The organism is Simiduia sp., from assembly GCF_058345725.1.
In genome coordinates, this window is the sequence record NZ_JBTUOC010000037.1 from 1 (window position 1) to 56,753 (window position 56,753).

Genomic DNA, 56,753 nt, shown 5'->3' on the forward strand with positions numbered 1-56,753 from the left:
TCGTCGGCCCAGCGCTGCATGGCGGCCAGTACGGATTCATTGATGCGCAGGGGGTAGGCTTTTTTAGCCACAACAGCTCCTAGTAAAGAGAGCCGGCGTTAAGCACCGGTTGAGCATTGTTTTCGCCACACAGTACCACCAGCAGATTGCTGACCATGGCCGCCTTGCGTTCATCGTCCAATTCGACCTCGTCTTCGCTGGCTAGCTGCTCTATGGCGTCTTTCACCATGCCGACGGCGCCCTGCACAATAATTTTACGCGCGGCCAATACGGCACTGGCCTGTTGGCGCTGCAGCATGGCCTGGGCTATTTCTGGGGCATAGGCCAGGTGAGAGAGGCGAGCTTCGAGCACTTCCACGCCGGCTTTGCCCAATCGATCTTGGACCTCGGTGCGCAACTTCTCGGCAATGGCGCTGGAGTGGCCGCGCAGGGTCAGGCGGTGGTCGTCGGCGTCGTGCTCGTAGGGGTAGCTGGTGGCGAGATTGCGCAGGGCCGCTTCGCTTTGAATCGACACGTAATTTTCGTAGTCGTCCACTTCGAAAACCGCGTCGTAGGTATCGATGACGCGCCACACCACCACCGCGGCTATCTCGATGGGGTTGCCGTTGGCGTCGTTGACTTTTAGGCGCCCACTTTCAAAATTGCGCACCCGCAGACTTACCGGCCGTTTGGCGTAGAGGGGGTTGTTCCAACGCAAGCCCGGTGTGCGGTCTGTGCCCTTGTAATTGCCAAACAGTTGCAGCACCTTACCCTGGTTGGGGTGCACCATGTAAAGCCCAAACCAGCAGATGAACACCACCACCGAGCCCAACACCGCAAGACCTTTCACCGGTATGGGGCCGGTGACAATTAAAAAAACGCCCAATACTTGCAGTGCCAGCAGCACCAATATCATGGTGTAGCCGGAGCGGCTTTTGCCGTCGTATTCCGTGTGCATGACGCAATCTCCTTTTGAGTGATATCAAATTGATATCAGAATTGCGCAATGCAGGCGTTTTGTCAAGCTGCCGAAATTAGCTGCCGCCGTTGGCGCCTTGCAGTCTCTGATGGGCGTCTGCCAGCAGTTGGTCGGCGGCTTTTTCGCTGATCATAAACACCGCCGCTACCGGAAAAAAGCCGGGAATCTGTGGAAAAGCGCTGGCATCCACCACCCGCAGCCGGTCCACGCCGCGCACGCGAAATTGACTGTCGAGCACGGCCAGCGGGTCCTGGTCGCCGCCAATTTTGGCGCTGCAGCTGGCGTGGTGTCCCCAAGCTTCGTCCAAAACATACTGTCGCAATTGGGCATCGGTCGTGAGCTCTGGCCCAGGTGTGATCTCTCTTTCGATCAAGGGCGCAATCTCCGGGTGCGACAAATAGCTACGCGCAAGTTTGATGCCCTCTACCACGGCGTCCAGGTCGTGTTCGGGTTGGCCGGCGCCTTCGTCGAAGTGGTTAAAGCGAATGTGTGGCGTGTGGTGTGGGTTGCCCGAGCGCAGTGAAATTTCGCCGCCGTTGTTGGTGCTGTGGCCCTTGAGTACCAGCCAGGTCCAGCGCTTAGCCGACCACTGTTGGGAGTAGCCAGGATAGATGCCGGTGTAGCCAATGGGTAGGCCCACCAGCACCAAATCCGGTGCGCCTGGTTGCGCGTGTCGCGACTGTTCAATGCGCGTGGCGACTATGCCGTTCATGCCGTAGGGGCCTTTAAAGGGCTCGGGTAACAGATCCCAAACAGCGGAAAAGTAGCTGTCTAGGCAGGGGTCTTCTGCGGCGCCAGGACGGCAGGGCTTTAGCAGTGCCAGGTCTTCTTTGAGTTCCACACTCACGGCCACCTCGTAACGGTCCTGCAGATTTTTACCGACGCCTGGCAGGTGGACCTTGGGCTTAATGCCGAGTTGCTTGAGGGCGTGCCGGTCGCCTATGCCCGAGAGCATCAACAGCTGCGGCGTATTAAAGGTGCCGCCAGACAGGACCACTTCGTGCCGCGCCATAAGTTTGAGTTTTTCGCCGTGCCGGTGGGGTTGGTAGTCCTTGTCGGCCGCGTACAGATTGCGGCCGACTTCCACGCGCACCCCAATGGCTTTGGCGGGGCGATTTTTACGGGCTTTTCTGACTAGCAGGCGCGTGGCCAAAGTGCCGGTGTAGAGGTGTAGGCGCTCGGGGTATTGCGCGGCGATGGCCATTAAGCGCTCGGCAATGGTGACGCGCACCTGTTGCTCGTTGTGCTGGGGGGTGGCAAAGGCTCCCGTATCGCCGCGCGCTACAAGTGGATGATTTACATCGCTCAGGGTATTGCCCTCGTAGTAGGAGCTGGGGGTGCGCGCGCCTTTGGTGGCCAGTTGATGCAGAACCGGATCGGTGGAGAAAACGCCGTCCTCTTGCCAGTTGGCTGGTAGATAGCCCTCGGTACCGCGGCCGTAGTCCATGGGGGTGCAGTAACCGCAGGCCTCTACTCGTTGGAAGTATGCGCGCATGTTTTCCGCCGCCCAGCTGTCGTCGCCGGTGGTTGTGGCAATGCGATCAAAATCCACGTCGTGAGGGTACATCCACACCATTGCATTGTGGGCCGCCGAGCCACCCAAGGCGGCGCCGCGGGGATACAAAATGCCTTTATTGTCGACGTATTTTGAATTGCGCTTTTGACGGGCCTTGCGCTTGTAGTGCTCAACGTAAAAGTCCCAGCTAATCTCGTTGCTTTCCGAAGCCGCTGTGAACAGCAGGGGAATTTGGTAGTGAAAGGGCGTCAAGGGGTTACTGACCTGCTCGCTGTCCAGGGGGTTGATGCCGGCTTCAACCAGGGCCACGCGAAATCCCGCCAGCGCCAAATTGGCGGCCACTGGGCCACCCCCTGGGCCGGCCCCAATCACGACAAAGTCGTACTCGCGTTTATCGGGGCGATTGGCGCTGGCATTAATTGGCAGGCTGCTGGCGGCCACCGCCGCGCCCAAGCTCTTTAACAGTGTTCTGCGTTGGATGGATTGACTCGACATGTGTATTCATCCCTGTGGTTACTGAGGCGAAAATAGACTGCGATGATTCAATCTGTACGGCGGTTTTAGAAGGCTTTTAGCGCGATTACTGTTGTGAAGATGTTTCAACGGCAGAGACTTGCGGCTGGTGTACATTAACCGCGGCTTTAAAACCGCTGCCAATTCCTTTAACCGATTAATGGAGTGAATCATGCAAGTCTTCCGCAGCTGTCGCGTTAATTTACTTGTACTAATGTGCCTTTTAACGTCTCTGGCTGGGCTGGCGCAGGCGTCATCTAGTGGTGCCAAAGATCCGCTCGCGCAGCCTATCGATACGCTGACTAAGGGCCCGCTGGTACTGTCAGATGCCATTGGCAAAAAGCCGGTTTATTTAAAGTTCTGGGCCAGTTGGTGCTTGCCGTGCCGGGACGAAATGCCGCACCTGCAAGACGCATACGCTAATTACGGCGATGCAATTGAGGTGGTGTCTGTGAATATTTTTGTGAATGAAAGCACAGCCCAGATCGCTGCCATTAAAGACAAGTACGGCTTAACGGTGCCCATTGCGCTGGATAAGACTGGCGCCTTAGCACAGTACTACAACTTTATGGGTACGCCGTTTCACGTGGTGCTGGATGCATCGGGTCGGCCGGTTTACCAAAGCCATCAGGCCGACGAAAAACTCGATAACACGCTGCGTACCCTGGCCAAAAATCCAGCTCAGTCACTGGCTGCGCTAGCGGGGTCAACGGCACATTCAATTTCGAAGAATAATAGTAACCGATACAGTGGGCTGCTCTACCTCAGTGCCACTTGGTGCGACTGGTATCTCAAAGAGACTCACCCGGAAATGGCAAAAAACTGTGTGCAATCACAGACAGTGGTACAGGCCTTGATCAAACAATTTCCAACGCTTGTATTTAATGCAAAGGTATCGCGACTGTGGACAGAACCAAAAGATGTAGCCGAGTACCGGGAAAAGTTCGCCATTGATTACCCCGTTGCTATAGATACCGAAAATGCCACCTTTCTGCAGTACCGCGTCAACCAATTTCCTACGCTGTTGCTAGTGGACAATGGCAAGGTGATATTTCGCCAAACAGATTTTTCCGATCCAGCCAGTGTGATCGCCGACTCCAGTAAGCAGATCGCGCAGTGGCAGCAAGCCAAGGCGGACAAGGTAGCCAGCTTGAAGGCGCCGTCACTATGAACAGCAGCGCCGGTGTTTTGGTGCCGGAGTTCAGCGAACAAGTGGATGCACTGATGACCAGAAGCCTGCAAGCGCAAGCGCTACTGGACAACACAACCGATGCACAACTGGATCAGCTGATAAGCAGTATTTGTATTGCTGTGGGCGAGCGCCTCGACTATTACTGCGAGCGTGAAGTGAACGACACTGGTATTGGCGAACTATCGGCAAAACGACACAAGTTGACATTGGTGCTGGAGGGCGTGCGCGCGCAATTGTTGGGCATAAATACCACAGGAGCCCTAACAGGCAATAGCCAAGACTGCGTCGAATACGTCAGTCCGCTCGGCTGTATTCTCGCAATCGTACCGTTGACCAACCCGGTGCCGAATAGCTTATTTCAAATACTGAATGGTTTAAGAACGCGAAATAGCTTGCTGCTGAGCTTTCCGCGTAAAGCCAAGACCTTGGGTTTGCAATTGGTTGATCAGGTGCGGTCCCAGTTGGCGGCGGCAGGTCTGCCGGTAGATGCAGTGCAAGCGCTACCCGCGCACGCCGACCGCCAGTGGGTACAACTGGCTATGGCCCACCCACAGGTGGCGGTAATTATGGCGGCGGGAGGTGCCGATCTTGTGCGGCAAGCGCAGCGCAGTGGTAATCCATGTTACGGCGTAGGCCCTGGCAATGCCCCGGTACTTATTGCCAAAAGCGCGAAATTAGCCCAGGCGGCAGAGTCCATCGTCAACAGTAAAAGTTACGATAACGGCATAGTATGCGGTTCCGAAAATAACCTGGTGGTGGATGCGACTATTGCATCGGATTTTTTAGTGGCGCTGTCGAAGGCGGGCACAATGGTTCTGAGTGAGTCGCAAAGGCAGCAGGCGATTGCGCGCTGGTTTGAGCCCAATAGCCACCGGCTGAAACCCTCGTGTATTGGTCGCAGCGCCATTGAATTATTGGCCCTTGCCGATATTCATTGTGCGCCCGAAACCCGATTGATTGCCATTCCTGCGCATCGATCAGAACTGGTGCAATTGGCGAATGAAAAGCTGGCGCCGTTGGTGTCGCTATTTGTCGTTGAAGCAGACGGCATCGATTTGTGTCGCGATATTTTACAACTCAATGGGGCGGGCCACACGGCGGTGATCTATAGCGATCGGTCGGAGGAAATTGCTGCCTTTGCAAAGCGAGTACCGGCCGGTAGGTTGTTGGTTAACTGCGGTGCGGTCTTTGGCATGATGGGTGCCACCACGGCAATAGATCTGTCCTTTCTGGTGGGTTCGGGTAGCTATGGAAACAATATCTCAACCGATAATCTTCAGTGGCGGCACTATGTTAATACCAAGCGATTGTTGCGCGAAGTGAATCCCCGCGCCGGACAATGGCGCGCCTGACAAATCTTTTGAAAATACAAGGAGTGAATCATGCAGCACCTGGAAGCACTGAACAAACTGAACGCCATGGCCTTTACCTTTTACACGGCAGGCGCATTTTCCGCCGCGTGTAATCTCAAGATATTTGATGTGCTGGTACAGCCGAAAAGTGCCGAGGAGCTCGCGCGCGCAATTGGCATTCACCCAGAGGGTGCGCGCCGCCTACTGTCTGCTATGGAAAATCTCGAGTTGATATCCTTGAGTGAGCAAGGCTACCAGAATACATCGCTGGCGGGTTACTTGGTGACAGATGCCGAGTACCCCATGGCTTTTCACCAGCACGACTGCTATTTCTATCGCATGTGGGAGTATTTGCCCGACGCGCTGCGGGAATACAGTCCTCGACATGAGCAGGCGTGGGGTCAAAGTGCGCAGGAGCTTTACAAGGCAATCTACGGCAACGACACGCAAATGCGCCACTTCTTCCGTCTGCTGGATTCGTACAATGGCCCAATCGGTGAATTGGCCGCAGAGAAGTTGGCGCTGGAGCGCTTCCATAGAGTGCTCGACCTGGCCGGAGGTACCGGTACCTTTGCCGCAGAGCTGGTGCAGCGGCACAGCCACTTAACGGGCGTGTGCCTGGATCTGGCGCCGGTTAAACACCTGTCAGAAGAAATGATTGCCCGCCGTAGGCTGCACGACCGGTTCGAATTTGTAGTGGGCGACATGTTTGCCGGCGATTACCCTGTCGATGTCGACGTCATTCTGTTGAGTTACATTTTGCATAATTGGGATGACGAGGGCTGTTTGACGATTCTACGGCACTGCTACAACACGCTACCCACCGGTGGCATGCTAGTAGTGAGCGAAAAGGTACTGAACAATGACCACACGGGAGATTGGTGGGGTGTGATGATGAACCTGCAAATGCTCATTGCCTTTCAGCCCGGCGCCAAGGAGCGCACGCAGGCAGAGTATAACGCGCTGCTAGCCAGTGCAGGCTTTTCCGATATGCAGCTACTTAAACTGGATGCACCGCGCGACCTATTGGTGGCTTACAAGAGTTGATCTAACGGCCGGCGCCAGGGGCGCTACGCCGTCGGTCCACTTGGGCACTAATGGTGTCAGGTCGGAGGCCCAGGTTTTGTAACAGCTTTCGCCGCGCTCTGCCAAAAAGTGAATTAGCATATCGACAAATAATCGGATTTTTTCCGGTAGATGCTGTTGTTTTTGGTAGAGCGCGTAGACCGCAAAATTGCCAATCTGCTGCGGCGCGTAAAGCACTCGCAGTCGACCGGCCTCCAGTGCCTGGCGCACCAAAAAATGGGGCGCTTGTATTAACCCGTGGCCTGCGCAACATAGCTCGACCATCGATTCGCCATCGGATACCACCAGCTTGGCGTCGGCCGACAATTTCAATTGACTGTTGTCGGGCAAGGTAATGGCCATGGCTCGACCGGTCTCACTGAATTTAAACTGCACCCAGGGCATCTCTGCAAGCGCCTGTTTCGTTGTGGGAAGGCCCCGCTGTTGAAACAGCGCCGGCGATCCACAGATGAGGAAATCCATGGGGCTGAGTTGTCGGGCAATTAAATTGCTGTCATTAAGCTGTCCGGTGCGAATTGTGAGATCAAAGCCATGCTCCACCATATTGATATATTCGTCTGAGTAAACCGCTTGTATAGCGATGTCGGGATGCGCTCGTTGAAACTGGCTAAGCATCTCCGTGATATAGAGACGACCGTAAGCGGTTGGCAGATTAATTTTTAGTAGACCATTTGGGCGGCTATTGCGTGCTTGCAGGGCCTGTTCACAATCCTCCAGCTCCTTCAGTAGTGCCTTGCTAACGCGATAGTAGTCCTCACCCGCCTGGGTTAACCGAATATGACGCGTGTTTCTATCTAGTAGCGTGACGCCTAAGTTAGATTCCAGGCGCGCAATGGCTTTGCTAACGGTGGAGGGTGTCTGGCCGAGTGTAGAAGCAGCCTGACTGAAGCCTCCTTGCTCGGCAACTTTGGTGAAAATGCTCAGTAACTTTAATTTATCCATTGGTGAAAATTCTTCACTTCAAATGTTTCGTTGTGGCGGTGTTGGCTTCGGTTCTATGCGGCTAACATGCCAGCGAAATATGTGCTGCCGAGCCAGGTGTCTTTAAGCTATGAAAATGTCTCTGTCGAACTCCGGGTTGCATTATTACGGCAACATTATTTGCCCCTACTGCCAGCGCGTTTGGTTTGGGTTGCAACAAAGCGGCTTACAATTCACCCACCACGAAGTCAACTTTCTTTCGTTGCCCACTGCGCTAACCGCGGCAACGCCCTTCAAAAAGGTGCCGGTGTTAGTGGATGACGGCGAAATTATTTATGAGTCAACGGCCATACTTGGCTATCTCTCTGAGAAATATAACCTGGATTGGCAAGCGACAAGCTTAACCGATCGCGCCAAGGTTCGTGCCTGGCAGGCGCAGGCAGCCACTTTGCACGAAATTACCAGAACGATTTTCGCCAGCTCCGATAGTAATGCCTTTAGTCGAGCCAGCGAACAGTTAATGCAGCAGCTTGCGAGCGTCGAAAAACACGTGTCGCTGTCAGACCTTGTCAATACACCGTTGGCGCAACTTAAGTTACTTGGGTTGATTTATGCGCCGTGGGCACTCTTGGTATCTACCTTGAACGAAGGTGCCAGCTATCGGTTGGTGCCACAAGCAGGGCCCGCGCAACACTGGCTGGAAACCCTGTTGGCCTACCTGCCCGTAGATGCAGATTGGCGCGCACAGTACCGACTGCAGCTAATGGTGTTTATAGAAAATATGAATGGCTGTTACGCGCAGCGTTTCTTGGAAATAGCGCCCGCACATTGAATAACGCCGTCAGGCATTTGGAATTATGGAAAGTTACCCCTAAGCCCTTTCTAAGGAATGGGTTCACAAGGAGAGTCTACCGTGAACAATCGAGGCAATTTCGTCGAACATCTACTGGGTCAATGGCAGTCGTTAAATAAAACCGTCTACCAAACGCCATCTCACTCACTGAGTTATACGGCTCTGCGCGAGCAGATTGCCATTGCGGCGCAGTCGTTATTGGACGTGGGCGTCAAGCCGGGTGACAGGGTGATTATTGCCCTGAACGATACACCGCGCTACGCCAGTTTACTACTCGCGTGTTTTTGGGTGGGGGCCGTCGCAATCCCCATCAATCCACGGCTAAAAACCAGTGCTGCGGCTCATATTGTTGAGGATTCGGGCGCGGTACTCGCGTTTGTTGAGTCCGCCGTCATGCATTTGTGGCATGCGGCTGCTTTACAGGTGCAGCGCCCAATGACAATGGTGGTGAGCGGCGACGTGGAAGATGCGCAGCTTGTGTATATCAAGCTCGAAGAATTTCTGATGAATACGCCCTGTGAAGGGCGTTTTTTTTGCGGTGTACTGGCGGCCGACTATCTGCAGTATACCTCTGGGACTACCGGTAGCCCCAAGGGCGTGATGCATCAGTTGTCTGGCATGATTGCGAATAATCAACATTACGCAAAAGGCGTGCTGGGCATTGACGAGCACAGTCGCATATACGCCACCGCTAAAATGTTTTTTGGCTATGGCTTGGGCGCGAGCTTTTTCTTCACGCTCTTGAACAATGCAACCGCTCTGTTGGATCACCGATGGCCCGATAAAACCACGGTGATCGACAACTGGAAACATTTTAATCCAACCCATCTTTTTTCAGTGCCAACTCTGTATGCCAGTATGGCAGAGGTGGTTGAACTGCCGATGATTGCAAAAAATCAACCCATATTAGTATCCGCAGGCGCGACTTTACCAGAGCATTTGTTCAGCCTTTGGCGCAATCGCTTCGGATTGACTTTGCTCGATAGTGTGGGCGCAACGGAAATGGGGCACGTTTATCTGTCGCCCACGATGACATCAGCCAGCGGCGGCAGCGTAGGCGAACCAGTACCCGGATATCAGGTCAGACTACAACCACTAGCAGAGGATTTACCTTCGGACAAATCGCGCGGTGAGCTATGGGTTAAGGGTCCGAGCATGGCGTTGGGATATTACAAAAAGGCCGATAAAACGGCGGAAAAATTTGTCGATGGTTGGTACCGCACGGGCGATTATTTTAGCCACGAAGGCGGCAGCTATCATTTTCTCGGGCGCACAGATGAATGCTTTAAGGTGAAAGGGCGCTGGGTTGAACCCCTGTCTGTGGAAACGTTTCTGGCGGGTTTAATGCCCTATGTCGAGGGCTTTTTGCTGTTGCCACAGCAAACGGCGGCGGGCCTAACCCAAGTGTGCCTGGTGGCGGCGGGCGCCGTGGCCAAGCAAAGGGCCGGCGAGGTGGTGGCCATGGTGGAGGCCAGTCTACCCGACTATTTTCCCAGCTACTACCAACCAGTCAATTTGTACTTTATCGATAATTTGCCGCGCAACGACAACGGAAAGGTGGTGCGATTTGGACTGGCTGAGCGACTTTCGCAAGCCGATCTTTACGTGCGCCAACCCGCCAAGAAACAACGGCTGCACGAGGCTTGATTGGTCGAACTGCCAGCCACCTTTGTCTAGCCAGCCGTTCAATAACCCAGCTAAAGGAGATACATCATGGCGGATTTTTCTCGCGCTGCCAGCCAGTACGATGAAATAGTACTGGAGAAATTACTCAGTCGTGCGGAACTCGGTGCCGGCAATGTTTTTGAAACTCTGGCCAACGAATTGCCGAGCGCTGCCCGCGACAATATCGAACTCGATGCGCCACTGGCTCTGTTGCAGGGCAGGCGTATTTCGTTGCACCAATTGGTGTGTCGGGCCGGTCAATTGGCTAGTTGGTATGCGTCCATTGGCGTGGCGGCCAAAGATCCCGTTGCATTGCTGCTGCCCGATAACCTGGACTATATGCTGCATTTTATTGCACTAAACCAATTGGGTGCTGTGGCGGTCTTTATCAATGGTCAACTGTCCCCGGCCGTGGTGGCCCAGTTTATCGGGCGCGTGGGTGCCGTGCGAGTGGTGACGCAGGAAGCGCGACTGACCGAGTTGAGCACAGCCTTGCAGGCGCACGCGGTTGTAGCCAATTGCACCGCACAGGAGTCAATTGCGCTCGATAGCTTGGCGCCGCTGGCTGGTCGCTACCGGTTTCAATTTGACGATATAGTTTTATTGGCGCACACCTCGGGTACCACCGGCATTCCCAAGGCGGTGCAATTTAGCCACGGCGGCTTTTTCTATGGCGTCAGGCAGCAGGTGAAGAAAATGGTGGGCGAGCGGGTGCTTAACGCCCTGCCGCATTCGCACGCATCGGCATTGTCGATCATGATGAGCTACCTGTTGCGCGGTGCGCGAATAAAAATTCAAAGCCACAAAGCACCAGCGCAGGTGCTAGCCGGTGTGGCGGCGTTTCAACCCGATATTTTTATCTCCTTCCCGCGGGTTTATACCGAAATTTGTCGCCAGCCGCTGAATGCACTTGATTTCAGTTCTATCAGTTGTTGGCTGAGCACTGGCGATGCCAATCACCGGCAGCATATTGAAACCTTGATGGCCTTTGGGCGGCACGAGTATCGGGGTGAGTGGCATGAGGGCTCGGTTTTTATCGATAATTTTGGCTCCTCCGAATTTGGTTTTGCCGCGTTTCGCAATGTGCACAGGCCGGGTTCCGAGCGCTTCGATCGCTGTATCGGCAAGCCCTTCAGCTGGGTAGACGCCGCTATTTTGTCGGCCGACGGCCAGCCGCTACCAGTGGGGGAGGTGGGTTTTTTAGGCGTCAACTCGCCCACAGTGACGCCAGGTTACTGGAATAATACGTTGCTAACACTGAAAAACCGTTTGGGTGGCTATTGGCTAACGGGCGATTGGGCCTACCGGGACCAAGACGGTTATTTCTACCACGTGGATCGCACCACCGACAGTATCGAGCTCGATGGCCAGACTTTTTACAGCACTCAATTGGAGGAGGCCATACTGGCGAACGTTAGCGATGTGTTTGACTGTACGCTGGTGGCTTGCGCGGGCACCGATGCAACCGCGCGTTTGGGCGTGATTTGTGAAATCATTGCACCGGTCGACGAGGCGCAATTGCGCGCGCGCGTGCACGCATTTTTGCGGTCCCAGGGCATAGCGGCGCCCGTCGATCTGCGAATTGACCGGCGCCCCACCGAACAGGGCGTCACGGGCAAGGTACTTAAGCGACGGGTGCGCGAACAGCTCAGCGAAGCTATTTAGCGGCTGGGCCTGTGCCGATTGCGGCGCGCGCGCCAGATGACGTCGATACAAAAGCAGGCAACGCCCAGCCAGATAAAGCTGAAGGTGGTAGATTTTGCGGGGCCAAAGTGCTCGCCGTATATCAGCACCGCCAGAAAAAACATCAAGGTGGGGCCTATGTACTGCAAAAAGCCCATGGTGGTGTACTGAATTTTACGCGCCGCGGAGGCGAACATCATCAAGGGTATTGTACTCACAGGGCCAAACACAGACAGCAACGCCCAGTGGGTGTGCGACAACTGGTCAAACGTGGCCTGGCCGTACGCCCACAGATAGGCCAGCGCCGGCAGCAGCAAGTAGGTGCACTCGATCATCATGCCGTTCAGGCTGTCGATGGGCGCGAGCTTGCGAATTAAGCCGTAGAGTGCAAAGGAGCTGGCCATGCCCAGTGCCAGCCAGGGCACAGAGCCAAATACCGCCACCTCTATGGCCACGCCGGTGCAGGCTAGCAACACTGCCAGCCACTGCAATGGGCGCAGCCGCTCGCTCAAAAAGATGCCGCCCAAGGCCATGTTTAGCAGCGGGTTGATGTAGTAGGCCAGGCTAGCCTCCAGGACTTTGCCCGTGTTGACGGCATAGACAAACAAAAACCAGTTGCCACCCAGCAATAGCGTGGACGCCAGTAGTGCCAAGAGCATTTTGGGGCGCCGGTAATAGCTTAACAAGGTGGGCAGTTGTCGAGTAACCAAGATAGCCAGCAAAACAAATAGCCAGGACCAGGCGATGCGGTGTGCCACCAACTCTAACGGCGGAATGATGCTGATAGCCTTTAAAAATATGGGGAACAGGCCCCAAAGCAGAAAGGCGCCAACGCCTAGGCCTACGCCCAGTTTTTGCTCGCGAGTAAATTCCACGGTGTGTCCTGCTGTCGTTATCGGCGTGTAAGGCCCGGGGGCCGGTGAGCGCGTCTTGAATGCGCGCTTGCGGTGGTGCTGTCGGCCGTGCAGTGGCTCGGTGAGCGCACATAAAAAAGGCCGCTCGCGCGGCCTTTAGCGAATAGATGCGCGACCTGTCAGAACAAGACGCGGCAGCGGATGGTTCCCTCAACTTCGCGCACTTTTTCCAGGGCAGTTTCAGAGTTGGCGGCGTCCACCTCGATAACCACATAGCCCACTTTTTCATTGGTTTGCAGATGCTGGCCAATGATGTTGATGTTGTTTTCTGAAAACAGCCGGTTAATGGCCGACATGACGCCGGGCACATTGTGGTGAACGTGCAGCAGGCGGTGTACGTTGGCGTGCGCCGATAGCGCCACTTCGGGGAAATTCACCGAGCTGGTGGTGGTGCCATTGTCGGAGTACTTAATCAGTTTCTCGGCCACTTCTACGCCAATGTTGGCCTGGGCCTCCATGGTGGAACCACCGATATGGGGGGTCAAAATGACGTTGTCTAAAGACCGCAAGGGCGACACAAATTCATCCTGCGGCCCCTTGGGCTCCACGGGAAACACATCGATGGCAGCGCCAGATAATTTGCCCGCCTTCAAAACTTCGGCCAGCGCGTCAATGTCGACCACGGTACCGCGCGAGGCGTTAATCAAAATGGCTCCGGGCTTCATCAGTGCCAGCTGCTCGGGGCCTATCATCATTTTTGTGGCGCCGGTTTCGGGCACGTGCAGGCTGACAATATCCGCCTTGGCCAAAAGTGTATCCAGCGACACCTGCTCGGCGTTGCCCAGGGGCAGCTTGGTGACCACGTCGGAAAACAGCACCTTCATACCCAGCGACTCGGCCAACACGCTGACCTGGCTGCCGATGGAGCCATAGCCCACAATGCCCAGGGTTTTCCCGCGAATTTCAAAGGAGCCCTCGGCCGATTTCAGCCAGCCGCCCCGGTGGCAGACGGCATTTTTCTCGGGGATGCCGCGCAGCAGCAAAATGGCCTCGGCGATTACCAATTCGGCAACTGAGCGAGTATTGGAGTAGGGCGCGTTAAACACAGCCACCCCGTGTTCCTGGGCCGCTAACAGATCGACTTGGTTGGTACCAATGCAAAAGCAGCCCACGCCAATCAACTTGCCGGCGGCTTCGAATACTTCGCGGGTTAGCTGAGTGCGCGAGCGCAGGCCCACAAAGTGCGCATCTTTGACGCTTTCCAACAGCTCTGCCTCGGGCAGGGCGGTTTTGTGATACTCGATGTTGGTGTAACCTGCTTCGGTCAGCTTATCCACTGCGGACTGGTGCACGCCTTCCAGCAAAAGGAATTTGATTTTGCTCTTGTCCAGAGACACCTTGGCCATGGGATACCACCTTAATATACAGTGCGCAGGCCACCTGGAAAGGGGCCGGGGAAAATGGGGCGCCATGATACCACAGCTCCTTCGCAGGCCAACTGCCGGCGCGCAATCTATCGCTGATAGCCGACATTTTTCCTAAGAATGCTGCCAGATAATGCCGGCGGTTGGGTGCAATTTAGACGGCCCTGCTGCAAAACCCATGAGAAACGCTATGGAATACCAACACCGCCTAATTGGCCCAGCCGACTTTACCGCCCGCTACGGCGCTTTGCGTCTGGGCAAAATTATCTGCGTCGGACAAAACTACGCTGACCATATAAAGGAGATGAACAGCAACGTATCTGCAGAGCCGCTGCTGTTTATCAAAACCGCCATTTGCGCCTGCCCAATGGAGGCGGGTTTTAGCCCCCCGACGCGCTGGGGCAGCTGCCACTTTGAAACAGAGATGAGCGTATTGATTGGCGAGCGGCTAGACCGGGCCAGCGAAGCCGAAGCCGCTCAGGCGGTGGCTGGTGTGGGCTTGGGTCTGGATTTAACGCTGCGCGAATTACAGGCGGCATTAAAGGCCAAGGGCCATCCTTGGGAGAAGGCCAAGGGCTTCACGGGCAGCGCGCCTTTGTCTGCGTTTGTGCCGCCGCCGGCCGATCTGCAGGCCGTGTCGTTGCAATTGCGCCAGAATGGCCAGCTGCGGCAATCGGGCAACACGGCGCAAATGCTCACGCCGGTGGTGCCACTACTGGCCTACGCCAGCCAGTTTTTTGTGCTGGAGCCGGGCGATGTACTGTTAACGGGCACCCCCGCCGGCGTAGGCCCGCTGGCCAGCGGCGATCAACTGGAAGCCAGCTTGGGCGACTTGCTTTCCGTCGCAACGCAGGTGCTGTAACACCCCTAGTCAGGCCCAACCTAATCGACAGTTAAAGGACACTCGCAATGGCGCAAACCATTTTTATTACCGGTGCTTCCAGCGGCCTGGGTTGGCAGATGGCGGTGGAGTTCGCCGGCCGCGGTTACCAGCTGGCGCTCACCGCGCGGCGCCAAGATCGGCTCGCGCAATTGCAAGCGCAGTTGGAGGCAGATTTCGGCGCGCGCGTGTGGGTTGCGCCGCTGGACGTGACTGATGCTATGGCCGTAGAGCAATGCCTGCTGGCGGCGCGGGATCACTTTGGCAGCATTGATAAGGTCATCGCCAACGCCGGGGTGGGTTACACCCAACGAGTGGGTCGCTTGGCGTTTGATAAAGTACAGGCCACCTTGAACACCAATGTGCTGGGGCTGATGGCGACGGTAGATGCCGCCGCCCGTTTGTTTGACGCGCAGGGCCACGGGCACATTGTGGCCATCAGCAGCGTGGCCGGCTTTCGCGGGCTGCCGGGTGCTGCTGCCTACAGTGCGTCCAAGGCGGCGGTGACCACCTACATGGAAGCCCTGCGCGCGGAACTGTATCGGTCGCCCATCGCGGTCACCCTGCTGTGGCCCGGCTATATCGATACCCCCATTAACCAGTCGGCGCGCGCGCGGCCGTTTTGTATTCCTCTGGCGCGCGGCGGCCGCCTATTGGCGGATCTGATAGAAGCCAGGGTGGCGCGCGCCACTGTACCGCGCTGGCCCTGGGCGCTGGTGGCGCGGCTACTGCGTCTTTTGCCCACCGCGTTGATTGCGCGCTTCGCCTAACTTTCAACAGGACAATCGCTTTCAAGGATGCGCTATGCAAAGGTATGTGATTACGTTGTTATTCGTCATGGTGTTGGCACTGCTGGGTTTGTACCTGCAACCCACGGGCCTGGCCTGGCGCACTCAGCCCCTGTTGGTGTTGCCCATGGTGTTTGGCTATGTGTTGCTTATCTGCCTGTTTTTAGAGCGCGCCATTGAAGTGTTTTTGTCGGCGCTGCGCGGTGGTGGGGCCGACATGCTGGATTTACAGCTCGAAGAGTTGGCCGGCCTTGCGGCCCCCACAGCGGCGCAGCAGGAGCGCTGGCACCAACTGCAACGCGAGCGCAGTGCCTATCGCAGCCACTCTCGCCTCATCGCCCAGCAAATGGGTTTGTGCTTTGGCCTGATTGTGGCTCTTGTGGGGGTGCGCATTCTCGATCAGTTAGTGGCAGAAACGCCTGCGGGTATTCAGGGGCGCATGTTTGTGATGGTGGATGTACTGCTGACCGGCAGCGTGCTGGCCGGCGGCAGTGATGCGGTGAACAAGTTGACCAAGGCCTACAGCCAGTTGATGGCCAGTGTCGCGACAAAACGATTGAAAACCTGAGGCAATAATGGTGTATCGCTTAGTATGGTTGGTACTTGTTTGGCTGGCTGCACCGGCGCTCGCCGCAGACGCAACCGAAGACCTGCTGGGGCCGGTGAGTGCCCAGCGGCTGTTGGCGCAGCCGGCCTTTCAAAAAAACTACCGGACTCAACCGGTCCCCGCGGTTTCCAAGGAAGCGCGCGCGGCATTGCGCGGCGTGGATATCGTGGTGTTGTTTGGCAGTTGGTGCCACGACAGCGTGCGCGAAGTGCCGCGCTTGTTACAGGCGCTGACGCCGGTGGTCGATGTCAATGTCCAGCTCATTGGTGTGGATCGCCACAAGCAGGCGCCATCCGCCTGGGTGCAGCAATACCAGCTAAAATTTACGCCCACCGTGATTGTGTTGCGCGATGGCCGCGAACTGGGTCGCGTTATCGAGCGACCAGAGGGCGACTGGTTGGCGCAACTGGTGCGCATTGCCCGCGAAGCGGCAGCGCAGTAACAGCGCTGCATTTATTGAAGCGTGTGAAACCATTAACACGCAATTTTTTTCACAGGGAGTTTATCCATGTATAAAACAGCACTGGCACTGACGATTTCGCTGCTGACAGCTTCGTTTAGCTTTGCCGACCTCCGGCAGGACGTCGAGAAAGATTATGCAGGTCACCTTAAACCGCTGTTCGAGCATTTTCACAAAAATCCCGAGCTGTCGCATTTGGAATTCGCCACGGCCAAGCGGTTGGCAAAAGAGTTGCGCGCCGCAGGCTTTGAGGTGACTGAAGGCGTGGGCAAAACCGGCGTCGTAGCCATCATGAAAAACGGCGCGGGCCCGCTGGTGATGATGCGCGCCGATATGGATGGCCTGCCCGTGGAAGAAAAGTCGGGGCTTGCCTACGCCTCGAAAGCACAGCAAAAAGATTGGGACGGCAATTTGGTGCCAGTGATGCACGCTTGCGGTCACGATGTTCACATCACCAGCCTGGTGGGAACTGCCCGTCAAATGGCCAAGCGCAAGGGCGAGTGGTCGGGTACGTTAATGCTGGTGGGACAACCCGCAGAGGAGCGGGTGGGCGGTGCCAAGGGCATGATGGAAGACGGTATTTGGCGTCGATTCGGACAGCCAGATTACGCACTGGCCATGCACGTCAGCGCCGAGATAGAAGCTGGTAAACTGGTGGCGGTAGAGGGCTCGCCCTACTCGGGCGTGGACAGTATCGACATAGTCGTACCCGGTGTGGGCGCGCACGGGGCCTCGCCCCATCGGGGCAAAGACCCGGTTGTGATCGCCTCGCAAATTGTTTTGGCGCTGCAGACCATCGTAAGCCGCGAAATAGCACCTAAAGAGCCGGCGGTAATTACCGTGGGCTCCTTTCACGCGGGTACCAAGCACAACATTATTTCCGACGAGGCACGCCTGCAGGTGACGGTGCGCAACGACAGCTGGGAGACCCGCGAGTATTTGATGGCGGCAATTGAGCGCGTTGCCGTGAATACTGGGCGTGCCGCCGGTTTGCCCGAAGATAGGCTGCCGCAGGTAATTATTAGCGATGAGCCCACGCCACCGACGGTCAACGATATACCACTGACACAGCGATTAAAGGCGCGTTGGCAGGCGGCCCTGGGCGAGGATATTTTTGACCGTCAATATCGCCGCTTGGGTATGGGCGCGGAAGATTTCCCTTTCTTTACCACCGACCCCTACATTCCCAGCGTGTATTTTCAAGTGGGCGGCACGCCGAAAGCTGACTTTGAACGCGAAGCGGCAGGTGGCGAGCCGGTGCCGAGCCACCACAGCCCGCTCTTTAAAATTCAAGCCGAGCCCGCGGTGACCACCGGCGTTGAAGCCACAGTTGTGGCGCTGATGGCGCTTTTGCAAAAGCCGTAAAGCTTGTCGGTCAAACGCCCCGGGTGGACGGCTGGGGGGCGTTGGCGCTGTATCGGCGCCAGCGCTCTAACCGGCCGGCTTTAAATAGCCAGCGTAAAGCCTAGGCTAACGCTGGCACCGCGCGGCAGGCTGTCCCCTTCAATAGACACTTTTTCCGTGGCGGTGGCAAAATCCAGGTCGACGTAGCGAAACAAGGTAAAGCCCAGGCTATACATGTTCACCTTGCTGCCCGCCTGGTTGCTGCGATAGCCCAGCCGCACATTGGGTAGCCAGAAATTATCGCCCTGCCAGCCGGCACTGACTTGCAACCACTGGTGTACCTCGCCCAAGGGGTCGGTGGTTTCATTGACTTCGTAAAGTGCGCTCACAGCCCAGGTGCGATCGGCGGTATAGAGGCTGCTCTCCAGTGTGACCTTGCTGTCTTGTTGATAGGTGCGCAGCCGCTCGATGATGGCAGCGGCTTCGTCGCTGTAGCCGCTGGTGTCCACGTCGTTAAATTTGTATTCGGGTTCAAAGAGGTCTTCTGCGCTGAGCCCCACACTGACGTGCTCGGCGACCCACAGTGCGCCCACATCCAGGCTCAATTGACTGGTGTTTTCAAAGTCGGCATCGCGAATGTCGTCGAACAGTTGCTCCGAATCGGTGATGTCGCCTATGCGCGGTGTGATGCGACTTAGTCCCATGCGCACGTACTTGGCTTTACCGCCCAGGTACAGGGTGCTGTTGTCCAGCTGCACGGGGTAGCTGTAGCTCATGCCCAGGTGTGTTTGCTGAGCGGCGCGGATGGCCAACAGGCTGTCGTTGGTAAAGCTGCCGGATACATTCCCGGTATTGGGGTTGATCGTGACCGTAAGGCCGCCGGTGAGGTCGTAGGTGGTGGTGGGATCGCCCGGTGCCAAGTCGTAGGCTGCGAGCAGCTGCGTCTCGGCGGTGTCCGCATCAAATTCCAGCGGGTCTAGGATGCTCTGCGCCGAAGCCGAGCCGCTGTAGCCAAAATCGAAGCCTAAGGTGCCCCCCCAGATATCGCTGTTGATGACAAAGTCGGCACTAAAGCCGGCATCGGCATTGGCGTAGCCTTCGCGACTCACCAGTGCCAGCAGCGCACCCACGCGGGTTGCCTCGGCTTCGATCTGCGCAATCAGCGCGTTAAAGTCGGGGTTATTGGGGTCGATCGCATCAAAATTGATACCGGTACTGCTGCCATCGGTGTCGGATAGAGAGTCGGCCAGCGCGTCGTATTGGTCAAACAGCTCCTCGACATCGCCGTACTCCAGCGCGCCGCCCACGTAGATAGCGCCCAGGACGGCGGTGTCTTCGCCCGCGCGCCGGCGGTCGAAACCTACGGCCGCGGGGTTGCTACCCAGGGACAGTGTGCTTTGACCATTGCTGACGCCGCCGGTGGTCACAGCGGGTCCGGCAGCGGCAAATCCGGTCTCTGCGAGACTCGCGGTACTGGCACTCAGGGCAAGGGCCAACAAGGGGTAGCTCAGCTGTTTGGGCATGGGATTCGACTCCTTTTCATTGAGAGTTGAAATTATAGCGGCTCAATCCCACTTCGCCGGCGCAACTTGAGTGCTAGGCTTAGTGGATTGAGGTGCCACATAGGCTTGGCACACGACACCGCGGGAGAGTCGTATGGCAGTAAAGGGCGTTGATGCCTGGGTTAATAAGCTAAATGCAGTGGATCTACCGGTGCTGGGGTCAGTGGTAAAAACCCTTAATCAACTTACCAGCAGCGACGATACGCGGGTTAATCAGTTGAGTGAGGTGGTGCTGAAAGATTCCAATCTCACTTCGCAACTGCTGCGCGCCGCCAACAGCATTCACTTTAACCCCGGCGGCGGCAACATCAACACTATTACCCGGGCCATTATTCAAGTGGGTTTTGAAGGGGTTAAAAATATCTGCATTACCTTGTTGTTGGTGGATCAGTTGCTAGGCGCCAATCCCCGCACCCGGCTGCTGCAGGTCATGGCCAAGGCGTTTCACGCGGCCCTGCAGGCCAAAGCACTATTGCCGAATGCCACCGCCGACGATCGCGAAGAGGTGTTTATTGCCGCACTGCTCTACCACGTTGGCGAACTGGCCATTTGGTCCAAAGGCGAGGCCCAGGCCGACGAACTGGATCGACTGATCAGTGAAGGGGTTGAGGAATCCGAGGCCTGTGCCCAGGTGTTGGCTCTGCAGTTCAAACAGCTCACGCGCGAGCTGGTGAAATGTTGGCACCTGAGCGAGTTGTTGGAGCAAACGCTCAGTCAGACTCGCACGCCCTCGCCCCTGGCGTCGGCGGTGAAACTGGGCGATGAATTAAGTGCGGCCACCCGCTACGGTTGGGATACCTCGGACACCGCAAACGTTTTGAAAAAAATTGCCCAGTATCGCAACGTCAGCTACGAGGTGGCTAAAGAAGATGCGCAAAAGGTGGCTGGCCAAGCGGCCGAAGTGGTGGCGGTATTTGGCGCCGAGAGCCTCGCGAGTCTTATTCCCAGCGCCGACCGAACGCCGGATCTGGGGGTGCCAGTGGAACCAGACGCCGGCGTGCAATTGAAGGTGCTGCGCGACTTATCCAGTGCTGTGCAGCAGGGCACAGATGTAAATACGCTGTTTCAAATTGTGATGGAGGGGCTCTATAAAGGTGTGGGCTTGCCGCGCGTAGGGGTTGTATTGCTGGTGCGCGATCAATTGCTCATGCGTTACGCACTGGGAGCGCAGGCCGCTTTGTGGCGCGACAAACTCTCGGTGAAAAGTAGCGACGTAAATTTTTTTTCCGAGGCTTTGTGTTACAAGGCACCGCAATATTTTGACGCTGAGCGCTTGGCGAAATGCGCGCATTTATTCACACCGCATTTGCAGTCGCTGATGGGTTGCCACCCGTGTGTGATAGCGCCCATCGAAATATCTGGGCGCACCACGGCGCTGTTTTACGCCGATAAAATGGGCCTGCCCATTACCGACGATCAACAGGCCGCCTTCGGTCACTTTGCGCTCCAGGCACAGCAATCGCTGACGGCAATGGCGCTTAAAATGCGCCGCTAGTTCAGCTGCTGCGCCTGATCACTAGTGCTGGCGCCAGTGAGGTATCGGACACCGATCCGCCTTCAATTTTTTGCACCAGTGCTCGCACCATGTGGTGGGCACCCTGGCGAATATCCTGCTCGACGGTGGTCAGCGCCGGGCTCATAAACTGCGACAGCGGAATATTGTCGAAGCCGGTCACGGCGACATCGGTCGGAATATTTTTGCCTTTGGATTGCAGCTCGTTAATGGCGCCCATGGCGATGAGATCACTGGAACACACCAACCCATCAAATTTGCATTCGCTGAGCAGGCGCGCGGTCTGCTCCTGCCCCGACTGCATACAAAAGGCCGCCTGCACATCGGCGTGGGCCTGGCTTAGGCCGGCCTCTGAGAGCGCGCGCAAAAAGCCCTGGTAGCGGGCCTGAATTTCCAGGTGGCGGGTATCGCCCAAAAACACCAGTTGCCGCTTGCCCGAATCCAGCAAGTGCCGGGTGGCCTGATAGCCGCCCTGGACATTGTCGGTGCCGACAGTGGTGTAAGGATTTGCGGCCTCCGCCTGGCCCCAAACCACAAACGGTGCCAGCTGCTCGGCGAGTTGCGCCAGAGCCTCGGGGGCGCTGCCCTGGCCGATGATCAACAAGCCGTCGGCTTTGCGGCCGGCCACATAGGCCAGCGCGCGCTGGGCGGAAAACGCCCGTTGCGTGGAAAACAGCAGGTCGTAGCCGAGCAGTGCCGTCTCGTCGGCCAAACACCCCACCAGCCCCAACAGAAAGGGGTCCGACAATACCTGGCCGCTGCCGGGGCTAAGGTTAATCACCACCGCCAGGGTTTGGCTACGCCCGGTTTTAAAGCTGCGCGCCCGGCTGTCTAAGTGGAAATTGTGGGCCTGGGCAATGGCGTGCACCCGGGCACGGGTGCTGTCGCTGATGAGCGGGCTATCTTTCAGCGCACGGGAGACGGTGGACTCGGCCACACCGGCTAATCTGGCAATATCGGCAAGCGTTTTAGCACGTTTCATGGATGCGACGGGTAATCCCTAACTCTCTGATTTTGTTGCAGGAATGCGTGCATCCTGACAAAAAAATGGGCCTGGGTGAAGTTTTATTATCGCACGGCTGGGCGGGCCAGGCTTGCATTCATGCAATTGATTGCATAACATCGGAAATCCCAATGCAATCGTTTGCATTGGCATAGCTATAATAAACCTAGCCAAGGGGATACCCACATGAGCAATGCAAGAACGCCATTGGCGGCCGCTATCGCCGCACTGCTGGTGAGCCAAGCGCCCGGCGCACTGGCCCAACAAAACGACATGAGCCTGCTGGAAGAGGTGGTGGTCACCGGTACCGCGGGCGGTACTGAAATGCGCAAGCTGGATGCGAGTTTCGCGATCACCAACGTCAACGACGAAGATATCAAACGCTTTTCGCCAAAAAGTACGGCCGACCTGCTGAAAACCGTACCCGGGGTCTGGTCTGAGAGTTCTGGCGGCGTATCGGGCGCCAACGTATTTGTGCGCGGTTTTCCCGCCAGCGGCGACGCGCCATTTTTGACCGTACAGTTGGAAGGCGCGCCTGTGTTTCCGCCCTCCACCGTTTCGTTTTTAGAAAACACCAGCCTGTTTCGCATCGATGAAACCATCGAGCGCATGGAGGGTTTGCGCGGTGGCCCGCAGTCGGTGCAGGACAATGGCCAGCCGGGATTAACGACGAACTTCCTGCTTAAGCGCGGCGCCGAAGAGACCGAAGGCGTGGTGAAATATTCCACCTCTTATTACAACCTGCAGCGTTTTGACGGTCGCCTCAGCGGCCAGTTAGCGGACGGTCTCTACTACATGGTGGGCGGCTATGTTACTTCGTCGCCAGGCATTCGCGACGCGGGCTTTAATGCGGAAGAGGGCAAGCAATTTACGGTGAATATCACCAAGGAGTTGGCGCAGGGCAGTGTCAGTTTCTATCACCGCAGCACCGATGATGCCGGCGTTTGGTATTTGCCCATTGCCCTGAATGTACCGGGTGCCGATGCCAGCTTCAATCAGGTGGGTACCCTGAATCGCCAGGGCAGCCTGCGCTATGGCCCAGATAATACCGAGAAAGCCGTGGACCTGGGCGAGGGCCGGGGTTGGGTCGGGGCCATTTCGGGCGTCAATTTTGACTTGCAGATTAACGATACCTGGTCGCTCACCAACGCATTGAATGTGACCGCCGGCGACGCCGATACTCTGGGGCTGGTGCCCAACGGCGGCGCGGTGAATGTGGGTGCGCTTTTGGACGATCCCAACACCGATCTCGGTGCGCTGGTGGTGGGCCCACTCACCGGTGCCGTCACGGGCAAGGCTGTTGACCGCTCGGCCTATGTGCAGCAATTGGGCCTGTGGGAAGTGCGCAAAGACATTGAATCCTTCACCAATAACCTGGCTTTCACCGGGCAGTTTGAGTCCTCGGAACTCACTCTGGGCTACTATGTGGCCACCACCTCGGTGGACGAGTGGTGGTCTTTGGGCAATCAAAAGTATTACCTGGTGGAGCAGGGCGGCGAGCGCGTGGACGGCATCGCCTGTAACGACGCCAGCGTCGACAGCTGTGGCTGGAATTACGACATTGCCGCCACCGGCGACGCCCGCTCCAATGCACTCTACGGCGCCTACACCTACCACCTTACCGATGCCATTAGTCTGGATCTGGGCGTGCGTCAGGAAAATCATCAGGTGCAATACACTGTGGACGAGGGATTGGACGGTGTGATCACCAAAACCGCCGATTACGACGAAAACAAAACGTCCTACACACTCGGTGCCAACTACGACCTCACCGAAGAGCAAGGTGTGTTTGCGCGCTACAGCCTGGGCTACAAGTTTCCCTACTTCGACGATATTCGCGATAACTACGGCGCCTATACGGCGGGCGAAGACCTCATTAAAGAGGTGACGCAATTCGAGTTGGGCTACAAGGCCGTATTCGACACTGTGTCTGCTTATGTCACGCTGTTTGGCAACGAAGTGAAAGGCGATACGTTTGTGATCCAACCCGGTGCGCCGGCGCAGGTGTACACCAATCAGGCCTACGGCATTGAGCTGGATGGTCGTTGGTTACACGACAGCGGCTTTGCGCTGGGCGTCAACGGCACCTTTCAGGAAACGGAAATTTCCGAAAGCCCCACCGACAACGGCAACGAAGCGCCGCGCCAGCCAGGTTTCCAGCTGCGCATGACGCCCAGTTACGAAATGAGCTTGGGCGATAACACGCTACTGACACTTTACGGTGCGGTTTCCCTGGTGGGCGAGCGGTACGCAGACCAGGGCAATACCGTTACTCTGGACGGCTATGAAAAACTGGATTTAGGTGTGATCCTCGATGCCGGTGAAAACCTGTCGCTGCAGGTGGCGATGGATAATGTCACCGACGAGCAAGCGCTGACCGAAGGCGATCCACGCAATCCCAGCGCGCCCAACGGCCGTTACATTATGCCGCGCAACGTCAAAGTGAGTGTGGGTTACCATTTCTAGTTCGGTGTAATTGTGTGGCGGCTTGTGGCCGCCACACCTTAAACGCTGCCAAGCCCGTAGCGCTTGGGTGCCCGTCCTCGCTGCGCAAAGATGCCCTAGAGGACGCGGTTAGTGGCGCCCCTTTTTATTGTGCGGTGTGAGCACCGCAAAGCTTTCTTCAGGTCCTGTGCTATGACACGCCTTTGGCTTTTCTTTACCTACATAATTTTTGCTGTGTTGCTAAACAGCGTTGGCACAGTGATATTGCAAGTGCAGAACAGTTTTTCTGTGCTGCCTTCCGAGGCAGCGGTGCTGGAGGCCTATAAAGATCTCAGCATTGCCTTAGCTTCATTCTTAGTGGCTTCATTTCTCGTGCGCATTGGCTACCGCCGCGCGGTGATGTTGGCCATGGCTACCATGGCTGCGACCTGTCTGGCGGTGCCGCAATTACCGCATTTCTGGATGGTTAAACTGCTGTTTCTCATGACGGGCATCAGTTTCGCGCTGGTAAAAATCGCCGTCTTCGCCAGCCTCGGTCTATTGGCGCGCGATCAGAAATCCCACGTTAGCACCATGAATTTCCTCGAAGCTTTTTTCATGTTGGGCGTGATGGGTGGCTATTTTGTGTTTAGCGCCTTTGTCTCCACCGACGCACCCGGTGATTTGCAGTGGTTGAATGTTTACTACGTGTTGGCGGGCGTGTGTGCGCTCGCGTGTTTGCTCACCCACTTCGTTGCGCTGGACGAGTCGGCGCTGCAGGTGCAAGCCGCTCCTTTGTGGCAGGAATTCTCGGGCATGCTCGCACTCTGTCGCCGCCCATTGGTCGTGGTATTTGTCCTCAGCGTGTTTTTATATGTGCTGGTGGAGCAGGCCATTATGTCGTGGCTGCCAAGCTTTAACAGCCAGGTGCTGAATTTGACGCCGGCGCTGGGCATTCAGATGGCGAGCATTTTGGCCGCCTCGACGGCCGTGGGGCGCCTGCTGGCAGGCGTGGTGTTTTCGCGCTGGCATTGGTACTGGGTATTAAATGGTGCGCTGCTGGCCGCCGGTGCGTTGATTTTGCTGGCGCTGCCGTTGGCGTCGAACGCCAGTGGCTTACCCGTGCAATCCTGGGCCGACGCGCCGCTTGCGGCTTACGTCTTTCCGCTGATTGGCCTGTGTTTAGCGTCCGTGTACCCGGCCATAAATTCTGTGGTGTTATCGGCGCTGCCGGTGCGCCAGCACGCGCCCATGTCGGGTTTGATTGTGGTGTTTTCGGCGCTGGGCGGTACCTTGGGTTCGCTTATCACGGGTCGATTGTTTGAGTGGGTGGGTGGGGCCCAGGCCTTTTATGGTGCATTGTTACCGCTCGTGGGTATATTGGCTGCACTGTATTTTTTGCGCAGTCATGTGGAGCGCGATGCTGCGGCAGTGGGTGCGACATCGTGAGTAATTTTGTGAATTTATACCCCACACCCGATCAATGTATGCCCGCGTTGTTTAAGGCCGTGCAAGGCCGCCCGCTATTTGACGATTCGAAATTATTTGTGGACGCCGTGCCCCTGCGTGCAGCCGCCGATATCGAGGCGCAGTTTATTGCCGAAGGCAGCGCACCCGGTTTCGATCTATTGGCTTTTGTGCAGAAAAATTTTGCCCTGCCCACCGAGCGACCGATGGCCAACAGCGCGCCTGCCTTGCGACCATCGGCAGCGGAATACGTGCAGTCCCTTTGGCAAACTCTAAGGCGGCCACCCGATCTGCGCCGGGCCGGCGATAGCCTGATTGCTTTGCCGCACAGTTATATTGTGCCGGGTGGGCGATTTCGCGAAATTTATTATTGGGATTCCTACTTCACACTGCTGGGCTTGGCGGCCAGCGGCCAGTGGCAAAGTGTGCGCGATATGGTGGCCAACTTTGCGCACCTGATCGACACCCTGGGCCATATTCCCAACGGCAACCGCAGCTACTATTTAAGTCGTTCTCAACCGCCTTTGTTCGCCCATATGGTGCAATTGCTGGCGGAGGCGTTTCCCGAACAGGGCTGGTTGCAAAAATACCTGCCCGCCATGGCCCGCGAGTACGCTTTCTGGATGCAAGGCGAGGCCGAGTTAGCGCGCGGCGCCGGCGCGCACCGGCGCCTGGTGAGCCATCCCAAGGCGCTGCTCAATCGCTATTGGGACGATGCAGATCAGCCGCGCCAGGAAAGTTACGTCGAAGATGTGGAACTGGCGGCGCGCCATTCGGGTGATGCCCGGGCGCTATATCGCAATCTGCGCGCGGCCTGTGAAACCGGTTGGGATTTCAGTTCGCGTTGGTTTGCGCAACCGGATCAATTGCAAACGGTGCGCACCACCGCAGTGGTGCCAATCGATCTCAATTGCATTATGGTTGGGATGGAGCAAATTCTTGCCGCAGCTTACACCCAGGCGGGCGACCTCGAGCGGGCCGCCCACTTGCAAAGGCGCGCCGAGCGGCGGGCCGAGGTTATCCGAGCGGATTTTTTCTGCCCGCGACGCCGACAGTTTGTGGATTGTTTGCTGCCAGATTTTAGCCACAGCGATAAATCGTCCCTTGCCACAAGCTGGCCGCTGTTTGCCAAGATCGCCACGCCCGATCAAGCCAGTGCGGTATGTCAGGCATTGTCAGAGGCGTTTTTGCGCCCCGGTGGTTGGGTCACCACGGGCCTGCACACCGGCCAGCAGTGGGATGCACCCAATGGCTGGGCGCCCTTACAGTGGGTTACTTTTCAGGGATTGCGCAACTACGGTTTTGAAGCCGCAGCGCGAGCCGGTGGGCAGCGCTGGCTGGCCACTAATCTGGTCTGCTACGAAGCCACCGGTTCGTTTTTTGAAAAGTACGATGTCGAACAGCCGGGGCGTATAGCCAGCGGCGGGGAATATCCGGTGCAACAGGGATTTGGCTGGACCAATGCGGTATTTCTGGTGCTGCAAAACGCCTTGGCGGAGCGGGTGTAACTCCTGGCGGTTGGCAGTTGCCCGCACTAGAGCGCAAACTGCGGGCGGCTCATTCCGGCCAATCGGTGAGCGCGTCCAGCAGAAATGCCTGGCCCTCAAAATTCAGCACCACGCCTTCCTCGCGCACCTCTTGAACAAAGAGTCCAGGCCCTATCACATCGCCTTTGTAGCGGCTGCGGTCGTTAATTATGGCGAACCCTTTGCCCTCTTCGTTGGAAAAGATGTGCGCCGAATAGTACATCTTCGGCAGGCGCGCACGGGTACTGGCGTCTAGGGCGCGAATCGATGGCAGGGTGGCTGGTTGCGTCATAACCGTGCGTACAGCCTGTGCCAGGCCCGGTGCTACGGCCGTTTGCGCCGGCTCCGCTTCGGCGGGAGCGCGATACAGCGAGCTGACGGCACTGGCGTCTTCCGCCGTTGGGCCAGGCGCAGCAGACTTGTTCATTGGGGCTGGAGCTTCAGGTGTTGCGGGGGCATTGTCAGCAGGCTGTGCAGGGACTTGGGCTGGGGAAATTGCGAGTGCAGTGGCGCTCGCTTGTGGCGCCTGTGGTTGTGCCTGAAACCAGACATAGGCCGCCGCGCAGGACACCAACAGCAAGCCGGTGGCCAAGGCCCAGACCAGTCCCGAGGTTTTACCGCCACTCGAGGCCGGCGGCGGCTGGTGCAGCGCCTGCAAGTTGGGCACCTGCGCCTGCTCGCGCCGCTCCTGTTCCGATTTGTTCAATGCATCCAGTATGTAAGACATGGTTATTGTGCCGCTGTGGCGTCTGGTTCGCGCAGGAACTGGGCCAGGTTTGTGCTAAGGGTGTTGTCGATGGCCAGAGCCTCACTCAGCTTCAGCAGGGTTTGCAATCCCACAATGCCATCGGACTCCAGGCCCTGCGACTGCTGAAACAATTTGACCCGCTGGGTGAGCGCACGCGTGAACTGGGTGTTGGTGAGCGGTTTGGGCTGCTTGTCCAGTTCCGCAAAGCGCTGGGCAACCCAGGCCACGGCGGCGCTGTCATCGCCCTGTGCCAAGGGCTTCTGGTAGTCCTCTGGGCCGGACCAGGCAAAAATTAAATCGCCCGTCCACACTTTACTGAGCTCCGACAACGCCATGCTGAGCGTGCCCTCGCGCCCGAGCAGACGCGCCTCGCCACCACCCAAGCCCAGTGCCGCTACAAAGTAGGTGGCGCCGTCGAGGCCCTGCATACGCAAAACCGAGGGGCGATTGTAGTGCAGCAGGCCGTTCCAGTTACTGACGGTGGTTTCTGTGCAGTTCATGCCGGTGCCGCGGGTATCCGCGCAGGGTGCCGGGCCGCTGAGCTGGGGCAACTGTAAATGGCTGAAGAGCGCGCTCAGCGCCAGTGCCTGTGTCGAAAAGCCCTGTTGTTGCAAGCGCTTGAGCGGCGAGATAGGCGCGACGACGGGTGCCGGTGCGGTTACCTCGATCGGTGGCGGCGGCGGGGCGGGCCACAACCATAAGGCCAGTGCGGGCAGTGCACAGGCCGCCGCCAGCCAGGGCCACCAACGGCCGGGGCCAGGCTCGTCGCCCAGTACTTCGGCGGTGGCCTTGGCGAGAGTTTGTCGGTCTACCTGGGTTTTGTTTTCCGCGTAGGTACCTAATAGCACTCGATCGCACAGGATATTAATGAGCCGGGGGATGCCGCCGCTGCGCCGGTGAATGCGCCGAATAATGGCGGCCGGGAACAATGTTTGGTTGGCGGGCAGGCCGGCGATTTGCAGTCGGTGGCGAATATAGGCGCTGGTCTCCGCTTCGCTGAGCGGTTCTATGTGAAAGCGCGCGGTGATGCGCTGGGCCAGTTGCCGCAGCTCGGGTTTGGCCAGCAGTGCCTTGAGCTCGGGCTGGCCGATGAAAATAATCTGCAGCAGTTTTTTGGTGTTGGTTTCCAGGTTAGTCAGCAGCCGGATCAGCTCCAGAACTTTGGTGTCCAAGTTCTGCGCTTCGTCGATCAGCAGTACGGTATTGCGGCCGCGGGCGTGATTTTCCAGCAGAAATTTATACAGTGCCCCCGACAATCCGCGCAGGCTGCGCTGATCTTCGGCTACCGCGATACCCAATTCATCGCTGATACTTTCCAGTAATTCCTTGGCATTTTGCAGTGGGTTGAGCACGAAGGCGACATCGGTGTTTTCGGGTAGCTGCTCTAACAGGCAGCGGCAGATAGTGGTTTTGCCTGTGCCCACCTCCCCGGTTAGCAGTACGAAGCCACCGCCTACGCCCACGCCATACAGCAGATGCCCCAGCGCCTCGCGGTGCTTGTCGCTCATGAATAGGTAGCGCGGGTTGGGGGAAATGGAAAAGGGGGTGTCCTTTAATCCAAAGTAGGTGGCGTACATGGCTGTGGATCTGCTGGGCTGAACGGCAGACGATAGACCTTTGCCGAGCTGGGATCAACTGGTGCGCTTTGGCGGTGTGCGGCTGTCTGGTATGTTTAGACCCCAAGAAAATTCAACACAGAGGAAGCATGCAAATGGGATGGCTTGAAATACTAGGGGTTGCCTTTCTGGTCGTCCTGGCCGTTGTGGCATTTTATGCCTTCAGATTTTACCGATGGCTCAAGCACAGTGCGGGCGATATTAACGAGCTGTTGGCCGTCCAAACCGTGTTGCCACCCATTAACTTCACTTTGCACGAAGCGCCCGACGCCCTGTGGCGTTGCACCGAGCGGCTGCAGGCAGACCGCCGCTGGCTACAGCAGTCGGGGTTTGTCCACGCGGGTGACTTCGATGCGGTGTTGGGACAGGTGGAGGCTCTTATCGCACTCTGGTCCCATCCGGAGTTGGGTATCGCCTGTGCCATTTACGAGTGCAGTGTATATTTAGAAGATCAAGATGATTATCACGTGGGCTACATGGCAGAGTTGTTCGTGCGCTTTGTTGGCGGCTCAAGCCTTACCTTTTCCAACAACGAACAGGCGAATACGCTGCCGCGTCCCGCGCACCATGCGCTGCAGGTCATCGACAGCGACGATCTTGCGGTGGCCTTAGCAAAGCTGAAGGCGACATTGGCCGAGCAGCCGCCGGTCGAGCCCATTGGCGATTTGGTCAGCACCTTTACCCATTTTGTGAGCGACTATAACAGCTGGCTGTGGGAGGAGCCCCAACTGCGCTCACCGGAAGTGTCCAGCCTGATTGCCCAGTTGGGGATTACCCTGGACGATGCCATGGTAGAGCGATTGCTGGCATATGGGCGAGAGGAAAAGTCCGAGCTATTGAGTGCGCGAGTTTTGCAACGCCTTGCGGCTAAAGCCGACATGACCGCAGAAAAATGGGAGCGACTGCGCGAGCGAATGGTGGTTGTACACGCGCAGATGTCGGCCGATGAACTCATCGACAAATTTTATCTATTGCTGGGCGAGGTGTGCGAAAAAGATGAGGCGCGCATTGATGCCATTGCGGAGCTTGAGCACATTGCCTGCCCGGTCACCTTATTCAGTAGTCGACTGTCGCAATTGAAATCGGCCAATCGCATAAAGCTCGTGGCAAAAATGGAAAGACCCGTGCTGTCGTACGTGTACGTTCCAAAGGCCGCTTAGCAATACAGGCTAGTGCGCTCACTCGTCGACGATTTTGCTACGCGAATCATCCAAGTTAACGCCGACAGCTTGTGCAGGGGGTGCCTGCACAAGGGTCAGCCTGCTGTGTCGATATTCAGTGGCGAGGATCGGTGCTGGCGACAAATGGATTTTGTTGGTGCTGCAGGTAAAAGCGATTGAGTTCAGCGTAGTCATCGAGTTCGTGCAGCGCACGAAATTTCACCCAGTCGATCAAGCAATAGAGTCCTATGGTGGCGTAATTCCACTGATTGAATTTACCGTCGCCCACCTGCGCATCCAATTCGCTAAAGAGTCCGGCCAAGCGCTCGCGCTGTAATTTGAAAAACATAACATCGCTGTGGGTGTCGAGGTTGGAGCGCTCGCACAGTAGTAATTGAATTAACGAATCGCTGGCGGCGTTGATTAAGGTTAATTGATTCTCTTCATCCCAGTTGAGGGCTGGGGTAGAAAATTTTTCACTTAAATAGCGAAAGATAGTGCTGGAGTCAAAAATTACGCGGCCGTCATCTTCGAGCATGGGTATTTTAAGCGTGGGATTTTTGGCTTTGAGTAATTTTCGACCTTCGCCGCTAAAGATATCCATATTAACGTATTCGTAGTCGCGCTCAGCCAGCCAGACGCGTAGCCGGCGCACATAGGGGGAGGTGTTGGAACCGAACAGTTTCATGGGGGACTCCCTAACAAATCAGAGTGGTTGACTGGTTTAAAGCGGCTGCCCGAGGGTGCGCACCTGAATAGCTTCAATGCCCTGGCCTGCATCGGCATCGTAGTGACCTAAGGTATCAGAAATCACCACCACCTGGTCAGTGCTATCCATGCCCGCAGCCATCAATTGCTCAAAGGCTTTGCGCAGAGTTTTTTCCGGGTCTTTGGAAAACAGCAATTTGTGGGCAAACACGTTGCGATTTAAGGCCATTTGTCGGCGTGTGCGACCATCGTTGGTAAAGGCGTGAATGGGCGAGTGCTGCGGGTGGCAGTTAGTTACATAGTTGGCCATGCGCCCGCGCCGGGTAATGACCACAATGGCGGCGGCTTTGAGCGATTCGGCCAGGTGCACGGCACTGGCGGCCAGATTTTGTTTGTGATCGCGAGTCTCTAGGTCGGCAGTAAAATTCAGACCCCGATGTTTTTCGATGGTGAGCGCAATGTTGTTCATGGCCTCTACGCACTTGACCGGGTATTTTCCCACTGTGGTTTCGCCCGACAACATGATGGCGTCGGCCTCTTCGTAAACGGCGTTGGCGACGTCGGTCACTTCGGCGCGAGTGGGCATGGGGTTGTCGATCATGCTCTCCAGTAAGTGGGTGGCCACGATGACCCGCTTGCCCTGTTGCGCACAGGCGCGCACGATACGCCGTTGAATATTAGGCAGTTCCCAGAAATCCACTTCGCAGCCCAGGTCTCCACGGGCGACCATAATGCCGTCTGCCGCGTTGATGATGGCGTCGATATTTTCTACGCCCTCCTGGTTTTCTATCTTAGCGATGATTTTAATTTTTTCGGCTTTTTCGCCCAGCAATTCTTTGAGTTGCGCTATATCACTGGCCTCGCGTACAAACGACAGGGCGATATAGTCCACGTCTAATTCCATGCCAAATAAAATGTCCTGCCGATCTTTTTCGGTGATGGCGGGCAGGTTGACGCGAATGCCTGGCAAGTTGACGTGGCGCTTGCTTTTTAACACGCCGCCGTCGATGACTTTGCAGCGCATGACGCGCTCGTGCTTCTCCAAAATTTCTAAATTGATTAGGCCATTGTCCACGGTGAGTCGATCGCCTACATCCATGTCGTCGATGAGATCGGCGTAATTCACCATCAGCGAATGTTCTTCCACGTCCTGGGTGCCGCGCGCTACCACCGAAATGATGTCGCCGGTTTGTAAATTCAGGTCGTTGTCGCGCTCGCCCGTGCGAATTTCCGGGCCCTGAGTGTCGAGTAGCAGAGCCACTGGGTGCGTCAGCTGACGGTTCAGACGTTGCACCGCCTTGATCACCTTGGTGTGACTGGCGTGATCGCCGTGAGACATGTTCAACCGCACCACGTTCATGCCCGCGTGCGCCAGTTTTTCCAACATGGCGTAGCTGTCGGTGGCGGGGCCAATGGTGCAGATGATTTTGGTTTTTCGCATTGCAGAACTCCAGCGCACAAGTAATGAGCCAAAGCCTAGCAGAGGGGCAGGGCCGGCAACATACCCCTCGGGGGACTATTGGCCTTAGAATAGCGGCCATTGAGTGAGTGAATACTATGGAAATCCTTTTTATTCTGGTGGCACCGGCTGTACCGGAGAATGTGGGCGCCAGCTGTCGGGCGCTGAAAACCATGGGATTGCAGCAGCTGCGGCTGGTCAACACCCTGGCCCATACCCACAAGCAGGCGCGCATACTGGCGCACGGTTCGCAGGAAGTATTAGAGACGGCAGCGGTTTATGCCACCCTGACCGAAGCCCTGAGCGACGTCGATCTGGCCATTGGTACCTCGGCCAAGGCGCGGCACCATTTTCGCAGTTTGACGCCCGCCCATGCACTGGCGCCTCTGCTGTTGTCCAAGGTGGGCAGTGTGGGGCGCGTGGCACTGGTGTTTGGCTGCGAGGCCTCGGGCCTGTCAAACGAGGATTTGGCTCTGTGTGATCTGGTGTCGAATATTGAATTGCCTGCGCCTTACCCGTCGCTAAATCTGGCCCAGGCCGTTATGCTCTACGCCTACGAATTGCGGGGTTTGCAGGCCTGCACGCAGCCTGCCCCTGCGCCCGATGCGCAACAATACCGCGCCTTGCGCCTCAAGGTGACGCAATTGTTGCAACAGCATCACTATGCAACTGACAGCAAGTTGGCGCGCTGGGCGCTCGAGCTATTGCCCAGGGCCGATAACAAGTCGCTCGGCTTTCTCCATAGCCTGTGCGATAAATTGCTGAAAAAATAACCGATTGATACGATCAAACAAAATAATAAAGGAGTCTGCCGTGCAGGATTCGACCGCAGGTGCAACAGATACCAAACTTCAGCGGGTGCTCGACTGGATCGAGCGCACGGGCAATACATTGCCCGATCCCGCGATGATTTTTTTCTTCTCACTGCTCATTGTATGGGGGCTCAGCTGGCTGTTATCCAGTATGAGTTTCAGCGAAATAGACCCGCGCACGGGCGCCGCGATTGTGGTGAATAATCAGCTCACGGGCGATTCACTGGCGACATTTTTAGCCAACATGGTTAAAACCTTTACCGGCTTTGCGCCACTGGGTGTGGTGTTGGTGGCCATGCTCGGTGTGGGGGTAGCGGAGCACTCGGGCTTTATTAATACCGGGATTAAGCGGGTACTGGATCGCACGCCGCAATTTCTGTTGACGCCCATTGTGATATTGGTAGCCATTGTCAGCCACACGGCCACGGACGCCGGCTATGTGTTAGTGATTCCGCTGGCAGGTGTTATCTACTATGCCATGGGACGCCATCCGCTGGCGGGGATTACCGCCGCTTTTGCCGGTGTCTCCGGTGGTTTTTCCGCCAATTTTGTGCCCTCGGCCATAGACCCTTTGCTGCAGAGTTTCACCCAAAGTGCGGCGCAAATTGTCGACCCCGCGATTCAGATTAATCCGCTTAACAATTACTTTTTTACCAGTGCTTCCAGCCTGCTGGTGGTGCTGATTGGCTGGTACTTGAATGACAAGATCATCGAGCCGCGGTTGCAAAAAGTAAAAGTGGATGGTGATCCGGAAGATATTCCCAAGTTTGCCGAAGTTACCGACAAGGAAAGATCGGCCCTGCGCTGGGCACTGTTTGCTATGGCCGTGGGCATTGGGCTGTTGATTGCCTCTGTGTGGTCCGAGTCGTCGGCGCTGAGAGACCCCAATGGCGATCTCGCTTCCTTTTCTGCGCCGCTAATGCACTCCATTGTGCCGTTGATTTTCCTGCTGTTTGTGATTCCCGGAGTGGTTTACGGATACCTGGCGGGCACCTTTCAAAACTCCCGCGATGTAATCAATGCCATGAGCAAGGCCATGGATGGCATGAGCTATTACATCGTTATGGCGTTTTTCTGCGCGCTGTTTATCAGTGCATTCAACACCTCGAACATCGGTGCGCTGCTGGCCGTGAAGGGCGCCGACACCCTGCGCGAGTTGGCGTTGCCGGCATCGGTTACGGTGGTGGGTATGATTCTGCTGACGGCCTTTGTGAATTTGTTTGTGGGTTCGGCCTCCGCCAAGTGGGCGTTAATCGGACCGATTTTGGTGCCCATGTTAATGCAGCTGGGACTGTCGCCCGATCTCACCCAGGCGGCCTATCGCATCGGCGATTCCAGCTCGAACATTATTACGCCGCTGATGCCCTACTTCCCGCTGGTGGTGGTCTATGCCCAGCGCTATGTGAAGGGCACGGGTATTGGCACTTTGATTTCACTTATGCTGCCCTACGCACTGACGCTGTTGGTGTGCTGGACGGCCTTTTTACTGATTTACTGGTCCATTGGTTTGCCCTTGGGCATTCAGTCCAGTTACACCTACGGCGGATAGCCGGGAGTCTGCGATGATCAAGCTCAGCCACTGTCTTTTACTGTGTGTGTTTTTATGTGCCTGCGCCGGCTTTCAGCCCGGCTTGGAACCGCCAGAGATAAAATTGGTGAGCTTGACGCCGCTTGCCGCCGACGGGTTTCAGCAGCGCTTTGCCGTTGGCCTGACAGTGACCAATCCCAACGCCAGGGACTTGGTATTGCAGGGCATGAGTTATCGCATCGGCATCGCCGGCCACGACATCTTTTCGGGCGTGGCCAATCAACTACCGGTTCTAACGTCCTATGCGGAAACGCCGGTTACCGTTGAGGTGTCGGCCAGCTTGATGAATGTACTGGCATTGATTGGCGACCTGTCGCGGCAGACGCCGGATAAATTGACCTATCAACTCAGCGCCAAATTAGACGTGGGCAGTTTTTTCCCCGCTATTCGCATCGACGAGTCGGGCCCCTTGCCCTTTACCCGATTGCAGGGCTTGGCACCGCGTTGACATTCTGGGCAATGGCGCGTTTATCACCGCAACAAAAATGGGCCACATGGGCCCATTTTTTTGCGCTAGCGCTAGCTATAATCAGGCGCGCACAGTGGCCTGTGCCTGCTCGAAGGTGGCTTGTAGCTCGCGGCTTGGCGGCGCCGTGAGCAAACTGACACTCACCAGAGCCAGCGTCGCCAAAATAAAGCCGGGTACAATTTCATACATCAGACTGCTCAGGCTGTTGCCGCCAATGGTAATAGGAGCGTAGAGCCATACCAACACAGTTACCGCGCCCGTGACCATGCCGGCGATGGCACCTTCGCGGGTCATGCGCTTCCAGAACAGGCTGAAGATAATCAGCGGGCCAAAGGCAGCGCCAAAACCAGCCCAGGCGTTGCTGACCAAGGTCAAGATGGTGCTGGAACGGTCGTAGGCCAGGCTTATGGCGACGGCTGCCACAACGACCACGGAAATACGGCCCACTAGCAGCAGCTCGGCTTGCGAGGCGTCCTTGCGCAGAAAAGCCTTGTAGAAATCCTCGGTGAGCGAGCTGGACGACACCAGCAGTTGCGATGAAATGGTGCTCATGATGGCCGCCAAAATGGCCGCCAGCAAAAAGCCGCTGATCAACGGGTGAAACAAGAGTTTCGCGAAGAAGATAAAAATCGTTTCGGCATCGGTGAAGTTGGCCTGGGTTTTCGCCACGAAGCCGACACCCACGAAACCAATGGCCAGCGCGCCTACAATGGTGACAATCATCCAGCTCATACCGATACGGCGCGCAGCTTTAATATCGCCCAGCGAGCGAATCGCCATAAAGCGCACAATGATGTGCGGTTGGCCAAAGTAGCCCAGGCCCCAGGCTAGGCTGGATATTATCCCCAGTGCCGAGATGCCGGTGAAAAAGCCAAACAGATTGGGATCGACCGACGCCACGTGCTGATTGAGATCGGCCAGCCCATCAAATTGGCTGAAGGCGATGACGGGCACCAGAATCAGTGCCACAAACATGATGCACCCCTGTACAAAGTCGGTCATGGACACCGCTAAAAAACCGCCGAACAGGGTGTAGGCCACCACCACGCCGGCGGTGATGTACAGGCCCGCGTAGTAGCTTAAGCCAAAGGAGGTTTCAAACAGTTTGCCCCCGGCCACCACGCCGGACGAGGTGTAGAGCGTAAAGAAAATGATGATCACCAGTGAGGATATAATGCGCAGTGTGCGCGAGTGATCGGCAAAGCGTTTTTCGAAGTAGTCGGGAATGGTGATCGCATCCTCTGCAATCTCTGTGTAGGCGCGCAGGCGCGGCGCCACAATCAAATAGTTGAGCCAGGCGCCGGTGACCAGGCCAATGGCAATCCAACTGCTGGAAATTCCCGATACATACATGGCGCCGGGCAGGCCCATCAAAATCCAGCCGCTCATATCCGAAGCGCCGGCCGACAGTGCCGTCACCGCCGGTCCCAATTGGCGGCCGCCCAGCATGTAGCCGGACACGTCTTTTGCTGTTTTGCGATAGGCGTAAATGCCGATTCCGATCATGACAACAAAATAGAGACCTAGGGAAATAAATTCACCTAATTGCATGTTTACTCCGTGAGTTAATCGCGCGAGAGTGCGTCAAATACGCGCCTTGGCCGTTATTGTCGCCGGGTTATCCTGGCTGTTATAGGCCGCAATCTGGCGTGAGTAGATGACGATGAGGCCACCATTTAAACAAAAATGGCGGCCAATAGCACATTTGAAGCAAATTTGGGTGCGTGCAACCCGCCGCAGTGATGCAGGCGGGAGGTTGTTGAGGGTTAGATTGAGCAGGTGAGCTCGCCCAGGCGCTTGGTGAGCAAATTGTTTTCGCGGTAGTCGATGGGAATCACTAACAAGCTGGGGCCCGACTCGGCAAAGCACTGTTGCAGAGTGCTTTGCACATCCTGCGCGTTTTCCACCACATGTCCGTGCCAGTCAAAGGCCTCGGCGAGTTTTATCCAGTGAGGATTGCCAAAATCCAAATCTGTGTGGTGGCCAAACTCGTTGTCCTGTTTCCAGGCGATGAGCCCGTAGGCGTTGTCGGCCCAGACCATGACGGTAATGTTTACGTTTAGCCGCCGGGCCGTTTCCATTTCCTGCACGTTCATCATGAAACCGGCATCGCCGCAGATGGCGAGTATATTGCGGTCCGGGTGTACCAGGGACGCGGCAATGGCGCCGGGCAGCGCAAAACCCATGGAGCAAAAGCCATTGGGAATCAGGCAGGTGTTGGGCTCGTGGCACTGGAAATGGCGTGCAATCCACATTTTGTGGGCCCCCACATCCGACAGCAGAATATCGTGGGCGCCCATGACTTCGCGCACGTCCCACAGCACTTTTTGGGGCCGGATGACACCTTCAGTGGTGTCGTTTTTGTGCTTGGACAGCTCCTCGCTCATGTCGCGACGCACCGCCTGCTGCTGGCTTAAATCAAAGTTTAACGCTTTGGGCTCGGCGGCTACTCGCTCGTTGAGCATCCATAACGCGTGCGCCAGATCGCCCACGGCCTCCAGTTCTGGATGGTAGTTTTCGTCAATTTCTGCGGGCAGAAAATCGATGTGGATCACCTCTTTGGAGTGATCGTTATTCCACAGCTTGGGGTGGTATTCCACCATGTCGTAGCCCAGGCAAATGACTAAATCGGCAGCGTCGATAGCGCAGGCGGGAATGTCTTTGGCGCCCAGGCCAATAGTGTAGAGGCAGTAGGGCGCATCCATATCCACACAGCCCTTGGCCATAAAGGTAGACAAGACGCCAATGCCCGTGGCTTCGCAAAACAGCCGCAGCTGCTTCGAAGCGCGGCGGCGAATACAGCCGTTGCCGGCAATAATGATTGGCCTCCTGGCCGCTTTTATTCGTTCAAAAATGCGGTTGATGGCTTTGTCGTCGGGCACTGGACGCCTAAATTTGTGTACTGCTAAGGGCCGTTTGTCGGTGGTTAGCTTGGCGATATCTTCCGGCAATTCCACATGCACGGCACCGGGCTTTTCGGTGCGCGCCACGCGCACCGCTTTGCGCATAATCTCCGGAATATTTTCCGGATGCCAAATGGTGGTGGCCCACTTGGTGACTGGTTTAAACATATGCACCACGTCCATCACCTGGTGCGATTCCTTGTGTAAGCGCGTCGATGCCCCTTGGCCGGTCAGCACGAGCATGGGCGCGCGATCCATGTTGGAGTCGGCAACGCCGGTGATGAGATTGGTGGCGCCGGGCCCCAGGGTACCCAGGCAGCCGGCGGGGTTGCCGGTCAGACGGCCGTAAATTTCCGCCATGAACGCCGCGCCCTGTTCGTGGCGGGTGAGGATAAAACGGATACTGTCCGATTGTTCCAGCGACATCATAAAGTCGGCATTTTCCTCGCCGGGCACACCAAAAATATAAGTGATGCCCTCTTCTTCCAGGCATTTCACCATCAAGTCGGACGCTTTCATAACAGAATTCTCGCTGGAATGAGTGAATGTGTCACAAGAATAGACCATCTGTCACAGCGGTTGATTTACAATCAGTCCTAATAACCACAAGAGGGCTGCACTATGGAATGGGGCATTCGGGCACTGGGCCTGTTAGGTGATGTGTTTGTATTGATTATTATTGGGGGGTTGATCTGGGCGGCCATCGCCTATGTGAGCGACCGGTTGCAAACGCGCCACACTATCCGGCGCAACTACCCGGTGATTGGGCGCTTTCGTTATTTGTTCGAGCACCTTGGGGTCTTTTTTCGCCAGTATTTTTTCGCACTGGACCGAGAGGAAATGCCCTTCAATCGGGCAGATCGCACCTGGGTGTACAAGGCGGCTAAAAACAACAGCCTGAATATTGCCTTCGGCTCCACCCGCGACCTGGACAAGCCGGGCACGCCCATTTTCTTGAATGCGCTGATTCCCATTTCATCGACCGTACACGAGCCGCCCGCGCTGCTCACCTTTGGGCCCGATTGCCCAAATCCCTATAGCACGCGGTCAATTTTTAACATTTCCGCCATGAGCTTCGGGGCCCTCTCGGCGCCGGCGGTAGAGGCGCTGTCGAAAGGTGCGGCCCAAGCCGGCTGTTGGTTGAATACCGGTGAAGGCGGGCTGTCGTCCTATCATCTGAGTGGCCACTGCGACATCGTCTATCAAATTGGCACGGCCAAATACGGCGTGCGCGATGCCGAGGGCAATCTGGACGACGACAAACTGGCGGCCATTGGCGCACTCGGCGAAGTCAAAATGTTCGAGATAAAACTCAGCCAGGGTGCCAAACCAGGTAAGGGCGGCATTTTGCCGGCCGACAAGGTCACTCCGGAAATTGCTGCTATTCGCGGAATACCCGTGGGCGAGGCCTCCATCAGCCCCAGCGGTCACACCGAGGTCAAGGCGGTGGGCGATTTGTTGGATTTGGTGGGGCGGGTGCGCACCGCCACCGGCAAGCCCACCGGCATAAAGTTTGTGCTGGGCAATAGCCGCTGGTTGGACGAGCTTTTCTTGCTCATTGGCGAGCGCGGGCAGGCCTGCGCGCCGGATTTTATTACGCTCGATAGCGGCGATGGCGGCTCCGGTGCGGCGCCGCAACCGCTGATGGATAACACCGGTTTACCCATAAAGGAAAGCCTGCCGTTGCTGGTGGCGCTACTAAAAAAATACGGTTTGCGCGAACGCATTCGGGTCATAGTGGCGGGCAAGCTTATCACTCCGTCGGCGGTGGCCGTGGCGCTGTGTGCCGGTGCCGATGCGGTAAATAGCGCGCGCGGATTCATGTTCTCGCTGGGGTGTATTCAGGCGATGCAGTGCAATAAAAACACCTGTCCCGCCGGTGTGACGACGCACAACAAGCGCTTGCAGCGGGGGCTGGTGCCCGCCGACAAAGCCAAGCGGGTGGCTATGTATCACCGTCAGATGACCGAAAGCGTATCGATGATCGCCCACTCTTGTGGCGTTACCGAACCCCGCCAGCTCACCCCGGAGCACGTGCGGTTTGTGACGCGGGCGGGCCACTCGGCCCCGATGCTGGAGTATGTGCTGGCCGAAGACGCGCTAATGGCTCAGGGCTCTTCGTCCAAGTAGATTTCAATGCTCAGCTCTACGCCGGGATCATTCTTAAAGTTGAACTCGCGATCCCAGCGCAGGTAGGGCTGCACTTCCCAGAATAGCCACTCGCGGTAGAAGCGTTTGCGGTAGCGCAACCACACGCGATGGCCCTCGGCCAGCGCCGCTTGATCCACATTGCCGTGGGTGAGGGCGCCCAGGCCCCAGGCCAGATCGCGATCCACCTGGTGCAGATATTCCAGGCTGGTGCTCCAGTCTACGCCGTCAATTTCTTCACTCACATCGTAGCGCTGGCGCCAGCGCAGCACTTCGTTGCGATAGTCGCGCAGCGAGTGATCGAGGTCGATCTGGGTGCGCGCACCGGCGCCCTCATCGCTGCGGTAGAACACACTTTGGCCGCCGGTTAACAGTGCTTTTTCCGACAGTTCCAGCCGGCCGGTGGTATTGGCTTGCACAAAGGCCCGGATGGGCGTGCGCAATTGCAGGCCCGACGAAATGGAGATGTTGTAGTCGTCGGTGGTGCGCAGTGCCCAGCTCAGCGCCGCTGAAAAGGGGTTGCGCTTGTCGTCTTGCGCCGGTGTCACGGAGCGGCGGTCAAGGGTATCGAACAGGGTGTCCGGGTCTTCGTTGGTGAGCAGCAACCGCAGCCGCTGTTGGGTGTGCGGCAGGGTCACGCGGCTGCGCACCGAAAAGGAAAAATCACAGCGCTGTAAATCGCTGCAGTCGAGTTTGGGGGTCAGGCGCAAATCGTGGCTGGCTTTTTGCGGCCCCCGTTTGACGGCAAAGAAATTGTCGAACCACACCACCGGCTCTTTGGCGGTACTGTGCAAATACTCCCGCGTGGCATCCACCCAGTTTTTGTCTTCTTCTTTGACAATGTAAGTGGGCCACAGGTTCGGGTCCGAGAGCGACAATCGAGTGTGCTGCACCGGGTCATCCACAAAGGCCGTGGGTGTCTGATAGGGGCGGTAGTTGTCGATTGGCTTGACGCGCGTGGGCTCGCGGCTGTTGGTGTCGACGGTGAGCGCGCCCAGATTGTAGTGGCCGATATTGCGACTGGCGTCATAGGCGTATAGGTCGGGCCAGTACTCGATGGTGTAAGCCGTGGGCGTTTTGACCAGTTCGCACTGCGCCTCCATGTCGGCCAGCCATTGGCTGACGCTAGTCGCATCAAACCAGTCCGGCTCCGCCAGCAATTGTGCCTGTCCCTGAATGGCAAACAATGCGGCCCAAAGGGGCCATTTTGCCGTTGCGTACTGGTGCATTCCCGCCCCTGCTATCAAACTCAGACTTCCATTCTAGCTGTCCGGACAGACTTTGGGCAGTGGCAGCGACGAGCCGATTTTGGTATAAGCCTCTGCACTCGCCTGGAAACCCCGGGCTGTAATTTGAATCGCAGGAAGTCGCATGTCTGATTTGATCACCGCCATGGCCGCGGATGAACGCATAGCCCTCAAGGAATTCACGGAAAAGGCCTACCTGGATTACTCCATGTACGTCATCCTGGACCGTGCACTGCCCCACGTGGGCGATGGGTTAAAGCCCGTGCAGCGACGCATTATTTACGCCATGAGCGAGCTGGGCCTGAAGGCCAGCGCCAAGTTCAAGAAGTCGGCGCGCACCGTGGGTGATGTGATCGGTAAATTCCACCCGCACGGCGATTCGGCAGCCTACGAGGCCATGGTGCTGATGGCGCAGCCCTTTTCCTACCGCTATCCCTTGGTGGATGGACAGGGTAACTGGGGCTCGCCGGATGATCCCAAGTCGTTTGCCGCCATGCGCTACACCGAGTCGCGCCTGACCAAGTACAGTGAAGTGCTGCTGTCGGAGCTGGGCCAGGGCACCGTCGACTGGCTGCCCAACTTTGACGGCACCCTGGAAGAGCCCGCGGTGTTACCGGCCCAGGTGCCCAATGTCCTGTTGAACGGCACTACGGGTATCGCGGTGGGCATGGCCACCGATATTCCGCCTCACAACCTGCGCGAAGTGGTGGCCGCCACGGTGCACCTGATCGACAACCCCAAGGCATCGGTGGCGGAGTTGTGCGACTTTATTCAAGGGCCGGATATGCCCACCGAGGCCGAGCTGATTACCCCGCGCGAAGACATTATCAAAATGTATGAAAGCGGCCGCGGCAGTTTGCGCATGCGCGCCGTGTGGCTGGAGGAAGACGGCGACGTAGTGGTAACGGCGCTGCCGCACCAGGTCAGCGGCGCCAAAATTCTGGAGCAGATAGCGGCCCAGATGGTGGCAAAGAAGCTGCCGATGGTGGCCGATCTGCGCGACGAATCCGACCATGAAAATCCCACCCGGCTGGTGATAGTGCCACGCTCAAACCGCGTGGATTTGCAGCAGATGATGCAGCACCTGTTTGCCACCACCGATTTGGAGCGCACCTACCGCGTCAATATGAATATGATTGGCATCGACGGTCGCCCCGCGGTTAAAGCGCTCAATACGCTGCTGGCAGAGTGGCTGAGTTTTCGCATGGTCACCACCCGCAAGCGCCTGCAACATCGACTTGAAAAAGTTAACGAGCGCCTGGAGCGCTTGGCGGCGCTGTTAATTGTGTTTTTGAATGTGGATGAAGTGATTCACATCATTCGCACCGAAGACGAGCCCAAGCCCGTGCTGATGGAGCGCTTTAATCTGAACGAGGCGCAGGCAGAATACATTCTGGAAACCAAGTTGCGGCAGTTGGCGCGCCTGGAAGAAATGAAAATTCTGCAGGAGCAAGAGGCGCTGGAAAAAGAGCGCAACGACCTGGAAAAAACACTCGGCTCCGCAGTGCGATTGAAAACGCTGGTTAAAAAAGAATTGCTGGCCGTTATGGAACAGCACGGCGACGAGCGCCGCTCGCCCATTGTTGCGCGTGAAGAGGCCAAGGCCTTTAGCGAAACTGAGCTTATGTCTGCCGACCCCATCACGGTGGTGATATCCGATAAAGGCTGGATTCGCGCGGCCAAGGGCCACGATATCGATCCCGCGTCGCTCAATTACAAAGCCGGCGACAAATTTAAACTGGCGGTGCGAGGCAAAACCAATCAGCCCGTTCTGTTACTGGACTCCACCGGTCGCTCCTATTCTCTGGCGAGTCATAGCTTGCCGTCGGCGCGCGGTCAGGGCGAGCCGATAACAGGCAGTTTGAATCCTCCGAGCGGTGCGACCTTTGAAGGTGCGTTGATGGGCGGCGACGACGATCGGGTGTTGTTGGCCTCCGATGCCGGTTACGGCTTTGTGGCCAAGCTGGCAGATCTGGCCTCGAAAAACCGCGCCGGTAAAGCCTTGGTCAGCCTGCCAAAGGGCGCTCACATCATGCCGCCCAGCCTGGTGACCGATCCCGCTCAGGCGCTGTTGGCGGCCGTGAGTAACGAGGGCCGCTTACTGGTATTCCCGTTGGCCGAGCTGCCGGAGCTGGCGCGCGGCAAAGGCAATAAAATTATGAATATTCCCTCGGCACGCCTGCAGGCACGCGAGGAGTACTTATTGGCTTTAGCGGTGCTCGCAGCGCGCGATGAACTCACCATTTACTCGGGCAAGCGCCACTTAACCTTGAAGGCGAGTGATTTGGAGCACTACCGCGGCGAGCGCGGTCGGCGCGGCAACAAATTACCGCGAGGTTTCCAAAAAGTGGACAGTGTCGAGGTTGTGCACAAGAGCTAATAGGCAAAGGGCCGGAATGCGATAGACTTACTGCCAAGCGATTGCAAAGTGGCCCTGCGGCCGACAAGGAAGGAATAGGATGGGTAAGACACTGTTCAAGCTGGTTGTGGTTTTAGTTGTGCTGCTGTTTGCGGGCCGCTGGTACCTCCAGTGGGATATTAAAAACAGCATCGACGCCGCCATCAACAGTGTCAGCAGCGCCGTCCACGTTAGCTACGACCGGCTGGAAGTGGGCTTTGACGGCAAGGTGGTGGTCAAGCGTATTACGCTCAACGGGCCGGATGAATCCCTGTTTAACGCCTATATCCAGCGCGTTGAAGTGGATATGCAGTCGCTGCCCGAACTCATACAGCGGCGCCTGGGTGGTCAATTACCCGACAAAATGCGCATCAGCGTCAAAGGTGTTACCGCCAATTTAGGCAATCTGGCCGAGCTGTCGGAGTCGGCCGTGGATTGCATGGATCCGGCGCACCAGCCGGCCGATTGGATGCTGGGCCTGGATCAGGACAGCAACTGGGTCATCGATTACACCTATACACCGGGCAATCGCGAGCTGACTGCCAATTTTGACATTGAAGTGCCCGGCGCCTACGCCTTGAAAACGCAGCTGCGATTGAGCGATGTTTCGGCCAATTTCCGCCGTGTGGGCGGCTTGGATATGGTGCGCGTGGCCTATCAGGATATCCGAGGTATTGAAGCTTGGCGCAGCTATTGCGCGCAGCGTCACGAGCTGGAGGTCGACGCCTTTCTGGCGCGCCACGTGGCGGCCATGGAAACCCATCTGAATTACCGCGGTCTGAGTTTGTCCGACACGGCACGCGCCGCCTACCAGCAGTTGCTAACGGAATCCGGCAATATTACGGCCCGTTGGGTGTTGGGTTTAAAGCTGCAGCAGCCGCTGGCGCCCGAACAATTGGAAAGCCTGGTGGTGGACCGCCTGGAACTGGAACTAGCAGGCACGCCAGTTTCGCCTATATTTAATAAGGTAGCGCCCAAGCGCCCGGCTGCGCGCGCACCGCTGCAGCCTAAAACGGTGGCACCGCCGCCGGCACCCATCGAGGTGACGTTTGAAGAGGCGCGCGATTATGTGGGGCGTACGGTTTCGGTGGTGACGGGCAGTAAAACCACCCAGGGTACCTTGCTCAGTGTGGGAGAATCTGAGTTGGTGCTGGAGGTGGTTAACGAGGGCATGAACCGCTTCTCAATTACCTATTACCGCAGCCGTTTGGACCGCATTTTAGTTGAGCCATAGCCGTCGCAAGCGGGGCGGCCAAGAGACGGAGTAGCCTATGGGCACAGATAACCGCCGCTATCCTCGTATTCCCGTGCGATGCCGCGTACTCATCAGCCACGACAGTTGTGGTGAAGTGTTGGCCCAAACTCGCGATATATCAGATGGCGGTATTTTTATCGTGACCAACCCCGAATCTTTACCGCCTATTGGAACTTTGGTGCGTGGTCAGGTGCAGGGCATGCTGGTGGATGCGCCGGTGGTGGACATGGAAATAGTGCGCATAGAGCCAGGTGGTATTGGGTTGAGATTTTGCACCTGAAGGTGCGCTGTTGGGTCTCGCTTAAGCCGGTCATCGAATTAATTTTTGCGCTCGAAACGCTGGTGACGTCGATAGGGAAAGGTGTCGTTGATTTTGCCGGCGTTAAGCTCATCTTGAATAGTCTGCCAAAACCGGAAGTCGTACAAATCGCTGTGGCGGTTTTCAAAGGCGCGTTTAGCTGCGGGATTGCCGCTAAAAAATAGCCGAAATTCCTCCGGAAATATGTCAAATTCTCCCACGGTGTACCAGGGGCGGTCAGCCATCTCTTCACTTTCATTGCGCGGCTCGGGAATTTTCCGAAAGACGCACTCGGTTATTAAGCAAATTTCGTCGTAGTCGTAAAACACCACGCGGCCGTGGCGGGTGACGCCAAAATTCTTTAGTAACATGTCGCCGGTAAAAATATTGACGGCGGCCAATTGCTTGATGGTGTTGCCGTATTCGTCCATTACCTCTTCTATCTGACTGGGGGTGGCAGTGTCCAGGTACAGATTGAGCGGCACCATGCGGCGCTCGGTATAGAGGTGCTTAATGATCACCAGTCGGTCGGTGATGATTAGCTTAGAGGGCGCAACCGCTTGTAATTCCTCCAGCAGTTCGCTGCTAAATCGGTTTCGGTAGAAAATAAAATTACTGTACTCCTGGGTGTCGGCCATGCGCCCGGCTCGATCTGAGCGCGAAACAAGTTTGTACTTTTCTTTGACAATGGCCTCGGTAACCTTTTTTGGTGGATCAAAGCGGTCCTTGATGATTTTAAATACCACATTGTAGGAGGGCAGAGTGAATACCGTCATCACCATACCCTTGATGCCGGGTGCGATTACAAACTTATCGTCGCTGTGCTTCATGTGGGTTATCACATCGCGATAAAACTCCGTTTTACCGTGCTTATTAAAACCGATGGCGTTGTACAATTCGGCAATGTCTTTACGCGGCATAATAGATCGTAAAAATTTTACGAAGCGCGATGGTATAGGGGCATCCACCATAAAGTACGAGCGAGTAAAGCTGAAGACACGGCTGGCGCTGTCGCGGTCGAGCAATACTGTGTCTGCGTAGATGCCACCCTGTTCGTTGTTTTGAAAGGGCACAATAACGGGAAAGATAAACTCACCTAGTACGGCTCGACCCACCATGTATGCGCCTTTGTTGCGATAAAAAATCGATTCCAAAATATCGATGCGCATTTCGTGCAAAGGTAAATCCCGCCGGTGGCGCAGGTATTTTTCGATGACCGCCACTATGCGTTTTACGTCTCTTTCCTTATCCTCCCAGGGAACAGAAAATTCAAAGTCGTCAAAGATTCGGTACACCAGGTTTTCGAAACCGAATTCTGCACTGTAGCTAAAGTAGATGGCGTAGTCTCGCAGTTGCTTGTTGTCCTCTTGTTTGGAGGGTTTGACAAATAAATTGCGGTCGTGAATTTGCTGGTGATCGAACAGGTTGCAAAAAATGGAATTAAAAAATGTTTCGGCAATTTCGTAATTACTGTGATTGCTAACCAGTAGTGCATAGGCCTGCCGGGCCTGTTGCCAAATGTCCAGGCTCAATACGTTTTTGCTGGTGACCCCGCGCACCAATTTGCACACCTGCTCTACTTTGGTCTTGTAGAGCTCGATGCGCTCGCGGTGGGTGTCTTGCACGGCGGCCCAATTACAAGTCTCGAACCGGGCCTTGGCACCCAGCGTCATATTCTGAAAATCGGCAAAGTAGGCGTCAAAGCCATTGAGTATGGTTTTGGCAATGCGCTTAGCACTCGGCGTCAGGGTCGCGTTTGCTTGGCTATTGGCGGGGTGCGGGGCGTTGGACATGGCGCTAGGCTCACTGCAGAATGTCTGCTCTTAGTATATGGTGTGCAGCTAAATCATACAGGGCGAGAGGAGCGGAAATTGGCAGATAGTGGGCATTTGTTTCGGCAATGGTTGCCGTCCGCGAACCGCTGGCGCGCACTGATTGGCGGCCTGTTGGCGCTGTGCCTGTGGGCGCCAGCAGCGCAGGCACTGGTTATCTTGCAATACCACCATGTGAGCAGCTCAACACCCGCGGCCACCAGTATTTCGCCCGAGGCATTCGAGGCGCAAATGGCGCATCTGGCCGCGAGCGGCTTTGCGGTGATCGGACTACCCGAACTGCTGCAGCACATCGCCAAGCAGCAGCCCCTGCCAGATCGCACGGCGCTCATTACCTTTGACGACGCTTACCAATCCATACGACACACGGCCCATCCCATTCTCAAGCGCCACGGCTGGCCCTATGTGGTGTTTGTGAGTACCGAGGCCGTCGATCAGGGCGTGCGCGGCATGTTGAGCTGGGACGATTTGCGCGCCTTGGCTGGCGAGGGCGTGGCCATTGCTAATCACACGGTGCGCCACAGTCATCTGGTGCGCAGCCAAGCCGGTGACCAGCAACAATGGCGCGCGCAGGTGCTGCAGGAAATTCAAGGTGCACAGGTGCGCATTCGCGCCGAGGTGGGCCACGATTTTAAGGCCCTGGCGTTTCCCTATGGGGAATTCAATCAGGCCTTATTGGAGTTGCTTAATGCGCTCGGATTTGTCGGCTTTGGGCAGCAGTCGGGGGCGGCATCGCTGCGCGATCTGCCGGCGCTGCCGCGTTTTCCCTTCGGCGGGCGCTATGTGACGGTGTCGGACTTTGCCCAAAAACTGCAGGCCCTGCCGATGCCACTCGAGACTGAAGCGCTGCTAGACGAGGGCGGCCAGCCCCTGGTAGACGGCGTGTTGCCGGTGTCTGTTCGACGCCCTCAGCTGCGCCTGCGATTTAGCCAGCCCGAGCTGGGCGCGCGCACTGCGTGCTACGTGAGTCAACAGGGACGGGCCCAAGTGACAGCAGTGGATGCGCAGACCTACGTTTTCCAGGCTGAGTCGGCCTTGGCCGCTGGGCGCTCGCGCTATAACTGTACGGCACCCAGCGCCGAGCCTGGGCGCTATCACTGGTTCTCTATGCCCTTTCTAAGCCGCAATCGCGATGGTAGCTGGCCTGCCGAGCCTTAGCGGGCGCCGATGGCAAATGCAGGCTTGTACTCCTGTCAAGACCCACCTAAAATGGTTTTGCTTTACCGTTTTGCTGCTCAGCCGTTAGACATTTTGCCTTGCTCTGCGCTGCTAGATGGATAAGTTTCAAAAACGCCAACGCAGCTGGCAATGTTTAATTGTAAGACGAGGTCTTAAATGTCTAATTTGCACAATGGTGTCGTTAAGTGGTTTAACGACGAGAAAGGTTACGGTTTCCTGCAGCAAGAATCTGGTCCCGATGTATTCGTACACTTCCGCGCGATCAACGGTAACGGCCGCAAGACTCTGGTAGAAGGTCAGTCTGTGACTTTCGAAATCACTCAGGGCCAGAAAGGTCCTCAGGCAGAGAATGTTACCCCAGGCTGAGCCTAGCGTAATCTCTGAAAAAACCCGGCAACCGCCGGGTTTTTTTTGATGTACAGGAAGTACGAATGCTGCGTAGGACAGGACGTCCGAGAGCAGCGCGATGTACAGGAAGTGCGAATGCTGCGTAAGGCTGCTTGTGCTGCACACGCCGCGGTGTCAGGCCTGGGCGTCCGCGGGCATCACTCCAGCTTGTTGTACCGAATCAAGTGGCGCAACTCGTCGATATAGGCCTGGCCGCGGCTCGAGTAGGCCTCCAGGCCGGCCACCATGTCGTAGCCGCGCAGCGGTTGATTGTTGGCGCGGGCGCGCTCGCGGATATCGCGAATTTCGCTATAGCGGTGAAAGGCATTGATGTTCAGAAAGTAGGCGGCGATGGCCTGGTCGACGCTGTCGAACTTGGCCACCTCGTAGGTCTCGCCGGCCGGCCGGCTGGTGGGCACTACGCCACAGCCCGGGCTAAAGCACCACTGGCCAAACAGGTTGTTGGCTTCCTGGGCAAAGCGCGAGCGACCCCAGGCCGATTCGATGGCCGCCTGCGCCAATACCATGGAGACCGGAATGGTATCCATGCGCCGCATCAAGACCTCGAGCGCCTGCGTGTGACTGGCCTCTTTCGCCACCTTGTAGCTTTCGCGCACCAAGGCCATGTAGCGCTGCTGGCTTTGGCTCAGCGGTTGGCCGTTGGCCAAGCGAATTTCAATGCCCTTTAAGATAAGACGGCGTTCGCGAATTAGCTGGTTTTGGTACTGCACGGCCGGGCGCAAATAGTCGAAGAAGGCCTGCTTGCGGGCCGGTGTGTCGGCGATGGCGCTGAAGTCCGGCAGCCGGCTGTAGTCGTGGCCCGTGTTGAGCTCGGTTTTTAGTACGCCGTCATTGCGCACGATGGTAAGGCGCGACAGGTATTTGTCGGCGTAGTCTTTGAATTCAATTTGGCTCGCCTCAAGCTGCATGGCTTCCAGTACGGCCTGAGCGGTGAGTCGCTCTTCAGCGGATTCACCGGTCAGTGACAAGCCGGGTTCGCGCAAGAAAGTACGCCGCTCCTCCAGCGGCGACACTAATAGCCAGTAGGTCAGTGCCAACACACCCAGGGCATAACCCAATAACACGGCGGCAAGCAGATTGCCGCGACCCAAATGACGCATAGAGGAACTCCGAAAGTTAGCAGGTAGCAAAGGCGAAGGCTTAGTCCAGGCCCATCTGCTTTTTTAAGTCCGTTAATCGGGCCAGATTTTCATCTTTGCTGAGCGGGCGCTCGATGTGCTCAGGCAGGGCCTTGCGCTCTGGCAGCGCCAGCTTGTGACCCTGACGCACCTGATCGCACAGCGTTTTATAGTGCTCGGCAAATACCGGCAGGGCGGTGCGCTCGGGGTTGTTTGCTAAAAAGTACCAGTCGCTAGCCTTGCCGGCTAGGTAGACCGCTGGGTGGCTCCAGGCGTAGCCGGATTTGGGCGAAGGCGCATTGCAGGCTTCGACGTAGGCTGCGTGTACTTCGGGTAGCCCGTGGGCGCTGTTATCGCCCTCGCAGGCCACGATCATCTTGTGCACAGTGGGCAGGTAGTCCGATCGCTCGATCACGCGTTTTGCTCCGCGCAGAATCACCGCCGGGCTAAAGCGCGCCAGGGACTCCAGCCACAGGCGTTTGGCCAGACTCAGCGACTCCATATCGGGAAAGGCCGCAAAATACTGGTTGTGGTAATTCAATCGAAACAATTCAAACACTTGGTTAATGGTGTCGATGTGTTCCGGACCGGCTTTGGGGCGCGCCTGATCAGAGTGCCCAGCTGCGGTCGGTGAGCTGTTCGCTGACTGAGCGATCGCGTGTTCGGCCTGATTGAGCAGGGTTTTGCTGTCTTGCATGTCCGTTACCTTGGGCTAGCGGTGAGCCATTTAAGCGTTTGGCCCACTGATATTTGACGTGTTGCAGAAACTTGGTGTTCCACGAGCTGTGCAACTGGTGGGTATCGCGCCAGTAGATGACAAATTCTTTCAGCTGCTGTTTTGCAAAGTGTAAATCAATATTGGCCAGCGCCAGCACTTCGTACACATCGGGCGACGGGGTCCAGTCTGGGCTGATGGGGCGCGGCTCAGTGTCGTATTGCAGGGTCGCTTGGTAGCGTGCCCACTGACGGCGTACGTGCTGAATAAACTTACTGTTCCAGGTACGCGAAGGCTCACCCCGCTCGCGCCAGTAGAGCACAAATTCGGCGATGGCGTCTTCCACAAAGCACTGGTTGATGGCCGCGTGCCGCACCAGCACGTCGATGGCATCGGAACTGGGCCGCCAGCCACTGGTCATTGGCTGCTCGCGCTCGCGTCGGCTGAAATCCGTTTCCTGCTCGCGCCACTTGCGGATCACCTGCTGCATGAACTTGGCATTCCAGGAGTGCGCCGCCTGGCCTTGGTCGCGCCAGTAGGTCACAAATTCGGGGATCTGGGCGCGCGCAAACTGGTTGGGAATATTGTGTTGTGCCAGTTGCACATACACCTCTTCACCCGGTTGCCAGTTGGGGGCTATGGGCTGTGCGCCGGGCGCCGGCTGACTGTTGCGCAGCAGTGGGCTGTGGCTCTGGTAGGCGGGTTGCCCCGCCGTTTGGGTGCGCTCGTTAATGGCGAAGCGCAGCGACTGGCTCTCGTGGTAGGGCGCTGTGGAAATCAGCAACACGCCCTTATCGCGCAAGCTTTTGGCGATGCGCGCTATGTCGTGGTCGCGCCAGAAAGGCATTAATTTCTGTACCTGTTCGCGCTGCAGGTGGCACCAGTTGTAGCCGTTGCTGGGCTGGCTGGGGTAATAGCTCAGCGCGTCGCTGAGCAGGCTCAGCAGCGTGGCTTCTTCGAGTCCCAATGTGGCGGCCAGAGAGGGGCTGATGCAGATGGGGCGTTCAGGTATGAGTGATTGGGTCATGGCGCTACTTTACCACCGAAGGCCCTAGAGGTTCACCACCACGCGCCCGGTGTTTGAGTAGAATTCGATGTTTTTACTGGGGGCGGTCCGGTCGGAATAACGGCAGTTGTTACCGCCCAGATACAGGGCCCGAAAATCACTGCTGGCACCGGCGGAAACGCTGGGTGCGCCCGGCTCCATCACTGCGCGCCAAACGTCCAAACAGTCGTTAGTGGAGTTGAGCGTTAAGCTGACGCCGCGGGTGTCGGCCGGCCAGCCGTTGGCGTTGACGCTGAGGTCGCCGCCGGCCTGGGCCGGGGGCAGGGCGATCATATTCAATTGGGCCCCGGGCGAACCCTTGACCAGCCAGTAGGCGTGCACCTGGTCGACCCCGGCCTTAAAGCTGGCGCCAATGGCGCGTAGCTTGGCGTCTCTGGCCTCTTGCGCCAGGTTGATAAATTTGGGTGTGGCCACGGCCGCCACTATGCCCAGTATGAGCAGCACCGCAATCAGTTCGATCAAGGTAAAACCCCATGGGGTGGCACTGGCTCGGCGGTTTCGGTTCATGGCGTCTGCAGGTGTATTGACGTTGTTTGCGCCCTTGTTACTTGGGGTACACTGCCGGCTATTCAATACGGGTTTGGAATGGAGGCAGTGTGGCCAAGGCTAAAATGGCATTTGTATGCAATGACTGTGGCGCGGATTACCGCAAATGGCAAGGCCAGTGCGCTGAGTGCCAGGCCTGGAACACCATTGTGGAGATTCGCCTGGCGCCCGCTAAATCGGCGCGCAGCGAAACCTTCACCGGCTTTGCTGGCGCCACCACGGGCAAGGTGCAGAAACTTTCCGACATCAGCCTGGACGACCTGCCGCGCTTTAGCAGCGGTATGGAGGAGTTTGACCGGGTGCTGGGCGGCGGCCTGGTGCCGGGCTCGGTGGTCCTCATCGGCGGTCACCCGGGCGCCGGCAAATCCACGCTCTTGCTGCAGACCCTGTGCAAGCTGGCCGAGTCCATGTCGGCCCTGTACGTGACCGGCGAGGAATCCCTGCAGCAGGTGGCCATGCGCGCCCGGCGCCTGCATCTGCCCGCCGATAAATTGTCGATGCTATCTGAAACCAGTATCGAGCAAATCGCCGCCCAGGCCGAGACCATGCAGCCCAAGGTTATGGTGGTGGACTCCATTCAAGTCATGCACGTGAGCGATGTGCAATCGGCACCGGGCTCGGTGACCCAGGTGCGCGAAAGCGCCGCGTTTTTAACGCGCTTTGCCAAGCAGACGGGCACGGTTTTGTTGCTGGTGGGGCATGTTACCAAAGACGGCTCGCTCGCCGGCCCCAAGGTGCTAGAGCACATGATCGATTGCTCCATCTTGTTGGAGGGCAGCCACGATTCCCGCTACCGCACGCTGCGCGGCAACAAAAATCGCTTTGGTGCGGTCAACGAGCTGGGGGTGTTTGCCATGACCGAGCAAGGGCTGCGCGAAGTTACCAATCCATCGGCCATTTTCTTGCAGCGCGCAGAGGATATTGCCTCTGGTTCCATTGTCGTTGTTGTGTGGGAGGGCACGCGCCCGCTGTTAGTGGAGGTGCAGGCCCTGGTGGATGGCTCCTCGCTCGGCAATCCACGGCGCGTGGCCGTGGGACTGGACCAAAATCGACTGGCCATGTTGCTGGCGGTGCTGCACCGCCACGGCGGCATTATGGTGGGCGATCAGGATGTATTTGTGAATGTGGTGGGCGGTGTCAAGGTGGGCGAAACAAGCGTCGACTTGGCGCTGCTGCTGGCCATTGTCTCGAGCTTTCGCGACCAAGCGCTACCGCAAGATCTTATTGCCTTTGGCGAAGTGGGTCTGTCAGGCGAGATACGCCCCGTGCCCTCGGGCCAGGAGCGCCTGCGCGAGGCCGCCAAACACGGCTTTAAACGCGCCATCGTGCCCAAGGCCAATGCGCCCAAAGGCGGTGTGGCAGGGATGGAGATAGTGACGGTGAAAAATTTATCCGAGGCGTTGGAGGCCATTTAGCACTCATTATGTGGCTGTGGTAATCCCTCCAAAATTAATCCGCTTGTGAGGGCAGGATCTAACGGCCTGTGTTTAAGGATTATGCTTGCTAGGGAAACATGAAGAAAATTACTGTCCGACACTTTGCATCAAAAACAGTGCCCTACCGAAAAACTGTAGATTGGGAAAGTGTATTGGTGGAAGTTTTTGTGGGTCTAATGCTGGCGGTATTTGCATGGCTGGGCTATTCGACTGGTATCGTCCTGCTCGCTATTTTGTGCACAATGGGGCTGTTTTTGTGCCTGCTGTCGATCTTGCACCGAATATATTTACGGCTGAGGTATGGCGTAGAAAAGTAGCCACCAGTGGCGCTGTGGTTGCGCTTTTCCTGCGCACCTATTTCGTGTGCGTGTGCGTCTTCTTAGCAGATACGCTTTCGTTTAAACCGTTCGCCTCTCGGATGTTCGGGTAACTGAAAATATTTGCCGTTGCAGAAATAATCTATAAAAAATGGGGTGCGCCATTGCGTACCCCAGTGCTCGGCACCGTTTATACTGGTGCCGAATGTGCGCGATACATCTTGTTCAACGCTAGAGATCTTGCTGAATTAATTCAAACGAACCCTGCGAGCTGGCGTCGGCTTCAAACTCGCCGGTAATGGGCGAAAAGGTGTAGTAATCCACCTTGTCTTCCAGCGGTTTAAACAGGTAATAGCGCAGTTTCATGACTTCCTGTGCATCGCACTGGTAGTCGATCACAAAATTATTCGATACGCCGCCCTGCGGCCCTTGCGTCACATAATGTGCCTCGCGCTGGCAAGAGTGGCCGGCGTTAGACAGGGCGATATTGTCGAATTTTGTGAGCAGCTGATTTTTAACGTGATCGGTTTCCCAGGTGTCGTGGGTGGCCAGCAACACCTTGTGGTTGGGGTGGTTGGCCAGTACGCCCTTGGCCCAGTTGATGCCGGTGGCGTCGTAGTTGGAAAACTGATCATAGGATTGCAGGTGCAAAAACAAATAGCTTTCGGCGCCAATGGTCAGGGTGCCGTAGTTATTTTGAATGCCGCCGCTGTCGCCGCGGTACCACGGCTGGTTGGCAAACATCGACACCGGAAAGTACTCGTTCAGGCGCGCCAGGCTGTCGTGGTTGCCGGGCACGGGCATGAACGGGACCTGGCCGTTTAATTTATACCAGGCCGCGCTGGCGTTGTCCCACTCCCAGCGCTGATCCCAAGCTTCGGTGATATCGCCCAAGCCCTGCACAAACTGCACATTGAGCTGGTCTTTTTTAGCGACGATCCAATCGAAGGCGGCGTGCATGTGGGCGATGGGGGCATTGGCCCGGTTCTGGGAGTAGTGCTGGGTGTCGGGCACGGTGATCAGCGTCCACTCGCCGCGACTGCGATCGGCGGTGTGCACGCCGTCCGGGTCGGGCAGGGTGCCAGCTTCGGCAAACTGGATATAGTTCAGGTTGAAGTTGCCGCTATCTATGTGCACGCGCAGGGTGTGCTGGCCCGCGGGCAGGTTGACCTGGCCGCCGCTGACCGAGCGAAATGCCTGCCAGCCACCGGTATCGCGCAAGTTAATGGTGTTGCCCAGCGGCTCGCCGTTCAGGCTGAAGTGCAGTGCGCCGGCAAAGCCCTGACTGGCGGCGCGCAGGCTTACATCGTAGGCGCCAGCCTGGGTGACATTGACGGTGTAGTCCAGCCATTCGCCGGCCTCGGTCCAACCCAGATTGAAGCCGCCGCCGTTGTCGGTGGTGGCTTCCAGGTCTACGCCGTCGGTGCGCAGGGCGCCACCGCGATTTTCGGGGTCGGCATCACTGTAGGCCTGGCCGTTGGCACAGGCCTCGTTGTAGTACTCGGCCTCGACTTTACCGGGCAGGGTTTGCGGCTGGTTTTGGTAGGCGCGGCTGCCCACGCAGGGCGCGGAGTCATCGTCGTAGACGCGCACATAGTCCACGTATAAACGCTGCGGAAAGCTGGAGCTGCTATCCGGGCTGCCGGGCCAGTTGCCGCCCACTGCCACGTTTAGTAGCAGCCAGAACGGCTGGTCGTAGACCCATTCGCCATAGGCTTCCACCTGTGCGCGGGTGA

The 56,753-nt window shown here is 56.9% G+C and carries 45 protein-coding genes and 1 pseudogene; 26 read left to right on the forward strand and 20 right to left on the reverse strand.

The genetic code is table 11. From position 1 onward, the window contains the following. Positions 1-79: 79 nt before the first annotated feature. Together ACW8F6_RS09270 and ACW8F6_RS09275 are read right to left on the reverse strand one after the other, a co-directional pair. Positions 80-937: an SPFH domain-containing protein gene (locus ACW8F6_RS09270; RefSeq protein ID WP_491575581.1), complete on the reverse strand. Its 858-nt coding sequence runs from the start codon at positions 935-937 to the stop codon at positions 80-82. A 76-nt stretch (positions 938-1,013) separates the two neighbouring features. After that, the gene (locus ACW8F6_RS09275) at positions 1,014-2,969 is read right to left on the reverse strand and encodes a GMC family oxidoreductase (protein ID WP_491575582.1); all 1,956 of its coding nucleotides are present in this window, start codon (positions 2,967-2,969) and stop codon (positions 1,014-1,016) included. Between the two features lie 337 nt (positions 2,970-3,306). On the opposite strand from ACW8F6_RS09275, the pseudogene ACW8F6_RS09280 reads away from it, so the two are divergent. The 3 genes and pseudogenes from ACW8F6_RS09280 to ACW8F6_RS09290 form a co-directional block, all read left to right on the forward strand. Next, positions 3,307-4,158: pseudogene (locus ACW8F6_RS09280) on the forward strand (TlpA family protein disulfide reductase); the annotation flags it as partial. Beyond that, the gene (locus tag ACW8F6_RS09285; RefSeq protein WP_491575583.1) at positions 4,155-5,531 is read left to right on the forward strand and encodes an aldehyde dehydrogenase family protein; all 1,377 of its coding nucleotides are present in this window, start codon (positions 4,155-4,157) and stop codon (positions 5,529-5,531) included. The pseudogene ACW8F6_RS09280 and the gene ACW8F6_RS09285, both read left to right, overlap by 4 nt. Before the next feature lie 30 nt (positions 5,532-5,561). Continuing rightward, a complete protein-coding gene (locus ACW8F6_RS09290; RefSeq protein WP_491575584.1) occupies positions 5,562-6,578 on the forward strand; it encodes a methyltransferase in 1,017 nt (338 codons plus the stop codon). On the opposite strand, the gene ACW8F6_RS09295 is transcribed toward ACW8F6_RS09290, so the two are convergent. Continuing rightward, entirely contained in the window at positions 6,555-7,559 is a 1,005-nt protein-coding gene (locus ACW8F6_RS09295) for a LysR family transcriptional regulator (protein WP_491575585.1), read from the reverse strand. The two genes, ACW8F6_RS09290 and ACW8F6_RS09295, sit on opposite strands and share 24 nt — an antisense overlap. 109 nt (positions 7,560-7,668) lie before the next feature. Between ACW8F6_RS09295 and ACW8F6_RS09300 the strand changes: the two genes are divergently transcribed. The 3 genes from ACW8F6_RS09300 to ACW8F6_RS09310 all read left to right on the forward strand — a co-directional run bounded on the left by ACW8F6_RS09300 (position 7,669) and on the right by ACW8F6_RS09310 (position 11,721). Next, complete coding sequence (locus tag ACW8F6_RS09300; RefSeq protein ID WP_491575586.1) at positions 7,669-8,370, forward strand: glutathione S-transferase family protein; 702 nt, start codon at positions 7,669-7,671, stop codon at positions 8,368-8,370. Between the two features lie 81 nt (positions 8,371-8,451). Beyond that, entirely contained in the window at positions 8,452-10,038 is a 1,587-nt protein-coding gene (locus tag ACW8F6_RS09305; protein WP_491575587.1) for an AMP-binding protein, read from the forward strand. A gap of 66 nt (positions 10,039-10,104) precedes the next feature. Continuing rightward, on the forward strand, positions 10,105-11,721 hold the full coding sequence (locus ACW8F6_RS09310) for a class I adenylate-forming enzyme family protein (protein WP_491575588.1): 1,617 nt from the start codon (positions 10,105-10,107) through the stop codon (positions 11,719-11,721). Here the strand turns inward: ACW8F6_RS09310 and rarD are convergent. Together rarD and serA are read right to left on the reverse strand one after the other, a co-directional pair. Further along, positions 11,718-12,614, reverse strand: coding sequence for an EamA family transporter RarD (gene rarD, locus ACW8F6_RS09315; RefSeq protein ID WP_491575589.1), 897 nt, complete (start codon positions 12,612-12,614; stop codon positions 11,718-11,720). The genes ACW8F6_RS09310 and rarD overlap by 4 nt on opposite strands. Positions 12,615-12,772: 158 nt before the next feature. Next, a complete protein-coding gene (gene serA / locus ACW8F6_RS09320; RefSeq protein WP_491575590.1) occupies positions 12,773-13,999 on the reverse strand; it encodes a phosphoglycerate dehydrogenase in 1,227 nt (408 codons plus the stop codon). A gap of 208 nt (positions 14,000-14,207) precedes the next feature. Here serA and ACW8F6_RS09325 point away from each other — a divergent pair, with 208 nt between their 5' ends. The 5 genes from ACW8F6_RS09325 (at position 14,208) to ACW8F6_RS09345 (ending at position 18,117) form a co-directional block, all read left to right on the forward strand. Next, a complete protein-coding gene (locus ACW8F6_RS09325; RefSeq protein WP_491575591.1) occupies positions 14,208-14,879 on the forward strand; it encodes a fumarylacetoacetate hydrolase family protein in 672 nt (223 codons plus the stop codon). 47 nt (positions 14,880-14,926) lie between these two features. Beyond that, positions 14,927-15,667 carry an SDR family oxidoreductase gene (locus ACW8F6_RS09330; RefSeq protein ID WP_491575592.1) on the forward strand — a complete coding sequence of 247 codons (741 nt, stop codon included), beginning with the start codon at positions 14,927-14,929 and terminating at the stop codon, positions 15,665-15,667. 34 nt (positions 15,668-15,701) lie between these two features. After that, complete coding sequence (locus tag ACW8F6_RS09335) at positions 15,702-16,253, forward strand: hypothetical protein (protein WP_491575593.1); 552 nt, start codon at positions 15,702-15,704, stop codon at positions 16,251-16,253. 7 nt (positions 16,254-16,260) lie between these two features. Beyond that, a complete protein-coding gene (locus ACW8F6_RS09340; RefSeq protein ID WP_491575594.1) occupies positions 16,261-16,734 on the forward strand; it encodes a TlpA family protein disulfide reductase in 474 nt (157 codons plus the stop codon). 66 nt (positions 16,735-16,800) lie between these two features. Beyond that, a complete protein-coding gene (locus ACW8F6_RS09345) occupies positions 16,801-18,117 on the forward strand; it encodes an amidohydrolase (RefSeq protein ID WP_491575595.1) in 1,317 nt (438 codons plus the stop codon). 80 nt (positions 18,118-18,197) lie between these two features. On the opposite strand, the gene traF is transcribed toward ACW8F6_RS09345, so the two are convergent. Continuing rightward, complete coding sequence (gene traF, locus ACW8F6_RS09350) at positions 18,198-19,619, reverse strand: conjugal transfer protein TraF (RefSeq protein ID WP_491575596.1); 1,422 nt, start codon at positions 19,617-19,619, stop codon at positions 18,198-18,200. Between the two features lie 133 nt (positions 19,620-19,752). On the opposite strand from traF, the gene ACW8F6_RS09355 reads away from it, so the two are divergent. Then, positions 19,753-21,153: an HDOD domain-containing protein gene (locus ACW8F6_RS09355; RefSeq protein WP_491575597.1), complete on the forward strand. Its 1,401-nt coding sequence runs from the start codon at positions 19,753-19,755 to the stop codon at positions 21,151-21,153. Position 21,154: 1 nt separating this feature from the next. Here ACW8F6_RS09355 and ACW8F6_RS09360 read toward each other — a convergent pair whose 3' ends face one another. Next, positions 21,155-22,153: a LacI family DNA-binding transcriptional regulator gene (locus ACW8F6_RS09360; protein ID WP_491575598.1), complete on the reverse strand. Its 999-nt coding sequence runs from the start codon at positions 22,151-22,153 to the stop codon at positions 21,155-21,157. Positions 22,154-22,360: 207 nt separating this feature from the next. Here ACW8F6_RS09360 and ACW8F6_RS09365 point away from each other — a divergent pair, with 207 nt between their 5' ends. The 3 genes from ACW8F6_RS09365 (at position 22,361) to ACW8F6_RS09375 (ending at position 27,573) form a co-directional block, all read left to right on the forward strand. After that, positions 22,361-24,640 (forward strand): TonB-dependent receptor, encoded by a 2,280-nt coding sequence (locus ACW8F6_RS09365; protein ID WP_491575599.1) that lies wholly within the window; start codon positions 22,361-22,363, stop codon positions 24,638-24,640. A 171-nt stretch (positions 24,641-24,811) separates the two neighbouring features. Beyond that, complete coding sequence (locus tag ACW8F6_RS09370; protein ID WP_491575600.1) at positions 24,812-26,047, forward strand: MFS transporter; 1,236 nt, start codon at positions 24,812-24,814, stop codon at positions 26,045-26,047. Then, positions 26,044-27,573: a trehalase family glycosidase gene (locus ACW8F6_RS09375; protein ID WP_491575601.1), complete on the forward strand. Its 1,530-nt coding sequence runs from the start codon at positions 26,044-26,046 to the stop codon at positions 27,571-27,573. The genes ACW8F6_RS09370 and ACW8F6_RS09375 overlap by 4 nt, the downstream gene beginning before the upstream one ends. A 49-nt stretch (positions 27,574-27,622) precedes the next feature. Here ACW8F6_RS09375 and ACW8F6_RS09380 read toward each other — a convergent pair whose 3' ends face one another. After that, positions 27,623-28,318 (reverse strand): general secretion pathway protein GspB, encoded by a 696-nt coding sequence (locus ACW8F6_RS09380; protein ID WP_491575602.1) that lies wholly within the window; start codon positions 28,316-28,318, stop codon positions 27,623-27,625. Between the two features lie 2 nt (positions 28,319-28,320). Beyond that, on the reverse strand, positions 28,321-29,916 hold the full coding sequence (locus ACW8F6_RS09385; RefSeq protein WP_491575603.1) for an ExeA family protein: 1,596 nt from the start codon (positions 29,914-29,916) through the stop codon (positions 28,321-28,323). 134 nt (positions 29,917-30,050) lie between these two features. Between ACW8F6_RS09385 and ACW8F6_RS09390 the strand changes: the two genes are divergently transcribed. Further along, positions 30,051-31,115 carry a hypothetical protein gene (locus ACW8F6_RS09390; protein ID WP_491575604.1) on the forward strand — a complete coding sequence of 355 codons (1,065 nt, stop codon included), beginning with the start codon at positions 30,051-30,053 and terminating at the stop codon, positions 31,113-31,115. Positions 31,116-31,230: 115 nt separating this feature from the next. Here the strand turns inward: ACW8F6_RS09390 and ACW8F6_RS09395 are convergent, their stop codons facing one another. Next, on the reverse strand, positions 31,231-31,803 hold the full coding sequence (locus ACW8F6_RS09395) for a glutathione S-transferase family protein (protein ID WP_491575605.1): 573 nt from the start codon (positions 31,801-31,803) through the stop codon (positions 31,231-31,233). Between the two features lie 36 nt (positions 31,804-31,839). Further along, a complete protein-coding gene (pyk, locus tag ACW8F6_RS09400) occupies positions 31,840-33,264 on the reverse strand; it encodes a pyruvate kinase (protein ID WP_491575606.1) in 1,425 nt (474 codons plus the stop codon). Between the two features lie 116 nt (positions 33,265-33,380). Here pyk and ACW8F6_RS09405 point away from each other — a divergent pair, with 116 nt between their 5' ends. From ACW8F6_RS09405 to ACW8F6_RS09415, 3 genes are read left to right on the forward strand one after another with little or no spacing between them, the layout of a single operon-like run. Next, positions 33,381-34,055 carry a tRNA/rRNA methyltransferase gene (locus tag ACW8F6_RS09405; RefSeq protein WP_491575607.1) on the forward strand — a complete coding sequence of 225 codons (675 nt, stop codon included), beginning with the start codon at positions 33,381-33,383 and terminating at the stop codon, positions 34,053-34,055. Positions 34,056-34,095: 40 nt separating this feature from the next. Next, positions 34,096-35,643, forward strand: coding sequence for an AbgT family transporter (locus ACW8F6_RS09410; RefSeq protein WP_491575608.1), 1,548 nt, complete (start codon positions 34,096-34,098; stop codon positions 35,641-35,643). Between the two features lie 13 nt (positions 35,644-35,656). After that, the gene (locus ACW8F6_RS09415; protein WP_491575609.1) at positions 35,657-36,130 is read left to right on the forward strand and encodes an LEA/WHy family protein; all 474 of its coding nucleotides are present in this window, start codon (positions 35,657-35,659) and stop codon (positions 36,128-36,130) included. Positions 36,131-36,211: 81 nt separating this feature from the next. Here ACW8F6_RS09415 and putP read toward each other — a convergent pair whose 3' ends face one another. Next, positions 36,212-37,702 carry a sodium/proline symporter PutP gene (gene putP / locus ACW8F6_RS09420; protein ID WP_491575610.1) on the reverse strand — a complete coding sequence of 497 codons (1,491 nt, stop codon included), beginning with the start codon at positions 37,700-37,702 and terminating at the stop codon, positions 36,212-36,214. Between the two features lie 215 nt (positions 37,703-37,917). Further along, positions 37,918-39,573, reverse strand: coding sequence for an acetolactate synthase large subunit (locus ACW8F6_RS09425; RefSeq protein ID WP_491575611.1), 1,656 nt, complete (start codon positions 39,571-39,573; stop codon positions 37,918-37,920). Between the two features lie 102 nt (positions 39,574-39,675). Here ACW8F6_RS09425 and ACW8F6_RS09430 point away from each other — a divergent pair, with 102 nt between their 5' ends. Beyond that, a complete protein-coding gene (locus ACW8F6_RS09430) occupies positions 39,676-41,184 on the forward strand; it encodes an FMN-binding glutamate synthase family protein (protein WP_491575612.1) in 1,509 nt (502 codons plus the stop codon). Here ACW8F6_RS09430 and ACW8F6_RS09435 read toward each other — a convergent pair. Continuing rightward, a complete protein-coding gene (locus ACW8F6_RS09435) occupies positions 41,163-42,431 on the reverse strand; it encodes a hypothetical protein (RefSeq protein ID WP_491575613.1) in 1,269 nt (422 codons plus the stop codon). The genes ACW8F6_RS09430 and ACW8F6_RS09435 overlap by 22 nt on opposite strands. Positions 42,432-42,573: 142 nt before the next feature. Between ACW8F6_RS09435 and parC the strand changes: the two genes are divergently transcribed. From parC to ACW8F6_RS09450, 3 genes are all read left to right on the forward strand, one after another. Further along, positions 42,574-44,829 carry a DNA topoisomerase IV subunit A gene (parC, locus tag ACW8F6_RS09440; protein ID WP_491575614.1) on the forward strand — a complete coding sequence of 752 codons (2,256 nt, stop codon included), beginning with the start codon at positions 42,574-42,576 and terminating at the stop codon, positions 44,827-44,829. Between the two features lie 79 nt (positions 44,830-44,908). Beyond that, positions 44,909-46,081 carry a hypothetical protein gene (locus ACW8F6_RS09445; protein ID WP_491575615.1) on the forward strand — a complete coding sequence of 391 codons (1,173 nt, stop codon included), beginning with the start codon at positions 44,909-44,911 and terminating at the stop codon, positions 46,079-46,081. A gap of 37 nt (positions 46,082-46,118) precedes the next feature. Beyond that, positions 46,119-46,382 carry a PilZ domain-containing protein gene (locus tag ACW8F6_RS09450; RefSeq protein ID WP_491575616.1) on the forward strand — a complete coding sequence of 88 codons (264 nt, stop codon included), beginning with the start codon at positions 46,119-46,121 and terminating at the stop codon, positions 46,380-46,382. Between the two features lie 38 nt (positions 46,383-46,420). Here ACW8F6_RS09450 and aceK read toward each other — a convergent pair whose 3' ends face one another. Continuing rightward, a complete protein-coding gene (gene aceK / locus ACW8F6_RS09455) occupies positions 46,421-48,193 on the reverse strand; it encodes a bifunctional isocitrate dehydrogenase kinase/phosphatase (protein WP_491575617.1) in 1,773 nt (590 codons plus the stop codon). A gap of 78 nt (positions 48,194-48,271) precedes the next feature. Here aceK and ACW8F6_RS09460 point away from each other — a divergent pair, with 78 nt between their 5' ends. Both ACW8F6_RS09460 and ACW8F6_RS09465 read left to right on the forward strand, forming a co-directional pair. Then, complete coding sequence (locus tag ACW8F6_RS09460; RefSeq protein WP_491575618.1) at positions 48,272-49,390, forward strand: polysaccharide deacetylase family protein; 1,119 nt, start codon at positions 48,272-48,274, stop codon at positions 49,388-49,390. 177 nt (positions 49,391-49,567) lie between these two features. Continuing rightward, on the forward strand, positions 49,568-49,777 hold the full coding sequence (locus ACW8F6_RS09465) for a cold-shock protein (protein ID WP_491575619.1): 210 nt from the start codon (positions 49,568-49,570) through the stop codon (positions 49,775-49,777). A gap of 179 nt (positions 49,778-49,956) precedes the next feature. Here the strand turns inward: ACW8F6_RS09465 and ACW8F6_RS09470 are convergent, their stop codons facing one another. The 4 genes from ACW8F6_RS09470 to ACW8F6_RS09485 are packed head-to-tail and all read right to left on the reverse strand — an operon-like array spanning position 49,957 to position 53,225. Further along, complete coding sequence (locus ACW8F6_RS09470) at positions 49,957-50,919, reverse strand: glucosaminidase domain-containing protein (RefSeq protein WP_491575620.1); 963 nt, start codon at positions 50,917-50,919, stop codon at positions 49,957-49,959. A 40-nt stretch (positions 50,920-50,959) separates the two neighbouring features. Beyond that, positions 50,960-51,634, reverse strand: coding sequence for a replication protein P (locus ACW8F6_RS09475; protein ID WP_491575621.1), 675 nt, complete (start codon positions 51,632-51,634; stop codon positions 50,960-50,962). Beyond that, positions 51,546-52,679: a DnaT-like ssDNA-binding domain-containing protein gene (locus ACW8F6_RS09480; RefSeq protein ID WP_491575622.1), complete on the reverse strand. Its 1,134-nt coding sequence runs from the start codon at positions 52,677-52,679 to the stop codon at positions 51,546-51,548. The genes ACW8F6_RS09475 and ACW8F6_RS09480 overlap by 89 nt, the downstream gene beginning before the upstream one ends. Before the next feature lie 24 nt (positions 52,680-52,703). Then, positions 52,704-53,225: a type II secretion system protein gene (locus ACW8F6_RS09485; RefSeq protein WP_491575623.1), complete on the reverse strand. Its 522-nt coding sequence runs from the start codon at positions 53,223-53,225 to the stop codon at positions 52,704-52,706. A gap of 89 nt (positions 53,226-53,314) precedes the next feature. Here ACW8F6_RS09485 and radA point away from each other — a divergent pair, with 89 nt between their 5' ends. Next, positions 53,315-54,679, forward strand: a complete 1,365-nt coding sequence (radA, locus tag ACW8F6_RS09490; RefSeq protein WP_491575624.1) for a DNA repair protein RadA — start codon at positions 53,315-53,317, stop codon at positions 54,677-54,679. 569 nt (positions 54,680-55,248) lie between these two features. On the opposite strand, the gene ACW8F6_RS09495 is transcribed toward radA, so the two are convergent. Further along, on the reverse strand, positions 55,249-56,753 hold a 1,505-nt coding region (locus tag ACW8F6_RS09495; RefSeq protein ID WP_491575625.1), incomplete at its 5' end, for a carbohydrate-binding protein.

Bases quoted from the DNA above. Each gene is read 5' to 3' on its own strand.
- ACW8F6_RS09270 (WP_491575581.1), bottom strand. From the start codon at position 937: ATGCACACGGAATACGACGGCAAAAGCCGCTCCGGCTACACCATGATA.
- ACW8F6_RS09275 (WP_491575582.1), bottom strand. From the start codon at position 2,969: ATGTCGAGTCAATCCATCCAACGCAGAACACTGTTAAAGAGCTTGGGC.
- ACW8F6_RS09285 (WP_491575583.1), top strand. From the start codon at position 4,155: ATGAACAGCAGCGCCGGTGTTTTGGTGCCGGAGTTCAGCGAACAAGTG.
- ACW8F6_RS09290 (WP_491575584.1), top strand. From the start codon at position 5,562: ATGCAGCACCTGGAAGCACTGAACAAACTGAACGCCATGGCCTTTACC.
- ACW8F6_RS09295 (WP_491575585.1), bottom strand. From the start codon at position 7,559: ATGGATAAATTAAAGTTACTGAGCATTTTCACCAAAGTTGCCGAGCAA.
- ACW8F6_RS09300 (WP_491575586.1), top strand. From the start codon at position 7,669: ATGAAAATGTCTCTGTCGAACTCCGGGTTGCATTATTACGGCAACATT.
- ACW8F6_RS09310 (WP_491575588.1), top strand. From the start codon at position 10,105: ATGGCGGATTTTTCTCGCGCTGCCAGCCAGTACGATGAAATAGTACTG.
- serA (WP_491575590.1), bottom strand. From the start codon at position 13,999: ATGGCCAAGGTGTCTCTGGACAAGAGCAAAATCAAATTCCTTTTGCTG.
- ACW8F6_RS09325 (WP_491575591.1), top strand. From the start codon at position 14,208: ATGGAATACCAACACCGCCTAATTGGCCCAGCCGACTTTACCGCCCGC.
- ACW8F6_RS09330 (WP_491575592.1), top strand. From the start codon at position 14,927: ATGGCGCAAACCATTTTTATTACCGGTGCTTCCAGCGGCCTGGGTTGG.
- ACW8F6_RS09335 (WP_491575593.1), top strand. From the start codon at position 15,702: ATGCAAAGGTATGTGATTACGTTGTTATTCGTCATGGTGTTGGCACTG.
- ACW8F6_RS09340 (WP_491575594.1), top strand. From the start codon at position 16,261: ATGGTGTATCGCTTAGTATGGTTGGTACTTGTTTGGCTGGCTGCACCG.
- ACW8F6_RS09345 (WP_491575595.1), top strand. From the start codon at position 16,801: ATGTATAAAACAGCACTGGCACTGACGATTTCGCTGCTGACAGCTTCG.
- traF (WP_491575596.1), bottom strand. From the start codon at position 19,619: ATGCCCAAACAGCTGAGCTACCCCTTGTTGGCCCTTGCCCTGAGTGCC.
- ACW8F6_RS09355 (WP_491575597.1), top strand. From the start codon at position 19,753: ATGGCAGTAAAGGGCGTTGATGCCTGGGTTAATAAGCTAAATGCAGTG.
- ACW8F6_RS09360 (WP_491575598.1), bottom strand. From the start codon at position 22,153: ATGAAACGTGCTAAAACGCTTGCCGATATTGCCAGATTAGCCGGTGTG.
- ACW8F6_RS09365 (WP_491575599.1), top strand. From the start codon at position 22,361: ATGAGCAATGCAAGAACGCCATTGGCGGCCGCTATCGCCGCACTGCTG.
- ACW8F6_RS09370 (WP_491575600.1), top strand. From the start codon at position 24,812: ATGACACGCCTTTGGCTTTTCTTTACCTACATAATTTTTGCTGTGTTG.
- ACW8F6_RS09380 (WP_491575602.1), bottom strand. From the start codon at position 28,318: ATGTCTTACATACTGGATGCATTGAACAAATCGGAACAGGAGCGGCGC.
- ACW8F6_RS09385 (WP_491575603.1), bottom strand. From the start codon at position 29,916: ATGTACGCCACCTACTTTGGATTAAAGGACACCCCCTTTTCCATTTCC.
- ACW8F6_RS09390 (WP_491575604.1), top strand. From the start codon at position 30,051: ATGGGATGGCTTGAAATACTAGGGGTTGCCTTTCTGGTCGTCCTGGCC.
- ACW8F6_RS09395 (WP_491575605.1), bottom strand. From the start codon at position 31,803: ATGAAACTGTTCGGTTCCAACACCTCCCCCTATGTGCGCCGGCTACGC.
- pyk (WP_491575606.1), bottom strand. From the start codon at position 33,264: ATGCGAAAAACCAAAATCATCTGCACCATTGGCCCCGCCACCGACAGC.
- ACW8F6_RS09405 (WP_491575607.1), top strand. From the start codon at position 33,381: ATGGAAATCCTTTTTATTCTGGTGGCACCGGCTGTACCGGAGAATGTG.
- ACW8F6_RS09415 (WP_491575609.1), top strand. From the start codon at position 35,657: ATGATCAAGCTCAGCCACTGTCTTTTACTGTGTGTGTTTTTATGTGCC.
- putP (WP_491575610.1), bottom strand. From the start codon at position 37,702: ATGCAATTAGGTGAATTTATTTCCCTAGGTCTCTATTTTGTTGTCATG.
- ACW8F6_RS09425 (WP_491575611.1), bottom strand. From the start codon at position 39,573: ATGAAAGCGTCCGACTTGATGGTGAAATGCCTGGAAGAAGAGGGCATC.
- ACW8F6_RS09430 (WP_491575612.1), top strand. From the start codon at position 39,676: ATGGAATGGGGCATTCGGGCACTGGGCCTGTTAGGTGATGTGTTTGTA.
- ACW8F6_RS09435 (WP_491575613.1), bottom strand. From the start codon at position 42,431: ATGCACCAGTACGCAACGGCAAAATGGCCCCTTTGGGCCGCATTGTTT.
- parC (WP_491575614.1), top strand. From the start codon at position 42,574: ATGTCTGATTTGATCACCGCCATGGCCGCGGATGAACGCATAGCCCTC.
- ACW8F6_RS09445 (WP_491575615.1), top strand. From the start codon at position 44,909: ATGGGTAAGACACTGTTCAAGCTGGTTGTGGTTTTAGTTGTGCTGCTG.
- ACW8F6_RS09450 (WP_491575616.1), top strand. From the start codon at position 46,119: ATGGGCACAGATAACCGCCGCTATCCTCGTATTCCCGTGCGATGCCGC.
- aceK (WP_491575617.1), bottom strand. From the start codon at position 48,193: ATGTCCAACGCCCCGCACCCCGCCAATAGCCAAGCAAACGCGACCCTG.
- ACW8F6_RS09465 (WP_491575619.1), top strand. From the start codon at position 49,568: ATGTCTAATTTGCACAATGGTGTCGTTAAGTGGTTTAACGACGAGAAA.
- ACW8F6_RS09470 (WP_491575620.1), bottom strand. From the start codon at position 50,919: ATGCGTCATTTGGGTCGCGGCAATCTGCTTGCCGCCGTGTTATTGGGT.
- ACW8F6_RS09475 (WP_491575621.1), bottom strand. From the start codon at position 51,634: ATGCAAGACAGCAAAACCCTGCTCAATCAGGCCGAACACGCGATCGCT.
- ACW8F6_RS09480 (WP_491575622.1), bottom strand. From the start codon at position 52,679: ATGACCCAATCACTCATACCTGAACGCCCCATCTGCATCAGCCCCTCT.
- ACW8F6_RS09485 (WP_491575623.1), bottom strand. From the start codon at position 53,225: ATGAACCGAAACCGCCGAGCCAGTGCCACCCCATGGGGTTTTACCTTG.